Origin of the sequence: Spirosoma sordidisoli (assembly GCF_004138325.1) — a bacterium.
Taxonomy (GTDB): domain Bacteria; phylum Bacteroidota; class Bacteroidia; order Cytophagales; family Spirosomataceae; genus Spirosoma; species Spirosoma sordidisoli.
Genome location: NZ_SBLB01000001.1, coordinates 980,415 through 1,038,085 on the forward strand (window position 1 = coordinate 980,415; position 57,671 = coordinate 1,038,085).

A 57,671-nucleotide genomic window follows, 5' to 3' on the forward strand; every position below is an offset into this window, starting at 1 on the left:
CTGATCGCCATTGTGCTGATCACGATCGGTTACTCCCGCTCAAAACGGGCAACTGACCCCACCACGAAGCAGCGGCTGGTTGGCATCTTCTACGGTCTTGGTCTACTGCTCATTCTGGCTTCTATTCCCTGGCCGTTCCGTATTCCGGGCGCCGGCTGGTTCTAAAAAACAAACCCGTCTTCGGCTAGAATCATCGCTGGAGACGGGTTTATTCTATTATTTCTATAGATATATTATTAAAATTGTATTAAATATACTTTCTTTCACACTACGACTACCCAGCTATATCATCTAACTATCAGTTAGTTACAAATTATGGCATTACGTATGTGCCAAAAGTTGTGTGGAAATCTTTCCTCAATTATTTGGCATTTATTCCACAACTGCCTACTTTTATATCAAGTAATTTGTACCTAACCTTTGATCATGATGATAAAAATGCTCCTGGCAGTAGCATGTTCTGTCTCGTTTAGCATCGTTCAGGCACAAAACGTACCCACCGTCACTCCACATTCACCCACCGTACCTGACATTTCCACCGTAGCTTACCCTGTACCCACCGTCACTTCTACTAAGCCCACCGTTCACTTAACCGCTCCATCGTTTTACGAACAGATTCCGCTCGTCAACGAGGTTATCGGCTTCGCTAAAAAGCATCTTTCCATTCGGTACCGGTCTGGCGGCACCAGCACACGCGGGTTTGACTGTTCGGGTTTTACCCGCTTTTGTTTTAGCCACTTCGGACTCAGCCTGCCTCATTCCAGCGCTGCCCAGGGTAACGTTGGTCATGCCGTCGACAAATCCGACGCGCAACCCGGCGACCTTATTCTCTTTAAAGGACACAGTTCAGGGGGCAACCGCATTGGTCACGTTGGTCTGATTACGGAAGTGATCGGAGACCGTATCAAATTCATCCACTCGGCCTGGAACGGGGGCGTCCGGTATGACTACCTGCACGCCGATTATTACCAGCGTCGGTTCATGGGCGTTCGGCGGGTTGTTACCCTACTGGCCGAGAAATAGCACTGTAACTGCTTTATCTGATTATAAAAATAAAGCGGCTCAAGGGCCGCTTTATTTGTTTAGGGTCGTGCCAGCCCCACCACCCGTTACGGCAGCCCCCAGCTCGTCGGCATGGCAGATCACCACCCGGGCTACGCCGTTATCCAGCGCCCGAAACGCATTGTCCAGCTTGGGAATCATGCCTTTATTGATAGCCCCGGCGGCTTTGTAATCCGCGTAAGAGGTCGGGTTTAGCGCCGGAATAACACTATCGTCGTTGGCAGGATCGGCCAGTACGCCCCGCTTCTCGAAACAATAGACCAGCGTTACGGTATCGTGCCGGGCCAGATCGACCGCAATGGCCGAGGCCATGGTGTCGGCATTAGTGTTCAGCAGACCGCCCTGGTTGTCGTAGCTGATGGGCGCAATAACCGGGGTCAGGCTCTGGCGCAGGAAGAACTGAATCTGCCCGGCATTGACTTCATCCAGATCGCCTACAAAGCCGTAATCAATGGCCCCGACCGGCCGCTTGTGCGCCAGTACGATTCGGGCATCGGCGCCGGTGAGACCAATGGCGTTGCAGTCCAGCGTCTGAAGCTTTGCCACGATCTGTTTGTTGACCAAACCACCGTATACCATCGTAACAACGTCCAGCATAGGCTGGTCGGTAATGCGCCGGCCTTCTACCATGGTGGTCTGAACGCCCAGCTTCTCGGCAACCTGGGTAGCTATTTTACCGCCACCGTGTACCAGCAGCCTGGAGCCGGGCAACCCGGCGAAGGCGGTCAGAAAACGCAGCAGGGCGTCGGGATTATCGATGACGTTACCGCCAATTTTTACTACGGTCAGGTTATTCATGCCAGACTAGCATACAGCCGGTTCGGGCAGGCTCTACGCAGCTAAGCTGCGTAAAGTACCCCCGCCCTACCGGCTGTGATCAATAGGTTTTAAGAATTTCTTTCAGTACCGCCTGGGCCGACCACTCCCGGTTAGCCGCCTGTTCGATCACCAGCGACTGCGGCCCATCCAGCACGGCATCGGCCACTTTCAGGTTACGCCGAACGGGCAGGCAGTGCATGAACTTCCCCGCGTTGGTGCGAACCATATCGTCCATCGTAACGGCCCAGGACGGATCGTGGGTCAGCACCTGCCCGTAGTTAGTATAGGATGACCAGTTTTTTCCGTAGATGAAATCGGCTCCGGCAAAGGCTTCGTCGCGGTCGTAAATGACCCGGGCGTTACCCGCAAACTCGGGGGCCAGCTCATACCCTTGGGGATGGGTAATAACGAACTCGACATGACCCGACGCAGCCCGGGCGTTCATCCACTCACTGAACGAGTTGGCTACGGCCTGGGGCAGCGGCTTGAAATGAGGGAGCCAGGTCAGTACCACTTTGGGACGGGCCACGGTCTTCGCTTCTTCGATCGTGATGCAGTCGGCCAGCGACTGCAGCGGATGCCGCGTGGCAGACTCCAGGTTCACGATCGGCACCCGGGCGTAGCGGGCAAACTGCTGCATAACCTGCTCGCGGTAGTCGCTGTCGCGGTCTTTCAGTTCGGCAAAGGCTCTGATGCCGATGATATCGCAATACCGGCCAATTACGGCAGCCGCTTCGCGAACGTGCTCTGCTTTATCGCCGTTCATCAGCACCCCTTCTTCCATCTCCAGTCCCCAGGAGTCCTGCCCGACGTTCATGATCATAACGTTCAGACCCAGGTTCTGGGCGGCTTTCTGGGTGCTGAGCCGCGTGCGCAGGCTGGAGTTGAAAAAGATCAGCCCGATGGTTTTGTTCTTACCCAGTAGCTGATCGGCAAACGGGTTGGCTTTGGCATCCCGGCCGGACTGAATGAGCGCGTCGAGGTCGGTTACGTCAGCGAGAGAAAGAAAGTTGGTCATAGTGTAGGGAAACGCGGAGCGCGCAAATCGGCATCGGCTGGCAGCGAGCCCGGCCGGACTAAAAACAAGATTATAAGGAAACAGTCTGCTTCACCTCCTGCTGCAGGGCATCCAGGAACAGATCGGCTTCGTCGGTACCGATGGCCAGCGAGGGCAGCAGCCGGATGGTGTTCTTACCGGCTACGCCCGTAAACTGCTTGTGTCCAAAGAGCAGCGCTTTCCGAAGGGCATCGACTGGGTAGTCGTATTCGATGCCGATCATCAGCCCGCGGCCACGCAGTTCTTTATAGCCACCAATCTGCCGGATACCGTTCATGAGATAATCGCCCATACGAACGGCGTTGTCGATCAGTCCTTCGTCGCGCATGATGTCGAGGACGGCAATAGCGGCCGTACAAGCCAGGTGGTTCCCGCCAAACGTCGTACCGAGCAGCCCGTAGCTGGCGTGGAACTTTGGCGAGATCAGGATACCCCCAATCGGGAACCCATTGCCCATTCCTTTGGCCATCGAGATGATATCGGCCTCGATACCGCTGAACTGGTGCGAAAAGAACCGCCCCGACCGGCCATATCCGCACTGAACCCCGTCCAGGATAAGTATAGCCCCCGTTTCGTCGCACCGACGGCGCAGCGTTTGCAGAAACTCATCAGTGGCTACGTGGATACCGCCAACGCCCTGAATGCCTTCGATAATAACCGCACAGGTCTCGCTGGTAATGGCGGCAACCGCAGCCGCTACGTCATTATAGGGCAGGAACCGAACGTGCTGGTTGTAGTTGACGGGCGCCACGATGGCCGGGTTGTCGGTAGCGGCAACGGCGCCGGCCGTACGACCATGGAACGCTTTCGTAAACGCCACCACCTGGGTGCGGCCCGTATGAAACGACGCCAGCTTCAGCGCATTCTCGTTGGCTTCGGCCCCGGAATTACACAGAAACAGGGCGTAATCCGGATGGCCCGACAAATCGCCCAGTTTATCGGCCAGCTCCTGCTGCAGCGGAATCTTTACCGAGTTCGAATAAAACGAGATCCGGTGCAGCTGGTCGGTCAGCGCCTGTACGTACCGGGGGTGCGTATGCCCTACCGAGATAACGGCGTGGCCGCCGTACAGGTCCAGATAACGGGTGCCGTGGGCATCCCAGAGGTAGCTGCCCTCCGCCCGAACGGGTTCGATGTCGTAGAGGGGGTAAACGTTAAACAAGTCAGCCATTGGTCCGATCAATAATCCGTGGGTGCAAGTTTACGGATAATCGGGCGAAATGGGGTTCGGAAACACAAAAAGGAAGCCGTCGAGCCTCCTTTTTGTGTTTCCGGAACGCCGGACTTCAGGCAGGCAGCCCGTCAATGAATATCCGGAGTGCCTGTACGGCGGCTTCGGGTTCTTCGATCATACCCAGGTGACCGGACTGGTCGAGCGTAACCAGCTTAATCTGATCCGACAGCCCGGCCAGAGTAGCGGTTTTGTCGTAGGCAATCAGCTGGTCCTGTTTACCGAGTATCAGCAATACCGGAAACGAAGCGGTTCGCAGTACGCTGGTCCGGTCAGGGCGCCCCATGATGGCCTCCATGCCGGCCGCCAGCGCATCGGCGGGTAGCGTGCGATACCGGTCGATATACGGTTTCAGCTGATCGGCGGGGTAACCGGGGGCTACCATTTTAGGCAGGGTCGACTCGATAAACGGTTCGGCTCCGGCCGTATTGAGTTTCCCGATGGTTTGCTGGCGCTGTTCTTTCTTGGCGTCATCGTCGGCATAGGCGGTAGAGTGGAACAGTACCAGACCCTTGACCCGGTCCGGATATCGCTCGGCAAACGCCAGCGCGATATAGCCCCCCATCGAGTGGCCAACCAGTACGACTTGCCCATCAGCACCGGCTTCGGCCGCCAGATGTTTGCTGATCAGCCCGGCGTATTCATCGATACTGCGGTGGGTGGCCACGTGCGCCACGTCCGGCACGACGACCGGATACTCGGCCGACAGATCGGCATCGACCCGCTGCCAGATGGTAGCGTCGACGCCATGGCCGTGGATAAGACAGATAAGCGGTTGTTGGTTCATAGCAGCAAAAAAACCTAAAAGACCGATCCATACGGTCTTTTAGGTTTCAGTAATAGTTCTTGTATGACTTACTATTCAAGTACACCCAGCAGGATCAGTACGATACCTACGATAAGCAGGATCAGACCAATTACGCCGATTACTCCGCCGAAGATCAGCGACAGCAGCAGACCGATGGCCCCGATGATGATACCATTGCGGGTGTTGCGGTTCAGCGCCTTCGAATCGTCGGGAGCTACGTGATTTTTGATCTTCTTATCCATTTTCTTCAGCATCGTCCGCTCCATCAGCGACATTTTCTTCGTCGCTCCGGCCGTAGTAGCTACAGCCGTTTTGGTGTTGGATGTCGCCAGCAGCTGGTTAGCGCGCTCTATGTGTTTGGCCAGTTTCTTGTTCGAAGCCAGTTTGCTGTCGTTGCGAACATAGGCTTCTACCTGGCTCATCACCTGCCGGACCTGGGCTGTTTGCTCGGCCGGTGCGGGAGCCGCCACGGGCGCTACTTCGGCAGCGGGTGTTTCAGCAATTACCGCCGGCTGAGCCACCTCGGCCGGGGTAACAACCGCTACCGTCTGGGGCTGGGGCGATTTATACTGCTCGCGCTGGCTTGGCTGGAAATAAGCAACCGGACGGCTGCAGGAGGAGAGAATGGCAGCACCCATCAGGGCGGCAAAAAGATTCCGGGAAAATGTGTTCATTGAAAAAACAGATTAAAATACATAAAACGACTTGTCAAACAAAACAACTTTTATCTATAATGTTTGTTGCTGCCGACTGGGCAATTTTGCATAAAACTGAGCGAATGAAGGAGCGCTTCATATGAAATTGCCGGATAATGAGCGCAGTAGCTTCTGCCGAAAATTTCATATGAAGCAGCCGTAACTAGTCGCTAGGCTAACAGGCCAACTAGCAATACGATAGCACCGGCCAGGAGCAGAATAACGCCCAGTGTACCCGAACCGCCCAGCAGCAGAATGAGCAGACCGATAATCACCGCTACGGCACCAGCCGCCAGGATGCCCGTGTTGGCCATCGCTTTTTCGGGGTTACTGGGGGCCAGCTGGCGGTTAATTTTCTTGTTCAGCTTCTTGATCATCAGCCGTTCAACGAGCCCGGCTTTTTTCTGGGGGGCCGTAGTCGCAGCGGGTGTCAGCGTGCTTTTCTGAGCAGCCGAGGTCAGCATGGTCCGCACCTTGTTCAGGCGTTTCTGTACGGTTTTATCGGTGGCCAGTTTGGCGTCGTTGCGCACCATCGCGTCCATCTGATCCAGTGCGGCATTGGCCTGAGCAATCGGCTGGGCGGGTGTGGCGACCACAACAGACTCGTTTACACCACTAACCGGGGTCGATGCATCCGCTACGGGAGCCTGAACAGCGGGTGTTTTCGCAAACGACTCGCGGGGGCTTTTCTGGAAGTAAGCTACCGGGCGGCTGCAGGAGGCAAAGAAAATGGTCAGCATGAGGCCGACCAGCAGACGTTGTGTAAGCGTGTTCATGGTGTAACGTTGGTTTAATGATCAAACGGATTTGTTTATCAGGGGGTAAACCGGCGCTACCGTCAATTGTTGAGAGTTCGGAAAACTATTCGATCAACTGGCCAACAAAAAACCCCGACATCAGTCCGATGTCGGGTTTTTTTGTTGGCGGCAAGCCGCGTCGATCAGGCTACGGAGCGTAATTCCTGATGGGCGGTCTTGCCGAATTTTTCGCGGGCGTATTCGAGGCTGACGGTCAGCTCTTTTATGCCTGTCTGCGACGGAATCTCGAACATGGCGTCGGTAATGATCGACTCACAGATGGACCGCAGACCCCGGGCCCCGAGGCCGTACTGCAACGCCTGGTCGACGATATAGTCGAGCGCGCTATGATCCCAGTGCAGGGTCACCCCTTCCATCTGGAACAGCTTGTCATACTGCTTCGTGATGGCGTTTTTGGGCTCGGTCAGAATCTGCTTCAGCGCGGTTCGGTCGAGGGGTTCCAGGTGAGTCAGCACCGGCAACCGGCCGATCAGTTCCGGAATCAGTCCGAACGATTTCAGATCGAGGGCCGAGATATACCGCATCAGATGCCCGCGCTCGAAAGTTTCGTTCAGCCGCCGATCGCCCGAGAAGCCGATGGGTCGGGTGTTGATCCGCTTTGTAATGTGGCGCTCGATCCCGTCGAAAGCGCCCCCGCAGATAAACAGAATGTTCTCGGTGTTGAGCGCAATCAGGCGCTGGTCCGGATGTTTACGACCACCCTGGGGCGGCACGTTGACGACTGATCCTTCGAGCAGCTTCAGCAGCGCCTGCTGTACCCCTTCGCCACTGACATCGCGGGTAATGCTGGGATTGTCGGACTTGCGTGCAATTTTGTCGATCTCGTCGATGTAGACGATGCCTCGTTCGGCAGCTTCCACGTTATAATCGGCGGCCTGCAGCAGGCGCGTCAGAATGGTTTCGACATCCTCACCCACGTAACCGGCTTCGGTGATGACCGTTGCATCGGCAATGCAGAACGGCACTTCCAGAATTTTGGCAATGGACCGGGCCAGGTAGGTCTTGCCCGTACCGGTTTCGCCCACCATGATGATGTTCGACTTCTCGATCGTAACATCGTCGTTGGTTTTGGGTTGCATCAACCGCTTATAGTGGTTATAGACCGCTACGGTAATGGATTTCTTGGCTTCGTCCTGACCGATAATATACTGGTCCAGGTGACGCTTCATATCGACGGGCTTGATCAGGTTGATCTTGATTTCGGCCGGTTCACTCCGTTGCGGGCGCATTTCTTCCAGCACCACCTGGTGCCCCTGCTCGATGCAGTAATTGCAGATGTGCGCGTCGATTCCCGAGAGCAGCAACATCACCTCGTTTTTGCGTCGTCCGCAGAACGAGCAACTGATTTGTGGCATGAACGTTTGCAGTGTATTAAGCTGGTTTGTACGAACGAAGGCCGAGCCGCTCTGTTGTGGCTCATTACCCGACTATGTTCAGCAGCCTGTCTGGCTGCCCAATCGGGACTCAGTTCGGCCTTGTCCGGGTTTGTGTAACGGTTCGTAGCGTGTCTTTGTTACCTCAAGTTCGATAAAAAAAACGACCCGGACGCACCGGGGTCGGCAGTAGTCTGCAAATTTATTGACCGGTGCCCGAATTGCCTGAAAAACGCACCAAATGGCCTATAATACCTATTTAATCACCGGACAAACCGGTCAATACGTAGCCCCGGTATTAACAGACAGGGGCAACCGAACAGGTTGACTGTTCAGCTGCCCCAATCTGATTCGCAGTGGTGTAACTATGCCTTCTCCCGACGCAGTACTTCGTCGATCAGGCCGTATTCTTTGGCTTCTTCGGCGCGCATCCATTTGTCGCGGTCCGAATCCTTTTCGATCTGCTCAACGGTCTTACCCGAGTGGTGGGCCAGAATCTCGTACAGCTCTTCGCGGAGTTTAACGATCTCGCGGGCCGTAATCTCAATATCGACCGACTGACCCTGCGCGCCACCCGACGGCTGGTGAATCATGATGCGGGCGTGGGGCAGCGCGGTCCGTTTGCCCGCTGCGCCACCGGCCAGCAGTACCGCGCCCATCGACGCAGCCAGGCTCGTGCAGACGGTAGCCACGTCGGGCCGTACGTACTGCATGGTGTCATAGATACCCAGACCGGCATAGACCGAGCCGCCGGGGCTGTTGAGGTACATCAGAATGTCTTTCTTGGGATCGGCCGACTCCAGGAAAAGCAACTGGGCCACAATGATGTTGGCAATATTGTCATCGACGGGCAGACCCATAAAAATGATCCGGTCGGCCATCAGGCGCGAAAACACGTCGACTTCGCGGAAGTTCATCGGACGCTCTTCGATGACAGACCGGGTCATGTTCTCAATCGTGTGGTTCATGTAGCCGTCAACGGTCAGGCCATTCAGCCCCATATGGTGTACGGCGTACTTGCGGAATTCGTTCTGAAAATTCATATCCTGGATTTACGCTTTAGTATAAAACGATGATAAGCGGGTGTTAGTTTCGGGCTAATTAACCACACATAGACGGACTACACAAAGATTATAGCGTTCTTCACTAAACTTAATGCCCGTCCGTGTCCATTGTGTCGCTGTGCTTCATAAACTTGCACCGAACGATGCAAAATTGCGTTATGCAACCGAAATACCCTGTCGGTCTCTGTTTAGATTTTATCGGTATCACTTGAGATGAAGACCTCTGTCGAAGAAAAAATACGGCTGCATAGGCTCCAGCGCGGACTTTCGCAGGAAAACATGGCCGACCTCCTCAGTCTGTCAACAACGGCCTATGGCGATATTGAACGCGGCAAAACCGAACTGACCCTCACCCGCCTGACCCAGATCGCGTCGGTCCTGGAGCTGTCGCCCGTGGCCCTGCTGTCCGACGATGCGCTGATGGCTCAGGTTGTCGACACGCCCGACGAGGATGCGGAACACGAGCGCGAAACGCTGCGGCTGACGGTTGAGAAGCAGCAGATCGAAATCGATAAACTCCGGCTCGAAGCCGAGTACTGGAAACGCAAATACGACGACCGCATCGCGCTGGAGCTGGTTCGAAGCATAGGGGCTCAGCAACCCCGCGAACGAATCGGGTTTTAGATCGGGACGCCCCCGTATTTTTTTTCATGGGTGCGTAGGGGTATCCCTGCGTTCGGTGGTCATTGCGTAAAATCACCGAAAAACACCGCATCTTCTGACAACAACGGCTCCTTTTGTGCAGACAACCCCGGACGAAACCCTAATCGGTGAGATCCGCATCGGCAACGAAGCGGTGTTCGAGACCGTATTTCGTCAGTATTACGCGCCCCTCTGCCGGTACGCCCGCCCCATGCTGGGCGACATCGACGAGGCCGAAGAGGTGGTACAGGCGGTGTTTCTGGCCGTTTGGGAACGGCGCGAAACGTTGTTGATCACGACCTCCCTGAAGGCGTATCTGTACCGGGCCGTTCATAACCGCTGCCTCAACCGGCTCAACCAGCAGTCCGTTCAGGCGGGTCACCGCCAGCAGGCCGCCGACGAACTGTACAGCCAGCCCCCCAGCCCAACCCAGCATCTGCTGACCGACGAGCTGAGTACCCGGCTCCAGCAGGCCATGGGCCGGCTACCCGAGCAGTGCCGACGGGCGTTTGAACTGAGTCGGTTCGACGAGTTGTCGTACAGGGAAATTGCCGACCGGCTGGGCATTGCCACCAAAACGGTCGAGAACCAGATTGGCAAAGCACTGCGTATTCTCCGTACTGAATTGAGCGACTATTTACCACTTTTACTTCTCCTGGCCGGGGGAACAGGCGCATAATGGCAACCGAACCGCAATCACCGATCGATGACGCGCTGCTGGGTAAGTTTCTGGCGGGCGAAGCCTCCGCAACCGAGGCCGAACGGGTACGTCGCTGGTTGACCAACCCCGCCAACCAGCGCGAATACGACCGGTTTGTCCGCATCTGGACCGCAGCCGCTCAGCTTACCCAGCCTGAACCCGTCAATACCGAGGCCGCCTGGCAACGCGTCCGTACCCACATGCACCAGCCGGCTTCGCCGGTCACCCAAACCGCTCGTCGCCCGCTGCCCCAGCCTGTGCGGCAAACGTCCTGGCGCAGCTACGGCCGGGTAGCAGCCATGCTTGCGCTGGCGGTGCTGGCAGGCGTATCAGTCTGGCGCTATACCCGCCCCAACCCCGCCGATCAGCCAGCTGCGCTCCTCTCCGTAGCCACCACCTCGACCGCGCGGCAGTTTACCCTGCCCGATGGATCGACGGTCTGGCTCAACCGCAACAGCCGGCTGACCTACCCGGCCACGTTTGCCGACAGCAGCCGGACTATTTCGCTCACCGGCGAAGCTTTTTTCGATGTCACCCACGATCCGGCTCATCCGTTTCGGGTACGGGCCGGAAACGCCGTGGTTCGCGTACTGGGCACCTCGTTCAATGTGCGCTCGCTGGGCGATAGTGTGCAGGTGGCGGTACGAACCGGGCGGGTACAGCTGTCGGCTCCTCGGCAGGCCATTGTGCTGACCCCCAATCAGCAGGCTACCTACCAGCGGGCTGCCGATACCATCCGCCGACCCGTACCACTCGACGCCAACCGGCTGGCCTACCAGACCGGGCGACTGTCGTTTGTCAACACCTCGCTGGCCGAGGTCGTGCGGCTACTGCACGATGTCTACGGCACCGACATCCGGCTCGACACGCCCGCCCTCAGCAACTGCCGGCTGACGGCCGACTTCAACCGTGAATCGGCCGATGCCGTACTGGCGGTTGTGGCCGAAACCCTGTCGCTAACCGTTCGGCGCGATGGCGACACGCGCGTGCTTACCGGCGCTGGCTGTGGACAATAACGTAACCTGGCATGGGGGTAACAACCCGCTGACTGGTCTTTGGTCAAACCAGCATTTGTTATGACCTCACTTCGCATCTTCGTTTTTCTGCTTCTCACCCCGGTTCTGCTGCGCGCCCAGCCGACGCCCCCGCTCGAACGGCTGATCACGGTTACCCTGCGCAACGAACCACTCAGTCAGGCCCTCACCACCATCAGCCGCACCGGCCAGTTCAGCTTTTCATACAACCCTGTCGTCCTGAACCAGAGCCGCCCCGTTAGCCTGCGGGTGGTTAACCGGCCCGTTCGCGAGGTACTGGGGCAGCTTTTCGGCGGAACCGTTCGGCTCCGGTCGCGGGGGAACCACGTCATTCTGCTCCGCGCCGACGAACCCGAACAGCCCAAAGACTTTATCCTCGACGGCTACGTCATTGACGGGCAAACCACCGAACGGGTCGGGTCGGTAACCGTTTTCGAACGCAACTCACTGCGGTCGGCCCTCTCCAACGAGTACGGTTACTACCGGCTGAAGCTCCCGGCCGACCTGCCTGCGGTGCGGCTCGAAGTACGACGTCAGGCTTACCTGAACCAGTCGCTGACCATTCCGTCGCGCCGGTCGCAGCCCCAAAATATCTACCTGACTCCCCTACCCCGGCCCGCTGCCGTCAGCCCGCTCGACACCCGGCCGTTACCGACCGATTCAGCCAGTCGGCCCAGCCCGATCCTGGCGGAGCGGCCCGTCGTCTTTGCCTCGGCCGATTCGGGTGCGGTACCGATGCCCGCTTCCTTTCTGGATCGAAGCCGGCAAACCATTGGCCGCTGGGCGCTATCGACCCGACAACTCCTGACCGATATCAACCTCGACCGCGACACGCTGTACCGCACCTGGCAGGTCGCGTTTCTGCCGGGCATCGGTACGAACCGGGGGCTGGGCGGTCGTATCATCAACGACTATTCGGTCAACATCCTGATCGGGTATTCGCTGGGCGTACGGAAGGCCGAGTTTGGCGGCTTGTTCAACCTCGTCCGCGAAGACGTACAGGGCGTGCAGGCAGCCGGTTTCGGGAACCTCGTCGGGGGCAGTACCCAGGGGGTTCAGCTCGCGGGATTCATGAATACAACCCAGGGCAAGGTTGGCCCCGTACAGCTGGCGGGTTTTGTCAACACCGTTGGTGGCACAGTTCGGGGCCTGCAGGCGGCCGGGTTCCTGAATGTGGTTCGAAAAGACGTGCAGGGCCTTCAGCTGGCTGGCTTCCTCAACGCCGACCGGACCAGTGTGCAGGGGGCTCAGCTGGCGGGCTTCGCCAATGTAGCAGGCGGCAACACAAGTGGCTTCCAGGCTGCGGGCTTTGCCAACGTGGTGGGGGGCGATGCGGGTGGTTTCCAGGCGGCCGGGTTCACCAACGTGGTTCGGGGCCAGCTGCGGGGCTGGCAGGTGAGCGGTTTTCTGAACGTAGCCCGCGACGTGGTCAGTGGCCGGCAGGTGGGTTTCATCAACCTGGCCCGCTCGTCGGAGCGCGCACCCATCGGTTTTTTCAGCTACGTACAGACGAATGGGTACCGGGCCATAGAGGCATCGGCCAACGAGGTCACGCCCCTCAATGCCACGTTCCGGACGGGGGTTCGCTCGTTCTATAACCTCTTCACGGCCGGGTACAATCCGGGCGGACGCTTCTGGAGCTACGGCTACGGGCTGGGCACCGCTACGGCCGAACGACGCGGCTGGTCCGTAGCGCTGGAAGGCAGCGTACACCAGCTCAACCGCACCGACGAGCGGATCGAGAACCTGAACATGCTGCTGCGGCTCTCTCCCCAGCTCAGCAAACAGATAGCTACCGGCCTGGGCATTACGGCAGGGCCAACGCTCAACGGCTACTACTCGAACGACGTGTTTCTCAACCCCCTGCGCAACCAGTCGCTCCCGGCGGCTATCCTGACCCCCGATGCGCCAGACAACACCCGCGACGAATGGTCGGGCTGGCTGGGCTGGCAGGTGGGGCTGCGGTACAGTCTCTAAAAAAAGCCCCCCCTCGTGGGGGTTACCGGGCGGGAAGCGGTCATAGCAGCAAACATGTTACACACGCTATGCGCTTCCCGCTCCTGCCGACGCTACTGACCGGCTTCTTTCTACCCCTCATCACCATGGCCCAACCGCTGACCCAAACCGTGCGCGGGGTCGTGGTCGACCAGAGCCTGCAAACCCCCATTCCCGGCGCCACGGTCGTTCTCCAGACGGCTACACCAGCCAGGGGCGCCCTCACCGACACCGACGGGGCCTTCCGGCTGGCGGGCGTTCCGGTTGGGCGGCAAACCCTCCGGATTTCCTTTGTCGGCTATAAAGACGCCCTATTGGCCAACGTAGTCGTCGATGCCGGGAAAGAACTGGTACTGACCGTGGCTCTTGAAGAAGCCATTGGTCAGCTGGCCGAAGTAACGGTAACCCCCACCGTCGAGAAAGATAAGCCGCTGAACGAAATGGCAACGGTATCGGCCCGTACATTCTCGGTCGAAGAGACGCAGCGGTTTGCCGCAGCCGTCAACGACCCGGCCCGCATGGCCACGGCCTACGCCGGGGTAGTTGGAGCCAGCGATGGCAACAACACCATCGTTATCCGGGGCAACACCCCCAACGGGCTGCTCTGGCGGATGGAAGGCGTCGAGATTCCGAACCCCAATCACTTCGCCAACGTGGGCACCGCGTCGGGGGGCATCTCGATTCTGAGCGCCCAGTTGCTGGCCAATTCCGACTTCATGACGGGTGCGTTTCCGGCCGAGTACGGCAACGCGCTCTCGGGCGTTTTCGATCTGCGGCTGCGCCGGGGCAACAACCAGAAGCCGGAACATACCATTCAGGCGGGGGTGCTGGGGATCGACGTATCGAGTGAGGGGCCGTTCAGCAAGCGCTACAAAGGGTCGTACCTGTTCAACTACCGCTACTCGACACTGGGCTTGCTGAGCAGGCTGGGACTGGACGTAGGCACGGGCGTGACTACTTTTCAGGACCTCTCGTTCAATGTTTACCTGCCCACCGCCAAAGCCGGCACGTTTACCCTCTTCGGCTTTGGCGGCCTCAGCAGCCAGAACACCGATGCCGTCCGCGACTCAACCGCCTGGGTGGCCAGCTACGAACGCTATGACGATCGGTTTACGGCCAATACCGGCGCCGTTGGCCTCACACACTCGATCAACCTCGGCCCGCGGGCGTTTCTCAAAACGGTCTTTTCCGGTTCGGGTTACCAGAATCGCTATCAGAGCAATTACCTGACCGAGCAATACCGCCCTGAACTTCGGTACCGGGAACAGTATACCATCCGCAAAGCCATTGCCTCCAGCACCTTGACCTACAAGCTGACGAGCCAGCACACCATTCGGGCTGGTCTGATCGGGTCGCAGATCGGCTATACCCTCGCCCGCGAAGAATGGGCGGCCGATCAGGAACGGGTCGTCACCACCGTACGGGTACCTGGTCAGTCTACGGTTACGCTACAGGCGTTCGGACAGTGGAATTACCGGCTGTCGGAGCAGCTGACGGTCAACGCCGGCCTGCATTACCTGCGGCTTTTCCTGAACAGGTCCGACGCCCTGGAGCCGCGCGGATCGGTACGCTGGTCGTTCCGGCCGGGGCAGTCGCTCAGCCTGGGCTACGGCCTTCACAGCCAGACCCAAAACCCGGCCGTTCTGTTTGCTACCCCGCCGGGGGCTGGTCAGCGGTCGAACCGGTCGCTTGGCTTCACCCGCTCGCATCATTTCGTACTGGCCTACGACCGTCGCCTGACCGATCAGCTGCGGCTGAAAGCCGAAACCTACTACCAGTCGCTGTTCAACATTCCGGTCAGCGCCGACACGGCCGACTCGTTCTCCATCATCAATTTCCTCGACGGGCTGAGTACCGACCGGCTGATCAACAGCGGTACGGGGCGTAACTACGGGCTGGAACTGACCCTGGAGCAGTTTCTGCATAAAGGCGTGTACTTCCTGCTATCGTCCTCGCTGTACCGGTCCGAGTATCGGGGATCGGAGCAGGTCTGGCGGAACAGCCGCTTCGACGGCCGTCATGCTACGAGTTTTCTGGCGGGGAAAGAAATAGCAACCGGCGACCGGGGCCTGTTCCGAAACGGCACTATCGGGCTCAATATCAAGCTGACCTACTACGGCGGCTACCGCGAAACGCCCGTCGACCTGGCCGCGTCGCAGGCACGGGGCGAAACGGTCCGCTACGACGACCTCGCCTATACTGTTCAGCTGCCCAATTATTTCCGCACCGATGTTCGGTTCAGCTGGAAGAAGAACCGCCCCCGCTCGACCCGAACCCTTTCGCTCGACGTGCAGAACGTAACCAACCGCCAGAATGTCTTCGGGCGCTACTTCGATTTGCAGACCGGCACTATTCGCACCAGCTACCAGAACGGCCTGCTGCCGGTGCTGAGCTACCGCGTCGCGTTTTAAAACAGAATGGCCACGTCCGATCCTTGTCAGACGTGGCCATTCTGGTAGGCACTTCCGCGTGCTGCTAAGCGCAGGCCATTAGAGTTACAGGCTGACAGACGCCCAGCCGATACCGTTTTTATTGTTGGGCTTCCGCACTTCGTAAGCCACCAGCAGCTGACCGTCGACCACGACCCCACTGGCGTTGGTACCGTTCTGCGCATTTTTGACGTACTGCGTAGCCGCGGCACCGGCCGCGTCGATGGTACGGAACGCAATTACCGAGCTCATGCCACTCTCCGACGGCTGGCTCTGCTCCCAGAGCAGCACCGACGACTTCGCAGCAGGTACCAGATACGCATTTTTGGCGGTAGGATCGTCGAGGACAAACAGCCGCTTGCCCTGTCCGTTCACCACCCGGATACCCGGAGAATCGGTCGTGCCCGAGAACCAGGCTACCAGCGGATTGCCGCCACCCGCGCTGGAGGTTGGGCCCGAGTGCGGGCACCCGTTGATCTGCCAGTTATCTTTCGACAGAATGGCGGGTTTGGTAAAGGTTTTTCCGTTATCCGTCGAGCTCATCCGGGCAATGTCGCGGATGTTGTCCTGATTTTCGCGATAGTATACATGCAGCGTGCCGACGGGGTCGACCAGCAGGCTGATGTTGCAGCACGCACAAACGTAGGGGTCCAGAATGCGCTCGGCGCCAAATTTCCCGCCCGCTGTTGTTACCAGCCGCAAATCGCGCTGTTCGTGTTCGTTGCCCGGAATATCGTTCAGCCAGGTTACGGCTATCTCGTCGTTGGCCAGCACGGTGGCGTCGAAAAAACCGCGTACAATGTTCGGTGTTTTATCAGCGTGAACCGGCTCGGGCAAGGTCCAGGTGTTACCCTGATCGGCGGAAGTAACATAAACAATCCTCAGATCGCGTGGCCGACCACCACCACGGGCCGGTTTGGACGCGTCGGTCTTCGGGGCGTTTTGCCCTTCGTGTCCGCCGTGGTTATGCTCAGCGGTCGGAGCGGCCGAGGCCTGTGCGTTGGCGGGTTCGGGACCGCGCAGGGCAAATACAGCTACCGGCGATCCATTCTTACGAAACAGCAGTTTGGGTCGCATCAGCCGCGAGTTACCAATGCCCGACGATGCGTAGATCAGCTTCTTGTCGCCAAAGGTTTTTCCCTTGTCCGTCGATCTGGCCCAATAGAAATAGATGGTACCATTATTGTCTTTTTCGGTCCAGGACAGAGCCACCTCACCGGCGGGGGTGCGGGATAGCGTAGGTACCGCATAGGCGCGGGTGGTATCGCTGAAGAGGCCCGTATGGGCATAGCTCGCCAACCCACAGAGAGTCAGCACAAAGAGGAAGGTTATTCGCTTAAGAAAGGTGCACATACGATAGGGATTTGACCAGCACGGCCAGGTATTATTTGTATTAAGTCTAAGTTACAGCAAAGGTAAACGATGGCGTGCATGTTTGTTCGGCTGTTTGCAAAAATTCTGCTTACCGTGTCGGGCGCCCGCTTATATTTGATCCGTTTACTTTGAAACGGCCCGCAGACACAGGCCATTTTCCTTCTACGTCCATGAACGAATCGAGTAAAAATTTTCTGTATCAGTACCTCAATAATGCCTCGCCGACCGGATTCGAATCGTCGGGGCAGCAGATCTGGCTGGATTACCTCAAACCCTATACCGACGAGTACATTGTCGACACCTACGGTACGGCGGTGGGCGTAATCGGGCCGGGCAAAGACTATAAAGTAGTTATCGAAGCCCACTCCGACGAGATTTCATGGTTCGTCAACTACATCTCCGACGACGGCTATATCTATGTTCGGCGCAACGGGGGTTCCGACGCGCTGATTGCGCCGTCTATGCGGGTGCTGCTCCATACAAAAAAAGGCCCGGTAACGGGTATTTTTGGCTGGCCGGCCATTCACGTCCGCGATCTGGCCAAAGATGCCGCACCGAAAGTAACCGACCTTACCATCGACGTAGGGGCTGCCACAAAGCAGGAGGTGGAAGAAATGGGGATTCATGTCGGCACGGTAGCTACCTTCTCCGACGGGCTGATGGAACTGAACGATCGTTTCTACGTAGGTCGGGCGCTGGACAACCGCATGGGTGGATTCATGATTGCCGAAGTGGCGCGGCTGCTCAAGGAAAACAACATTACCCTGCCCTACACGCTGTACATCGTGAATGCCGTACAGGAAGAGATCGGACTGCGCGGGGCCGAAATGATTGCCCGCCGACTGAAGCCCGATCTGGCCATCTGTACCGACGTAACCCACGACACCCAGTCGCCGAAGTACGACAAGAAAGAACAGGGCGATCTCAAATGCGGAGGGGGCCCGGTGCTTTGCTACGGTCCGGCGGTGCAGAACAACGTGCTCGACTTCCTGATCGACGTGGCGCAGGCTCAGGACATCGCGTTTCAGCGGCAGGCGGTAAGCCGCTCAACCGGTACCGACACCGATGCCTTCGCCTACGCTACCGAGGGTATTGCCTCGGCGCTGATCTCTCTCCCGTTGAAGTACATGCACACCACCGTCGAAACCGTTCATAAAGAGGACGTGCAGAACGTTATCAAACTCATGTACGAAACCCTGCTGGCCCTGAAAGGCAACGAAGATTTCCGGTATATCAAATAAAAAACGCCCGCAGGCCGAAAGGCACCTGCAACAGGGAGCTGGACCGACGTTCAGCTCCCTGTTTGTTTATAAACCCACGCCAGCCGGTAGCCCGCCCGCGAGCAATGATCTGGTTGCCATGCCTTTAAAACTATTATTTCTATAGGGAATACATAATTTATTGATCCTCAAATCAGAATTCAGCCTATCTAAGAAATATACCCTTTACTAGGTTCACCACCACTTAGTAAATATAGATACCCGTAATCTATTCTATAATAACATATTGTTACCAAATTAGCGTAAATTATAAACAAACACACTATGCGATATAGCTACCTCATCCTGCTGCTGGCTACCTCTCTGTCGGCCTACTGCCAGACTGACCTTTCGACCGATCAGCGGCAGATCAACACCCCGACCCGGCCGCTGCCCCCCTATCGGCCTGGGTTCGCCGTCATGCTCTCTGCTGGTTCGGCGGGCGGTGGCGTAGCCGTTGGGTACTCCATCAACCGGCAACTGGCGGCCCGGCTTGGGCTCAACCTGTTCAGCTACTCAGGTACGCTGACAAGCGGCAAAGACACCGACGACATTCAGATCGGGTTCGATTACAAGCTGAAGCTCCTCAACACCAATCTGCTGCTCGACTATTATCCGTTCAAACGGTCCGGGTTTCGGCTGACGGGTGGGGCTTTTTACAACCTTAACCAGATCAGCTTTTTCGGCAAACCGGTCAAAGACGTGAAGTTCAACGACATTACCTTCACCATCGACGAAGTTGGAACCCTGGACGGCAGAGCCGACTTCAACAAGATTGCGCCTTACATCGGTCTCGGTTTCGGGAATCCATACACCCGCAGCCGACTCAAATTCATGGCTGATGTTGGTTTTTTCTACCAGCAGTCTCCGCAAATCACCTTCAAAACGACCGGCCTGCTGGAGCCATCGTCGGACCAGGGTGCCGTCATTGAAAATAACCTGAAGCCCCTCAAGTATTATCCGATTGTCACGATTGGCCTGGCCTACAAACTATAATCCATACCAGCCTTCAAACTGTATAGTCCTTTTATGAAGAATCTCCGTTTGTTATCGTCATATTCTCTGCTCAAGGCAGTGGCGCTGTCTACCACCATCGGCCTAGCCGTGGGTTGTCAGAACCTCAAAGACATTCAGAATATCGATCCGCTCAAGGATGTGGTGTTCAAACTGAACTACCAACCGGCCAAAACCCAAATCCAGGGGCTGGTTGTTGACGCCAAAACCGGCTTACCGCTGCAGATCCCCATCCAGGTGTACATCGTAGGAAAAGACGCCAGCCGGGCCATTACCTTCGACGGTAAGGCCATCAGCACCTACCGAGCCCCCAAAGGCGATATCTTCATCGGCCTGACCGGGGCCGAGCCAACCCGCGCGACCCCGGCCGAACTGCGCATTGTCGTGGACGCCGATGGGTATACCGCTTCCAGCATGAACCTGACCCTGACCAGAGCCCTCAACGATCCGTTTACGATCCGGCTGGTCAAGTTCGACGCGCCCCCGACGGGTGCAGCCTCGAAAGCGCTGTCGACCCCGGCGTCGGCATCGGGCGTGGTGACGTCGCCCCGGGTGGTTGAGATCACGACGCCGGCGAGCGGCTCAATCGCGTCTACCCAGCTGAGCCTGTCCATTCCGGCCAGCACGGCCCTGAAAGACAGCAAAGGCGCCCCGGTTACGGGCAACGTAACCACCTCGGTCGTGGCCTTCAACGGACAAAGTCCGGAAGCGCTGCAGGCTTTTCCGGGTGGTCTGACGGCGCCGGTGGCCAAAAGTGCTCAGGGTAAAACCGACGCCAAAGGCCTTTTCAACCCAATCGGGTTTGTGGCGATCGAGATGAAGAATCCGGCCGGTCAGATCGTATCGACGTTCAGCCAGCCGGTTATGATTCAGATGAGCGTGCCGACGACGACGTTCAATCCGGCAACGGGTCGGCCCATCACCGTCAATGACCGGCTTGAGATCTACAGCTACGATGAACTAACCGGCGCCTGGACGTTCGAGCGGGAGGTGGCCGTCCGGCAGGCAACCAACGGACTGGCGGTCGACGTTCCGATCACTCACCTGTCGTACTACAGCATAACCACCCAGCGCGCAGCCGAAACCTGCTCGATCACCTATACGGTTCGTAACCTGCCCACGGGTACCGCCTACGTGTATTCGCTTTTCAGGTACGATCAGGGCTTCGGCGGCACCCGGCAGGTTGTCGCTTCGCAGAGCAGCACCGATGGCCGTATTTCCTTTACCGTGCCCGCTGGTAATTACGAACTGGCGCTGTACGATCCGCTCGACAACACCCTGCTCGGCTCGACCCGCAGCACCAATCCCTGCGGTGATATTGGCGTAGACGTTACGATTCCGACCGGTCAGCTGAAAGCGGCCTTCACCGTGCGGGCGGTCTGTGAAAACGGGAAGAATTTCGAAGTATACCCCACCGTCAGCGTTTACTACGGCGAAACCGGCAAAACCCCCGTTGCGGTCGCTACTTTCGAAAATGGTAAAGGGATTCTGACGGGCCTCAAACCGAATACGAGCTATACCGCCACCGTTTACTACGAAGGCGGCTACAGCGTCGATTTCAACTCCGGCACCCAGGACTCCGAACACCTGCTCGAATACGTGCTGAAGTCATACACCCAGGCCTGCAAGAACTAGCCGATCCGGTGCCGCGACGCCAAGCTTTGTCAGGGAGGACCTGTTCATCACCGGATGTCATCTTATCGTTTAAACACGCAAGCCCGACCAGACTAATCTGGTCGGGCTTGCGGTTGGTAGAGGCTGGTTCATTTGCCGCTGGTGGTCGATACGGGCGGGTTGATCATGATATGAGCTCGGTGGGTGCCGGGGTCCATGATCCAGGGCATACCGGGGGCTTCGGGTTTGAGCGGCAGGCCCGTACTTTCGACCGTTGCGTAGGGAATGTACACCACCGACCGCAGGTAGCCTTCTTTTACGGTGCCCGTAGCCGGATCGTAGTTGTCGGGTTTGGCCGTATAGACAAACAGCGAGGAGGGATTCTTTGGCATGGCCCATTTGTTGGCTTTCACCTCCTGCTCGCGGATTTCCAGTATCTCGTTGGGCTTCTTCCCCTGCTCCTTCAGCTCCCGGCCCCGCTTCATGAACGGTTCCAGATCGCGGTGGTAGCACGAAACGCTAAGCCCTTTCTGAGCCGGATCGTCGGCCAGGCAGATCAGTTCGTTGGTGCCTTTTCGTAATACCATGAACTCGTTTTTGGCCGAGTAGCCGTATACGGTAGCGCCGGCCTGCTTATCGGCCGGAGCCGCCAGCACGGCGGTCCTGATCTGGATGTCGGCCGGTGGCACGTCGGTTGACTGGGCGAGCGCCCCAAAGCCAGCCGATACCAGCCCTACTGTCAGCAGAGTCGTTTTCATAGTAGCGTGTGTTTCTCCTACAAGCCGATCGGGCCGTTGACTTACTCACCCGTTCCGGCGGAAGCTCCGCGGACCGGTTCCGGGGCCCTGCCGGTTAAACGGACTCATGCCGGGCGCATTGCCCGAAAAATTACGCAGGTTGTAGACAAAGCTGACCAGAAAATAGCGGTTCAGGACCCGGCTCTGCACCTCCTCGGTATAGGTGTCGGTCACGTTCCGGACGATGCTGCGGTTCTGGTTCAGCAGATCGAACGCCTGAAAACGAATCTCGCCCTGCTTTTGCTTGAACAGCTGTTTGGCCAGCGTGGCGTTCCAGAGGGTAAACGACTGGTTGAAAGCACCCGACGAGCCGCCGTAGTGGTTGTAGTACACATCGGTCGATACCGTGAAGCCGCCCGGCAGCTGGTAGAACGCATCGAAGGTGACGGTCTGGTTCAGGAAGGTCGTGTTCTGCTGCGGCTGGAGCGAGTACCGTGCCGACTGAAAATTGATGGTGCCGCCGAGGTTCAGGTCCAGCTTTTCGGTGAAGTTCGAGCTGATGTTCAGCCCCTGCCCCACGAGCCAGTTGTTGGCCAGATTGGCCCGGTCGTTTACGAAACTGGTGCCCCGGTTGTAGGTCAGGTTGGTGGTCAGGTTCAGATTGGCCTTTTGCTGACCCAGCTTAACGGGCTGCCCCAGCACCAGCGACCCGTTGGCCGTATAGTAACCATCGGTATTGACGGGCTGCGTCACCTGCGCGCCGGTTTCGTTGAAACGGGTAGCGTTTACGATCTTGTTATCGGTCCGGCTCAGGTTCACGAACGCGAACAGATTGCGAAAGGTAGTTGGCTGAAACCGGTTGAAATTAAGCGACAGCGTATGGGTATATTCGGGTTGCAGGGCCGCGTTGCCGAGCCGGATATTGAGCGGGTTGGTATTGTCCGGTACGGGCTGTAACTGGCTCACGCTGGGCGCGTTGATGCGGGTGCGGTAGTTGATCCGCAGCCGGCGGTTTTTCTCGAAGTTATAAGTAAACAGGGCATTGGGCAGCAGATTCGTAAACGTCCGGCTGAAGGTGGAGCCGGGGGTAATGTCAGTAGTGTCACGGGTAAGGTTGTCCGAGTTCAGCATGGCCTGCTGGGCGTCGAAACCAAGGGCGTAGGTGTATTTGAGCCGGTTGGTTTGCCAGGTCATACCGGCCCGGTTGGTCATGAACGTATTCAGGAATCGGTTGCTGAGCTGGGCGTTGGGCAGGTCGTACTGGCCGGTGGCCTCGTTGAAATTATTGACGAACCGGTTCGAGGTATTGTTGTTGTTCGACAGGGCGTAGTGGAACTCGATGGTTTGCCGCAACGACAGCGGCTCGGTATAGCTGAGGTTGATGCTGTTGGTTACCGACTGGGTTTCCTGATCGTTACGCTGGTTGATGACCTGTTCGAAGGGGGCCGTCTGGCTAACCGGTCCGCTTGCCGTTGTCGAAATGGGGGTGTTGGGCCGGGCAAAGGTGTTGAGCGAGCGGTTGACCCCTTCGTTATCGAAGTCGTTCATCGCCATGTTCCAGTTCAGGGATATGGTTCGCCCGCGTTTGCGAAACTTACGCAGCAGCAGTACCGAGTTGTTAGCGGTAAAGCCGGTTCCGGTCGAGCTGTAGTTGGTATTGCTGGTGTTGACCGGGCGGCCCTGCCCGTCGAGGGTCTGCGAGCTGCTCCGGGTCTGGAAGCCTGAATTCAGCCACGACAGGTTCGGAATAACCCGGATCGTTGTCAGCGAATCAAGGCGGTAGTCGAGCCGGAGGTTGAACCGGTGGTTGGTGTTGGTATTGTCGGAGCCGTTGTCGCGATTGGTTACAAAGGCCGAGTCGGCCCGACCGGTACCCGATAGGCCGTTGGGCAGTACGTTCTCGCGTCGGCTGCGCTGATCGGTCAGGGTGTTGGTATGGCTGGCGTTATAGCTCCCGGCCACGTCTACTTTCTTGCCCCAGGTGTCGCGGTAGTTCAGTCCACCGGCCCACGACTGGGTAATGGCATTGTTGCCGACCTGCCCCCCGTTCCCCACGCCGGCGAAGGTGCCTCCCCCGCCAACCCGAACCAGGTTACTGCCTCCGCCCCCGCCCATACCCTGACCGGCCCCGCCAAAATTACTGCCCAGGCCCAGGTCCTGCGCCGTAAACCCCTGCTGGTTGAGGTTGTTGGCCATGCCCAGCACGGAGATCTGCCGACCATTGTTGAACCGGTTCAGGCTGGCCCGCGCTGAATACCGAACGTCCTCGCCCGGCTGCGGCCCGGCCGCTACCGACTGCTGCCCGAACGATCCTTTTCGCTTGTCTTTTTTGGTGGTGATGTTGATCGTCTTTTCCCGGTCGCCATCGTCGACCCCCGAAAACTGCGACTGCTCCGACTGCTGATCGTAGAGCTGTACTTTGTCGATGATGTCGGCGGGCAGGTTGCGGGTGGCCATTTTCGGATCGTTACCGAAGAAGGGCTTCCCATCGACCAGCACTTTCCGGACTTCCTGCCCCTGCGCCTTTACGGTACCGTCGCGACTGACCTCAACCCCCGGCAGCTTCTTGAGCAGGTCCTCTACCTGGGCGTTGGGGCGGGTCTTGAACGAATCGGCGTTGAACTCGAGCGTGTCTCCTTTGACGGCAATGGGCGCTTTTTCGCCCTGCACCTGAATTTCGCCGAGGGTCTGCGAGGTAGCCACCAGATCGATAGTACCTGCATCCGGATTGGGCGTGGCCGACGAGACCGTTACGGGGCGGGCCTTACCCCGGTAGCCTACGTAGGTTACCAGCACCCGATACGCCCCCGCAGCCACTTTCGGGAATGTGAACTGCCCCTCGCCATCGGTAATCCCGAACGTAACGAGCGACGAATCCCGCGCCGACAGCAGCGATACCGATGCTTCGAGCAAGGGTTTGCGGGTTAACGAGTCCACAACCGCCCCCCGGATGCTGCCCGACTGAGCCAGCGCAGCCTGCATGAAGACGGGACATACCAAAAAGACGAACAGAAGAAGTCGTTTCATAAGTTGTTTGAGGAACGGGCCGGTCTGCCACCACTGACCGAGCGGGTTTGAGCGCTTTCTCAGTTACGGGGGGGCATACCGTTCATCATCCGCTGCCGGAACGTAGCCATCGATTTCCGGCGTAGCTCGTTCATCTCGTCCGACGAAATGGCTTTGGCATCGGCGGGGGGCTGTACGGCGCTATCGGCAACCGCTTCGGCCGATACGCTGGTGGCTTTGAAGGATTCGTTGTCCGATTCGATCTGGAGCACCACGCCCCGCTCCGGCGTCAGCGCGGCTACGGGCGAGTAGGTAAACGGCAGCTCGGTCGTGTACCAGACGGTATAGGTTTCGGCTTCACCGGGGGCCGGCGCGGTAGCCGACGCATCACCAGGCCGACCACCCATAGTGGGGCGGGCCAGACGGGCCGTAGCGGTGGCTTTGTGGCAGAGGTAGCCGGCAATCTTGCGGGTTTTGTCGGAGGGTTGCCAGTTTTCGGGTTTGGGCATGGGCCGTTCCGTCCGGTAGGTGGTCTTCACCGAATCTTTGGTGATCGTCATGACGTCGATACGCTGGCGGTTGGCCAGATCCAGGAAGGTCGTCTGCTCAAACGGGGGAGCCATCCGGGTTTCGCGGGGAACGCCCCCGCCCGGTCCACCGCCTATGGTCCGGCTAATCATCATGTTCTGCGGCCGGTCGCGTTCTTCCTTGGCCATGGTGCCCGAAAAAATCAGCTTCTGGGTAAACGAGATCACCTCCGGCATTCCTTCGGGCGCATCGGGCGCGCCGGGACTTCCGGGCCGTACTTCCTGACCGTTGATCACCATCCGTACCTGCGACAGGTCGACCCGGCGCATGCCTTCGTAGGTGATTTTTCCCGCCGTAGGTGGCGTCTGGGCCAGCGCAACCGAGGTTGCCAGTAACGTAGTTAAGAGCGCGGTGAATAGATTTTGTTTCATGGCCTAAAGAGCGATTCGTCGGTTGAATGTTGCATAAATATCCGGTTTGGCGGATTGTATTTTGTTAAAAGACGTTAAAGAGGAGACGAATGCCCAAATTGTGCCGCTGAATACCACTCTATGAGTCCCCAACGCCTTATTTCCGTTGTTCCGTCGCAAACCGAACTGCTGTTCGATCTGGGACTTGACGATACAATCGTGGGGGTCACCAGGTTCTGCATCCACCCTGCCGACCGGGTACGGAACAAGCCCATAGTGGGTGGTACCAAGACGCTGAATCTGAACCGTATTCACGACCTTCAGCCTGACCTGATCCTGGCGAATAAGGAAGAAAACACTCGTACTCAGATCGAAGCCTTGCAGCAGCAGTACCGCGTTCACGTTACCGACATGGCTACGATTCCTGAAGCGTTGTCGATGATCCGCGAGGTAGGGACGCTCGTCGGCAGAAGCCGGCAGGCCGAATCCATCATTACCCGGATCACGAACAGCCTGCCCGCTTTTCCGTCCGATTCGGCTTCGCCTTCGGTTGCTTACCTGATCTGGCGCAAGCCGTATATGGTAGCGGCAGGCGGTACCTTCATCGATGCCATGCTCACCGCAGCAGGCTTCCGGAATGCCTTTGCCCATCAGCGCCGTTACCCCGAGCTGGACCCCGACGCGCTGCGGGCGGCCCACCCCGATCTGATTTTCCTGTCGTCGGAGCCTTACCCCTTCAGCGAAAAGCACCGGGGCGAGTTCCAGGCCCTCTGTCCGGCGGCCCGCGTCGTGATTGTCGATGGCGAGATTTTCTCCTGGTACGGCAGCCGACTGTTGCAGGCGGGTGACTATTTTAAGAACTTACGCAACCAACTAGACTACTATCCCTGATGGCTACCAATGCCTCGTCTGCTATCCGCCCAGCGCCGGCTTCCGATCATAGGCTGTCGGTGGCGTCGGTCAATCTGGTTCTGTTTGCGGTTCGGCAACGCGGACTCGACCCGGGGGAGCTGGCCCGGGCGGTAGGCATCGATCCGGCCCGGCTCCGCAACCCCGACGAGCGACTGCCGATCCGGACCATGCAGCACCTCTGGCAGGAAATCGTAAGCCGCTCCGGCGATCCATCTATTGCGCTCTCGATCGGTGAGCTGGTGAACCCGTTGTCGTTTGGCGTACTGGCCTATGTGATGATGCACTGCCCCAGCCTGGGCCAGGCTTTTCAGAAGCTCATCCAGTATCAGGATATTGTTTGCGAAGGCATCCGCACCAGCGGTCGGCACGAAGGGTCGGCCTATGTGCTGTCGCTGCAGCTGACCAGCCCCGACATTGTTTTTCCGGCCTATGCGGTGGAGTCAGAATTGTCGGTCTACCTGGCGGCCATGCGGGCGCTGACGGGGCAAACGCTCGTAGCCAGAGAGGTTTGGTTTGCTTACCCGCGCCCCACCGATACCAGCCAGCACGAACGGGTTTTCGGTCCGGCCCAGCTCCGGTTCGACACGCCCGAATCGGCCCTGGTACTCGACAGCGCCCTGCTCGACACGCCCATCCTGAACGCCAGCCCGGGGCTGTTTACCCTGTTTGACCAACAGGCCGACGAATCGATGAAACGCCTGAAAACCCCGGCCCTGACCGAGCGGGTCCGGACCGAGATTCTGGTATTGATGAAAGGAGAAGAACCGACGCTGGCGGCCGTTGCCGACCGGCTCGCTATGGGCATCCGGACGTTACAGCTGCATCTGAAAAGCGAACAGACCAGCTACCAGCAGATTCTGGATCGGGTGCGCCGGGATATGGCGATAAAGCACCTGCGCGAACCGCATTTCAGCACCACCGACATTGCCTACCTGCTGGGATTTGCGGAGCCGAGCGTTTTTTTTCGGTCGTTCAGAAAATGGACCGGCCAGACCCCGGGCGCCTATCGTCAGCAGTTGTACGCCAGCTAGATGCCAGCTTTGGCAGCCTGACAAGACTCGGTCTCGTACAGGCGCTCGAAGGCTTATTTTTCGGTTCACTTGTAGGTGATCGTATACTGAAAATTACCCATAGCGCCCAGCGGAGCGTTGCGCTGCGTCGGGAATCCACGCTCGTTGACCTGCTGCGTTTCGCTGACCAGCGTATAGGTGTTGCAGCCGTACAGGGCGGTGCAGTGTTTTATAGTACGGGACAGGAGATTATTGGTCGTCAGCGCATTATCCAGTCCAACCAGGCCGGAGGAGAACACCCCCCGGTTAAAAACGGCTAGTAGCGCCGTCAGTATCTGATACTCTTTGCTCTGCGCAAACACGTTCTGGTGCGGATCGTACTGCTGATTTACCACCTCGGAAAAGTTATTCGGATTGCGCGCCTTGTTCCAGCTCGATTCGGCCGCTGCATCCAGGTTCCCCCGGCTATCCAGAAAGAGCTGACCCAGACTGACATTTGTCTTTAGCGGATACCCCTGCTGGTCGACGGCAAAAGAGGCCGTTTTAACGGTCTGGCCCCCGATCACCAAACGAGCATTGATCGTTTGACCGGTATACGCCAGTTCGAAGCGACCCGGTTTGGCTTGACCATACGAATCTGAGTCACGATCGTCAGAAAGCGCGTCTATCGAAATAGCAGACAAACGGTTATTGTCATACGCAAACCGCACCCACTGGTTTACAGGTTGGTTACCGGGCGAAGCAGCCAGCAGCGAGTCGCGAACCGACACCAGCTGATTGGCCGCGTTGTAGGTAAATAGAGACCGGTAGACGAGGTGAGCGAGCGTACCCTCGGCATGATAGTCGATCGAAGCAGGCAGGGTTAGCCGGGTCGGGGCAACCTCAGCGTCGATGGGAGCCAGTTTCTGGCAGGAGGTGGCAGCGAGCAGAGCGCTCCCTAAAAAAAGGCTGGTTAAACGGGCGGTGTAGTTCATAACGGATCTGATGCAGAGACACGCAAAAAACAGGCGAATTTTTGACAAAACAAAGCAGTCGACTTATTTCATATGATGAATAGACCGAATTGATACTGAGACGCTAACCCCATACGGTGTTTCATCGGTGTCGGCTTACCCCAATCGCCTGTCGGGAGGGTAGTTAGTTCATCCCGGTCAGCCCGCACCGGGGGCGCCTGTCTGCGCCAGCCCCGCTGCTTCTACAGCCCTCCTAAACTGGTGTGCTTGAAACTATCGGCGTACTTCAGGCCGTAGCCCGCCACCCGGTCCATGCTCGAATGCGCTACCAGCATGATCCCCGCCAGCATCAGGTATTGATTACCGACAGCCAGCCCCCAGATGCCGATCAGGATACCCAGCGCTTTGTGGTGAACCAGATTATAGGTTACGGCACCCACGGCCGGGTTGATCAGATACCCCACCATACTCAGGTCGGGCAGCAGCAGCAGGGCCGGAAACCACCACCAGGCAAACGTCAATTGCGAAAACAGGTACACACACGCCAGAAACAGGGCGAATTCTTCGGCTTTGAGCAGGTATTTCATTGGATTGGTGTTCGTGCGAACGTTTAGTACCCTACAAAGGTCCGACGAACCGACCGGGCGGTCGATGACGAAAAAAGCAATCTTACTGACCAATTACGAAAATCGCATCGTCGTCGATCGACCCACCAGCCCCGGCATGATCAGCTAGGCTTTAGTCCCTTCGGCCAGCGGCTCCACCGTGACAACTTTAGCCATATCTTCCCAGAACGAGGGGTACGACTTGGCCACAACGCCTGGCTCCTCGATCATGACAGAACGCTGCATCGCCACCGGCGCAAAGGCCATGGCCATCCGGTGATCGTCGTAGGTATCGATAACGGGCGTCGGTGACTCCGGCACGGCACCAGTCAGCGAACGGACTTCGTAGCGGTGGTTCGACTCGACCTCTACCAGCTCGGCCCCCAGTTTTTGAAGTTCGGTCTGCAGGGCCAGCACGCGGTCGGTTTCTTTGATCTTCAGGCTTTCGATGCCGGTCAGGGTGAGCGCCACCCCGCTAACGGCCGCACAGACGGCCACGGTCTGCGCCAGATCCGGACAGTCGGTAAAATCCCAGCTCAGGGCCGACTCGGCCGGGCGCCGGGTCAGCCTCACGCCCTGATCGGTAAAGGTGCTCTCGACCCCTAGTGCCCGCATGATCTCGACAATAGCGCTGTCGCCCTGCAACGACTGCGGCTTCAGTCCGAGCAGGTCGATGGTGGTATCCGGATCGCCGGACAAGGCCACCACGCTGTACCAGTAGCTGGCACCCGACCAGTCGGACTCGATCTGATACGGTTTTGGCGTATAGGGCTGGGGAGCTACCGTAATGGTTCGTTCGTCCCAGTTAGCCTGCACATCGGCTCCGAAATAGACCATCTGCGCTATCGTCATCTCGATATACGGCCGCGAACCGATCGGGCCCGTCAGCGTCAGGGTCAGTCCCTGCGGCAGCGCCGGCGCAATCATCAGCAGGGCCGAGATGTACTGGCTGCTCACGTCGCCCCGGATGCTGAGCGTATGCTGGCCCGACGCGCTGAACCCGTTCAGCTGCAGCGGTGGGTAGCCTTCGTTGTTAAGGTAGGTAATATCGGCCCCGAGGGTTCGGAGCGCATCGACCAGGATACCGATGGGCCGTTCGCACATGCGGGGGGTTCCGGTCATGATCTTCGGCTGCCCCGTTACGGCGAAGTAGGCTGTCAGAAACCGCATGGTCGTACCCGCATCGAGCACATCGGCCGTGTCGGGCAGCCCCGTTGACGCGCCTGCTTTCAGCAGCCGAATCATGGTTTGCGTATCGCGGGCCGTAGATAAATTCCGGAGGTCACACCGGAAACCGGTCAGGGCATCGAGAATGAGGGCGCGGTTGCTTTCGCTCTTCGACGAAGCCAGCGGGATAGTAGCCCGAACGGGACCAGGAGCAGGAGATAAACGAACGGCGTTCAAAAGACAGGATGGGTAATGGCTCGAATTAGTTCGCAAAAAAACGAAATAACCGCTAGATTCCGGCCATGTTTACGGCCGACAGTCGGTTGGTCGCACGAAAAACAGCCTTTCCGAGACGCAGATGAACTACATTACCAACGCCACTGTCTTCACCGGCAACGAGTGGCTACCCGGTGCGTCGGTGCGCCTGGCCAACGGTCGTATCCAGGAACTGACCACCGATCCCGTAACGGCCTCCGATGCCGATGTGCTGGATATCAACGGCGATTACCTGGTGCCGGGCCTGATCGATCTGCAGCTCTACGGGGGTTCTCACCGTTTCCTCAACGATCAGCCTACGCCCGACACGGTTCGCCACATATACGATACTCACGCCCGCAATGGCACCACAACCCTGCTGCCCACGATTCATTCGACCTCACTCGATCTGATGCAGCAGGCAATGGCCGCGGTACAGACCGTTCGGCACGAGAATCCGTTCGGGGTGCCGGGTATTCACGTAGAAGGGCCTTATTTCAACCCCATCAAGCGGGGCGCCCACAGTGCCGCCTACGTCAGAACCCCGGCCGAGGGCGAGCTGGAAACGCTATTCGGTACCAACGCCGACGTGATCCGCATCCTGACGCTGGCCCCCGAGATACTGACGCCTTCGCAACGGGATACCATCCAGCGGCTGAAACATACGAACACGCTGCTGTCGCTGGGCCACTCCAACGCGACCTATGTTCAGGCCCGGCAGTCGTTCGACAGTGGTTTCACGCCCCTGTCTACGCACCTGTATAATGCCATGCGTGGGTTCGAGAGCCGCGAGCCGGGCGTTGTGGGGGCCGTTTTTGACCACCCGGCGGTTCGGGCCAGCATCATTGCCGACGGCTACCACTGCGATCCGGCCACGATCCGGATTGCCCATAAGTTGCTGGGCGACCGGCTGTTTCTGATCTCCGACGCCCTGTTTGCCAGCTCACCGGGCCGCCCCGGGCCACGGGCTACATTCTCGCTGGGTGAATTTGTGGTTCATTACGAGCCGGATGCCAACGGACCCGGCCGCTACGTCAACAACGAAGGGAAACTGGCCGGATCAGCCCTGACGCTGATCGACTGCGTTCGGGTGGCGGTCAATCAGGCCGCCATCGCCTTGTCCGATGCGTTGCGGATGGCCAGCACGATTCCGGCGGAGATCATCGGGATGGGCAACGAGTTAGGAAAAATTCAGCCCGGCTACGTCGCCAACCTGCTTCGGCTCGACCAGTCGCTAACCACAAAAAGCGTATGGGCCTCGGGCGAATTGATGGCGCCTTGATCGGGCAACCCCCGGCATGAATGCCGGGGCTATTCATGGATCGCCCCAGGGCCAGATCCGGACTCATTAGACCAATCAATAGCGTCGGCATTCATGCCGACGGGACCATTGCAGACCCTCGGGAAACCCCGGCATAAATGCCGGAGCTATTCATGGATCGCCCCGGGCCAGATCCGGACTCATTAGACCAATCAATAGCGTCGGCATTCATGCCGACGCAACCAATTCCCAACCGCTACCAACCTCCGGCATAAATGTCGGGGCTATTCATGGATTGCCCCGGGCCAGATCCGGACTCATTAGACCAATCAATAGCGTCGGCATTCATGCCGACGGGACCAATCCCATTCCCGACGGGACCAAGGAAAACCCTAACATTATCAATCCAACCGTCGGTACGTGGTTAGTTCGTCGTCGCCCACGCGCTCGCGGTCGTAGAGGGTACCTCGCACGGTGGGGGCTTCGATACCTGCGCCCAGTAGCATTGGACTGCGGAACACCCGCATTTCGTCCCAGAGACCGGCGTCGATAAAGGCGTTGAGCAGGGTGGTTCCCCCTTCTACTAGGACCGACTGAACAGACCGTTGCCGCAGATCGGCGAGCAGCTGGGGCAGAACCGGCTCATCGGCCGTCAGCTGTACCAGAGTCGTCTGTCCAACGGTTTCCGTTTTGATCAGGTTGTACCGTAACGTCGGCTGCGACCCGTCGAACAGATGGAGTCCCGCATCCAGCCGAAGCGCCCGGTCGATAACGATCCGTATCGGGTTTCGGCCGGGTACCAGCCGCACGTTAAGCCGGGGATTGTCGGTGTGGGCGGTGTTGGTGCCGACCATGATCGCGTCTTCTTCGGTCCGCCAGCGGTGTACCAGCCGCTGCGACAGGGGGCCGCTGATCTGCACCGGCGTACCACCCGGACCCGCCAGATACCCATCGGTCGTTTCGGCCCACTTCAAGATCACATACGGCCGCTGTTTCTCCATGAATGTAAAAAAGCGGGCGTTAAGCCGTCGACCCGCTTCGGCCAGTACGCCCGTTTCGACCGGGATGCCAGCCGCCCGCAGTTTGTCGAATCCCCGCCCGCCAACCAGCGGATTGGGATCATCGTTACAGCAGACCACCCGACCGATTTTTTTTTCGATGAGCAGGTCGGCGCAGGGAGGCTGTTTGCCGTAATGCGAGCAAGGTTCGAGGGTTACGTAAGCGGTGCTGTCGGTCAGCAGCGGTTCATCTTCGGGACGCAGCGATCGTATGGCATTCCGTTCGGCATGGGCCTGTCCGTAGCGCTCGTGCCAGCCTTCGCCGATAATTCGATCGCCGTGCACAATCACGCAGCCCACCATCGGGTTGGGGCTGACGTGGCCCCGGCCCAGCGCGGCCAGTTCGAGCGCACGACGCATATATTGTTCATTCATTGTCACCAGATTGTAAATGAGTGCATCTGACTTACACGATCAGATTCAATTATAGTACTATATTGCTTTTCTATACCTCTTAACAACCAACCCAAATTACGTCATGCTTCGCATATGCATTGCTTCCCTCCTACTGGGTCTTGGCCTGGTGACGGCCAAAACCACCCAGGCCCAAACATTGACCGAAAACACCGCCTGGCTCAAAGAACAGTTGAACGAGCTCGTCGACAACAGCGAAGCCAAACCTGTTTTCGACTTCAACGACTGCCTGATGACCATGAATGTAGACACAAAAGAAGAAGGTATCCGGGTAAAAATGGACATGAACTGGCCATTGAAAGAAATTCGCAAGGTAAGTTATAAAGCAGCCAGTAACGGCAACTACACCCTGGTCCTGGATGTTCCGGCCAACCAGGTAAAAGGAAAAGTAAAGGTTGGCATTTTCTCGAAAACGCTGCGCGAAAAAGGCGACGGCGGACACACCTCATTCGACCTGAACACCCGCGACGAAAAACGGATACAGGCCATTCAGCAGCGGTTCGAAACCTCCATCCGCCAATGCCAGCGCGGGAGCTGACCATCGAACTCCCCAAACACACAAATGACCCGGAAACGATCCGGGCCATTTGTCTCTCGTTAAACAGGTGTGCTTACTTATTCCCCGACGGCCGTTTTATCGGCCGTTTTCTTATCGCCAGCTCGTTTTACGTACTGGCCCTGATCAGCCGTGGTGAATGGTCCATGGCCGGTTTTATAGTTGCGGCTGGCCAGCGAAGCCGGTTCATTGGCCGTTACCATCAGGCTACCCGACGGTGTCGTACCCGGTACAGGCTGTTTATAGTTGGCCACGGCCCCCTGAGCAGCCGGTAGCAGCACCGGTGTTCCGGCTTTCTGCTCCCAGCGACGGGCCTCAGCACTTTTATTGGCATGTTTGTAATTGTGCGTCGAATATGTGTGGTCATGACGGGTGCTGCTGCTCTGGGCCGTGGCAGCCGCAGTAGTCAGCACTAAACCGGTCACTATCAATAGGGTCGTTTTCATCGTTCTGTTAATTTGATACTCTGTATCGCCGTTGCGATGGTACAAAGGTGGGGTAAGCCCCTAAGAGCCGGGTTAGTTCGGGGTTAGAAAACGGTTAGAATTCTCCCGCCTTTTTGCCAGTTTTACACTTCAATTACTTTTGACACCGAATGGCCACAGCCAAACCGCTATACGACCGCTTAAGCAAGAACATTACCGCCTACGCGCCTGAGGAAGCGCGCGAAATGGCCTTTATGCTGCTCGATCATTACTTCGGACTCCGAAAAACCGACGTCCTGACCGACAAACCCTTACCCCCCAATCGCACCGAACCGGACTGGTTCCGGATACTGGAACGGCTGAACCGGCAGGAGCCCATCCAGCACGTTATTGGCACCACCATCTTCTGCGGACTGGAGTTTGAGGTATCGCCCGACGTGCTCATTCCGCGGCCCGAGACCGAAGACCTGGTGCGCCTGATCATGCACGATTTTGCCGACCGTACCGACGATGTACCCATCGTAGACATCGGTACGGGCAGTGGCTGTATTGCCGTAACGCTGGCCCGCTTTCTGCCCCAGTCGGTCGTAACGGGCTGGGACGTTTCTGAAAATGCGCTCGCGCTGGCCCGGCAAAATGCCCGGCACCTGAACGCCGACGTTACGTTTGCTATTCAGGATATCCTGAACGTAGCCCCTGATTTTGGGCAGCAGTACGACGTGGTGGTCAGCAATCCGCCCTACGTAACCCGCTCCGAAGCGGCCGGCATGGACCGTAACGTGCTGGACTACGAGCCCGATCTGGCCCTGTTCGTCGATGACAACGATCCGCTGGTATTTTACAAAGCGGTAGCCGATTTCTGCACCCGCCACCTGACCAGAAACGGCGCTTGTTACGTCGAGATTAACGAACGATTCGGCAGCGCCACCCAGCAGGTATTCACCGAACGGGGCTTCTCGAACATTCAGGTCTATAAAGATATTCACGGCAAAGACCGGAGCATTCGGGCTGCGTTTTAGCCCGGCCAGTCCGTCGACACGGCGGTCTGGCGGCTCCGTATACAGAACCAAACACTCAGTAATCAGTCCTCTATTTTCCTATGCAGCCCGCCACTTCTTTTGCCTACCACACTAAAATACGCGAGGTATTCAACGAGATGAGCCAGGTCGTGGTTGGGCAGGAACGGTTGCTGAACCGGCTGCTGATCGGCCTCTTCACAGGTGGTCATATTCTGCTCGAAGGCGTACCGGGCCTGGCCAAGACACTGACCATCAACACCCTGGCCAAAGTATTGGAACTGGACTTTCAGCGCATTCAGTTTACGCCCGACCTGCTGCCCGCCGACCTGATCGGCACGATGATTTTCAACCAGAAGACCAGCGAGTTTGAGGTGAAGCAGGGACCTATATTTGCCAATCTGATTCTGGCCGATGAAGTGAACCGCTCGCCCGCCAAAGTGCAGGCGGCCCTGCTCGAAGCCATGCAGGAGAAGCAGGTAACCATCGGCGAAGAAACCTTCGTTCTCGACCGCCCGTTTCTGGTCCTGGCCACCCAGAACCCCGTCGAGCAGGAAGGTACCTATCCGCTGCCCGAAGCCCAGGTCGATCGGTTCATGATGAAGGTCTTTGTCGATTATCTCAGCAAAGACGACGAACTGGCCGTTATGCGCCGGATGTCGAATATGAACTTCGATTATGAGGTGCAGCCGGTGCTGGGCAAGGAAGATCTGGTGGCCATCCGCGACGAAATCAACGGCATCACCATCTCCGAAACCCTGGAACGGTATATCATCGAACTCGTTTTTGCTACCCGCCGACCCATGGAGTACAACCTCCGCGACGAAGCCCGCTATATTCAGTTCGGCGTGTCGCCCCGGGCCAGTATCCACCTGAACGTAGCCGCCAAAGCCCTCGCCTACTTCGACCGGCGCGATTACGTCCTGCCCGAAGACATCAAGGAAGTAGCGCCCGATGTCTTCAACCACCGTATCATGCTGAACTACGAAGCCGAAGCGGATGGCGTAACGCCCCTGCAGGTCATCGACTCCATTCTGCGAAAAGTGGCTATTGGCCGATGAACCCGGGCCGGGCCTGATGGTGTTCTGCCGGTATGAAGCAAACCCAGCTTTTTTTACTCCTGGCGGTGCTGGTTGCCGGGGGGCTCTGGCTCTACGCCACCTATTTCGGTACGCCACGCCCACCCCACCGCCGACCCGCCGGCGCCACCTCGCCCGGCAACCGGCGGGTCGAAAAATCCGATGCGGACTGGAGCCAGATCCTGACGGCTGCCCAGTATCGGGTCATGCGCGAGCGCGGTACCGAATGGCCAAACAGCAGTCCGCTCAACCACGAACACCGCCCCGGCACCTTCGCCTGCGCCGGTTGCCGCAACCCCCTGTTCGCGTCGACCGCCAAATTTGAGTCGGGCACGGGCTGGCCCAGCTTCTTCGCCCCTATCCTGTCAAACGCCGTCTATACCGAACCCGACGGGAACCGCTCGGAAGTACGCTGTGCCGTTTGCGACGCCCACCTGGGACACGTTTTTCCCGACGGACCCGACCCTACCGGGTTGCGGTACTGCATGAACGGCGTAGCGCTGACGTTTATTCCGGCCGCGCGCTGATCGATGAGCGGAAGGCGGGTTCTGCCGGCTCCCGCAACGGCCCAATGCGTGCGTGGTATGAAGCGGGCCTGGCCGACGACCGCCAATCATAACACTACGGAAACAGTAGGATAAAACTCGCATCACATCCGCAGCCCACCTTTGTGGTGGCAAAAGCAGCCCCTCGTTCGGGCCTTGCCGCCAACCGTTCTCTCAACGAAACCGGATGCGCATGAAGCTACTGTTACTCCTCTCCCTCTCCTCGCTCAGCCTGTTTTTCCTCGACCGGGCCGATATTGGTCTGACCCTGACCCACGCAACAACCGTCGATTCGCTGGGCGCGTGCCAGGGGGTGAGTTTTCTGAACGGCAGGGCCTATCTCTACGGCGACCGCGAAGTGGGCATGATTCGCACATATACGGTCGGGCCAAAAGCGCTTACCTACACGGGTCAGGAAATCCGGCTCACCAAAGGCGGACAGGATGTGATCAACCATCCCACCGGCATTGCGTATAATGGTTTGGGGCCAACGTTCATCGGCAACAGCATCCGGCCGGGCGACGCGTCGCAAAATCCGGAAGGCACCCGGTGGCGGGCCGTTATTTATTCGGTCAACTGGGCCGGGCTGCTCAACACCGGAACCCTGGACGGGAACCTGCTCAACACCATCGAAGACGACGCCTGCATTCAGGGAACCCGCCCCGAATACGTGCAGTACCAGAACCGCTGGTACGTGGCTACCGCCGACTACGGTAACCGCACCAACGAGGTACGCCTGTACGATCCGGCCCGGCTGGCCACGGCAAAAAAAACCAGCGAACCGGGTGTCGTTGTCAAAAAATTCACCTGCTCACCCTGGGTACAGAATCTCCACTGGATACCCGCCAAAGGGGTGCTGGTCCTGATTCAGAACCAGATAGAAGGCCGCCGGTGGCGGTTTACCTTTCTCGATCTCAGCAAATCCATCGAAACGGGCCGCGAGCACGTACTCCGCACCATCGACCTCGATAAAACTGACGAGCTGGAGGGATTTGCCCTGCTCAACGACCAGACAACCGGCCTGGCCGTCACCTCCTCGCGCACGAACAATGCGCATTTCGTAGACCTCAGCTGGTAAAGCGGCCACCCTGGTAAAGCACCCAGCCCCTTCGGTCTGCGCCTTCCTGTACGAATACCAAACAGACAACCTATTGATATGAAGCAGTACTCAACCTCACGCGTTCGGCGTTGGGCTGGCGCTTTGGCGTTGACCCTCGGCACAACGGTGCTCCAGCCGGTCAGCGGCCTGCCGACCGGCTGGAGCACCAGCGAAAATCGGCTCGTTACCGTCACGGGTATCGTTACCGACGAGCAGAACCAACCCATTCCCGGCGTCAACATTGTCGATAAACAGTCGCGCAAAGGTACCGTCACCGACGCCAACGGGCGGTTTTCTATCGATGTTGCCCCCGGCGCTACCCTGGTCGTATCATCGGTTGGCTTTATGGCGCAGGAAATCGTGGTCGGCACCCAGCCGACGCTGACCATCCGCCTGAAAGAAGACGTCAACCAGCTGGCCGAAGTGGTGGCGGTGGGTTACCAGACCCTGCGGAAAAGCGACGTAACCGGAGCCATTGCCAACGTGAAAGCCCGCGAGCTGAACCTGGCGGCTCCTACCCTTGGTCAGGCCCTGGTTGGCAAACTAGCTGGCGTTCAGGTGGCTCAGGTGAGCGGAGCGCCTTACGTCGGTACGAAGATCCGGGTGCGGGGTATCGGCTCGATCAACGCCAGCTCCGACCCACTCTATGTCATCGACGGGTTTCCGGCCGGGAACGACGTGTTCATCAACCCGAACGACATCGAGAGTATCGACATCCTGAAGGATGCCGCTTCGGCCGCTATTTACGGGTCGCGGGCCTCGGGGGGCGTGGTGCTCATCACGACCAAACGCGGCAAAGACGGCAAGGGAAAGCTCGACTACGAATACCAGTTCGGCATCAATCAGCTGGCCAAAAAGGTGAAGCTGCTGAACTCGACCCAGTTTGTCGACCTGCTCATCGACGCCCGCAACAATACCTACCGCGACCTGATGCAGAACGCCGGGAAGCCCTTCACCAACGCCAACTTCTCGGACCCCAACGCCACCCGGATTGCCAACGTAGGGAACGCCGGCTCGGTCAGCATCCCGACCGAATTTTACGATTTTGCCAGCCAGCGGGCCATCGCCCCGAAGTACGACACCGACTGGCAGGATGCGCTCTACCGCAACGCCCCCCTCAACCGGCATAACGTTCAGTTTTCGGGCGGGGCCAACAACCTCCGCTACCTGCTCAGCGCGGGCTACCAGGATCAGCAGGGGATCATCGTGGCCACGAAGCAGCAACGGGTAAACCTGCGCGCCAACATCGACGCCGACCTGAGCGCGAAACTCAAGGTAGGGGCCAGCTTCTTTGTTACCTCAACCAACAACCGCGAAGTGCAGGAAGGCCGGTTCAACCAGGGCCCGATCCTGGGCGCGCTGATTTTTCCGCCTATTTTCCGGGCCTACGACGACAACGGCCGACTGATCAAGAACGAAGCCGCGTCGCAGCAGCCGACCTTTGGGTTCCAGACCATCGAAAACCCGGTAGCACTGGCGCAGGAGACCAACATCACCCGCAAAGGGCTGCGCGGCACCTACAATGGAACCGCCAGCTACGAGATCATTCCGGGGCTCATCGCCAGGGCAAATCTGGGCCTGCAGACCTTCAACGAAAAGTACGAATACTACCTGCCCACCAGCCTCAGTAACGGCAACAACCCGCCCTACTCGCCCCAGGCCATTGCGGCCGCCCGCGCCACCGCCCAGACCACCACGACGCAGAACGTGCTGGGCGAGTTTACGGCCAGCTACAGCCGTCAGTTCGGACTGCACAACCTGAACCTGCTGGGTGGCTATACGGCCCAGCGGATTACCGGCGACCGCATCAGCGTGTCGGCGCAGGGGTTTCAGAATGACCGCGTTCAGGAAATTACGGGACGGGGTGCCGACCCGACCAACTTTTTCCTGAATACCGGTGGCAGCGAACTCGCCACGGGTAAGTTTGAAGAAACGCTGCTGTCGTACCTGGCCCGGGCCACCTACAGCTTCGATGAGCGCTACTTCCTGACGGCGGCTTTCCGTACCGACGGCTCGTCGCGCTTCGGGCCGCTCAACCGCTGGGGTAGTTTTCCATCCCTGTCGGCGGGCTGGACCGTGTCCAACGAGCCGTTTTACCGCGACTGGCTGGGGGCGGCTTCCAGCCTGAAACTGCGGGCCAGCTGGGGCCTGACCGGTAACTACAACATCGGAAACTACAGCTTCCTGCAAACGATGGCCAACCCGGGTGGGGTTGTCTTCGGCACCAACACCATCAACACTGCCTACTGGGCCGGGGCCATCCGGGATCAGGCGCTGGGCTGGGAAACTACGTCGCAGTTCAATGCGGGGCTGGATCTCGGCCTGCTCAACAACCGGCTCCTGATTATTGCCAACGGCTACCTCAGCTACTCGTATGACCTGCTGTTCAACCAGCCGATCTCGGCCGTTTCGGGCACATCGTCGATCCTGACCAACCTCCGCGACTCGCGCATCCGCAACCGGGGAATTGAACTCCAGATTGATGGCCGGGTTGTTTCGACGCAGGATGTCAAAGTCAACCTGAGCGGCAATATTGCCACCAACCAGAACCGGGTGCTGGACATGGGCGGCTCGAACGCCATTTTCTCGGTCGGTGCCGAACGGCAGTACATCACCCACACCACGCAGGAAGGTCAGCCGGTCGGTATGTTCTACGGCTTCAAGGTGGTCGGTATGGTACGGGAAAACGACATGGAAGCCATTGCGCAGGATAACGCCAACTACAACCCCGCTACCCAGAGTTTTGCTCCCGGCTACGTTCGGAAAGGCCCCGCCCGCTCTACGGCATCGAGCAACCCGCTGCGGCCCGGCGACCTGATTTTTGAGGATGTTGACGGCAACGGCGTAGTTAACGATGCCGACAAACGGGTCATTGGCAGTCCTTATCCCAAATTCACCTACGGTCTGTCGGCTACCGCCAGCTACAAAGCGCTCGACTTCAACGCATCGTTCAACGGCTCGCAAGGCAACCAGGTGCTCGACGGGCAGGACTACTACGTCTTCAACATGGAAGCATCGGGCAACCAGTATGCCGTTGTCGACGAACGCTACCGCTCCGAAGCACAGCCGGGCAACGGGCAGGTATACCGGGCCGCCCGCGGTGGTACGCAGAGCAACAGCACCCGCCTGTCTACCTTCTACCTGCAAAACGGGTCGTATTTCCGCTGCACCAACCTGACCATTGGCTATAACCTGCCCGCGTCGCTCCTGAGTCGGGTGAAAGTGGGTGGCCTTCGGGTCTACGCCAATGTGAACAACGCCTTCACCATCACCAAATACAAAGGCTACAACCCCGAAGTCGATTATAACGCCGGCGTCAACCTGACCCCGGGCGTCGACTATGGCATGTACCCGCTGGCCCGGGGCTACAACATCGGCGCCCGCATCTCTTTCTAGGCATAAACTAATGAACAGGGCCTGATGAATGCTGAACCGACCTCCTCAGGCGGTCCCCGCGCGGGGAAGCCGTCCGGCATTCATCAGGCCTACAAAATCAGTCAATCATGAACCCAACATACGTACGAATCCTACTCCTGAGCGCTACGCTGTCGATGGCCTCCTGCGGACAGGAATTTCTGGTCAAAACCGACCCCAATGCCATTGCCGCTGCCGACTTTTACCAGAGCGAAAACGATGCGCTGCTGGGGCTCAACGGCGCGTATCAGGCCCTGCGCAACAACAATGGTCTGGCTGAAGGCAGCGGTCTCTTCAATGAGCAACGCTCCGACAATACCGGCACGAACGATAACCAGTCGAACGCGGGCGAGCCGTTTCAGTTCAACGACTTCTCAATCCTGCCGAGCAACACCTACCTGAAAAGTCACTGGCTGGCGCTGTATCAGATCGTAACCCGGGCCAACCAGGTGCTGGCTGGTACAGAAACGCTGACCTTCAGCAACCCGCAGACGAAAGCGCAGTATCAGGCCGAAGCCCGCTTTATTCGGGCGCTGGCTTATTTTCACCTCGTCCGGAAATGGGGCGATGTGCCGCTGGTAACCCAACCGCTCAACTCCGCAGAAGCCGTTCGGACCAATACCTTCCGCGAGAAGAAAGAGAAAGTCTACGAGCAGATTGTGGCCGATCTGACCGAGGTTATCAACAGCCCACTGCCCGACATACAGCCAGCCGCTCAGAAAGGTCGGGTCTCGAAAGTGGCGGGAAATGCGCTGCTGGGGCAGGTCTACCTGACCATGGCCACCACGCTCGACCAGGCCAACCGGGCGGCTAACCTCAACCAGGCCAAGACCTACCTGACCAACGCCTACACCAAACGAACCTTCGGCACGCTGAAAGACATTCCCTATGCCGACGTGTTCGATGTGGCGAAAAAGACCACGAATCCCGAAGCCATTTTCCAGATCGTGTACCGGCAGGGCGACGTCAACTTCTCGTCCGGCATTGCGGCCAGCAACCAGGCCCAGGGCGAAACCATCAACTCGCTACGGACCACCACGGGCGTTGGCGGCAACGTAAAGCCCGATCTGGTGAAAGACTATGAGGAAGGAGATCTTCGCAAAGAGTACTCGATCAAATACGCCAATGCGGCCAACGTCCGGGATTATTTTATCACCAAGTTTCGCGACCCGAGCCCGGCAGCCGGTACCAACGGCTGGGGCGGAAACGACTGGCTGCTGATCCGGTATGCCGACGTGATCCTGATGCTGGCGGAGGTAAACCTGTACCTGGGCGACGAAGCTGCGGCCATCGGGTTTCTGGATCAGGTACGCGAGCGGGCCAAACTACCGCTGTACAATGTAGCCAGAGCCAACCCGACCTACAGCGCCCGATACCCGACCCTCCGACAGGCTATCCTGCACGAACGACGCGTGGAGCTGGCGTTTGAAAATCACCGCTGGTTCGATCTGCAGCGGTTCTTCAGCCCGGCCGAGCTGGTAGCCTACTTCCAGGCGAAGCCACAGGCCGATTACGGAGCCGCCCGCGTCTCGAATTTCGGCCCCAAGGACTACTATTACCCCATCCCGTTCGATGAGGTCAAGCTCAACCCCGAGCGCATGTACCAGAACCCGGGGTACTGATCTGGCGCGTATCTGCTGACGAAGGGCGTCAGACCAAACGCGCAGGAACCTGATTAGCAGGAAAATCGCAGCCCCGGTAAGGGCGATATGTACAGGCATTGATTCGCTTATACATGTCGCTCCTGCCGGGGCTGTTTGCCTGTAGCCAAGAGGGGGTCCCTCATCGCCACCGGCTAGGCCGGTGGGTTTGATTTTAACGGTTTAGTGTTCACTTTCTCATCGACAATGAACTCCGGCCGTTTCTTGATCTCGTTGAATATACTGCCCAGGTACTCGCCCAGAATTCCGACGGTAAGCATCTGCGTGCCCCCGAAGAACATCACCACGATCAGCGTCGATGACCAGCCCTGTACCAGCCGGTCGGGCAGGAAGAAAGTCGTGTAGAGCACCCACATGGTCAGACACAGAGCTATGATGACCGAAAAAATACCGATCGATGAGGCCAGTCGCAGCGGTTTATTGCTGAAATAAAGCAGGCTCGTCCGGGCAAACTTCAGCATTTTCGAGAGCGGGTACTTGGTTTCGCCGGCAAAGCGTTCGGCCCGCTCGTAATAAATCGGCACCTGCTTGAAACCCACCCAGCTGATCAGGCCCCGAATGTATTTGTTGCGTTCTTCGAGCCGGTTGAACGCGTCGATCACCTTCCGGTCAATGAGCCGGAAGTCGCCCGTATCGACCGGCAGCGGCACTTCGGAGAGGTAGTTGATGATGCGATAAAACCATTTGGCCGTAACGCGTTTGAAGACGGTTTCGCCCTGCCGCTGTTTTCGAACGGCATAGACTACGTTACACCCCTCGGCTTCGTACATACGCACCATATCCGGAATCAGCTCGGGCGGGTCCTGGAGATCGGCATCGATGATGATAGCCAGGTCGCCGGTGCAGTTTTCGATACCGGCCGATACCGCGGGCTGGTGCCCGAAATTGCGCGATAACGAGATGATATGCACGTGCTCATCCTGGCTGGCAAGCTCTTTCAGGATGGACAGGGTATAGTCCCGACTGCCATCGTTGACGAACAGCAGTTCGTAGGCCGAAAAGTTGGCCTGCATCACCCGGGTCAGGCGCATGTACGTTTCGCGAATGACCTGCTGTTCGTTAAAACAGGGAATAATGACAGAGATGGAATGTACATTCATGGGCTACAGATACCGGCGCATCGCTGGTTAAAGATAACGGCTCAGAACTGAAAATAAATGAACTGGTTGGACGAGAACACCCCAAACAGATACGTGGCAAAGGTGATCAGCACAAACAGAATGGCAAAGCGGGCCGTATTGCGGGTAGGAATGTACAGGTAAAAATATTCCTTCAGCAGTAGGAACGCGATCAGAAACACGCTGAAACCCATTTCGGTCGCGTTCATCGGGCTACCCACCGGCTGATCGAACGAGAGGGTGGCAATGCGCTGCAGAATCAGGAATGCATCGCCAACGGTACGGGCCCGGAAGAATACCCAGGTGAGCATGATCAGCACGAAGGTAAACAGCACGTTGCCCACCACCCGCAGGGGCGAAACGGGGGCTTCGAGCCGCTCGACCGTCGATGCTTTCGGCGCGAAACCCAGCCTTTCCAGCACCCGGTCGCGCAGCACCGCCAGCACCTGATACAACCCGTTGAGACCGCCCCAGATCACGTAGGTCCAGTTGGGTCCGTGCCAGAGGCCGCTGGCCAGAAACACGATCAGCATGTTGATGTACTGCCGCACCTTACCCTTCCGGTTACCGCCGAGCGGAATGTAGAGGTAATCACGGAACCAAGTCGAGAGCGAGATGTGCCACCGACGCCAGAACTCCGACACCGACTGGGCGATGTAGGGCGTACGGAAATTTTCCATAAGCGTGAAGCCCATCACCCGGGCGGCTCCGATGGCCATGTCCGAATAACCCGAGAAATCGCAGTATATCTGGAAGGTAAAGAAGAACGTGGCCACCAGCAGCGTCAGGCCGTTATGCTGCCCCGGGTCGTTGAAGCCGTAGTCGGTCATCATGACCAGCCGGTCGGCAATGACCACTTTCTTGAACAGGCCGAATGCCATCTGCATCAGGCCCGCTTTTACGTTCTCGGCGTCGAAGGGAAAGGTTTTATGAAACTGCCACAACACGTTCTGCGGACGCTCGATCGGGCCAGCTACCAGCTGCGGGTAGAACATGACGTAGAGCGAGTAGATGCCGAAGTGCCGCTCGGCTTTCTGGTTGCCCCGGTATACCTCGATGGTATAGCTCATGGCCTGAAACGTATGGAACGACAGCCCAACCGGCAAAATGCTCTTGTTGTCTTTGAACGACGAGACACCGCTCTCGCCGAACAGGTGCAGCACCCCCACGAACAGTCGGTTCCCAATGGCCATCACTTTCTGCGCCACCCCCGGCATGCTGAGCTGATCGAACAGCAGCGACAGGTTTTCGGTGAAAAAGCCGAGGTACTTGAAAAACGCCAGAATACCCAGGTTCGAAATCAGCGAGATGATCAGCAGCCAGCGTTTGGCCGGGCCGGTGGTCTTCTCGATCCAGATGCCGGCTATGTAGTCGATAATGATGGTCAGCAGCAGAATCAGGATGTACTGCGGCTTCAGCACCATGTAAAAGTAGCAGCTGGCTACCAGCAGTAACATCCACCGCCCCTGCCATTTCAAGCCAAAGTAGCTGAGCGTGACAACAATAAAGAACAGTAAAAACTGGACGGAGTTAAATAGCATTGGTTTGGTGGTATCCGGTACTTTTTAGTCGGTTTTCAGTAATCGGTTTCGGGTAGCCGACGCCGGTTGCAGCAACGGGCCGACAGTCGAAAACGAAAAATCGAATACCTCAATAAACTTCCTCGACCCGCTCAACAAAATCGCCGAATTGCCGGGCCGGGATAAATTGCGGCTGGGTTCGGTACGAGAGCACGATGAACACCAGCAACAGCGAAATCAGAAAAGCCTGTAAAATCACGATCAGGAACGACGACACCAGATAGCTGGTCCAGCCCGGCACCGACGTGTTGGTAAAGAACTTCAGGGCCAATACCACCCCGATACCCAGACTGGCGGCCCCGGCCATAATGACGCAGAACAGCGCCAGCCGGACGGCCGTAGTATCCATCAGGACCGACACCGCACTCAGGCCATGCAGCACGAGCGAAACAAAGTTCATCTTCGACTCACCCGCCAGCCGGCGCCCCCGCTCCAGCGGTACGGCCGTATAGGGTAGCCGCGACCGGATTACCCCACCGGGGTAGTTGTTCCAGATTTCGGACACATGAGCCAGCTTCCGCAGCTGTCTGGCCGGTATCAGGCTGAAATTGCCGAAGGTAATGACCTTACCGGTCAGGATTCGGAAAACGGTCTTGTACACTTCATAAAACACCCGAAAAACGAGCCCCTCGTGCCGTTTGGAGCGGTGGGCAAACACGACCCGGCCCGGATGGGCGGCACCGGTCTGCACCAGCGTTGGAATATCTTCGGGCCGGTCTTCTCCGTCGGAGTCCATCACGATAGCCGGGTACTGATCGGGCAGCGAGGCCAGGTGCGACAGGCCCAGCGCTATGGCTTTCTGGTGGCCGACGTTCCGGTACAACCGCAGCACCGACAGCGACTGACCGATGCCCTGCGGCAGGGTTTCGTAGTTCGTGGCCGAGCAGTCGTCGACGATCAGGAACGCCAGTCGGCTCACCAGCGCCGGATCGACAACCGCCCGGATGCGCTCGAGCAACAGGCTCAGGGCCTGCCAGTCGTTGAACAGCGGGATGACGATATTGATACGATCGGGAAGCTCACTGGATTGGGTAGTCATGAATGATGGCAGCTAAATGGCGAATGGCACGCAGGCGGTTGCTTAGGGGAACGACAGGCGCTGGTTACTGATCCGGATCGGGCGACCGTTGCCCGGCGGGGCGAGTACCCCAACGCGGTAGGTACCCGGCGCCAGCGTGGCATTCAGGATTTCGCCCTGCATCTCCTGTACGGGACGATTCAGGTAAAACGCGCCGAACGTAAACGGCGATTCGGACGGAAACAGAAATACATGCCGATCCGACTGTACCAGCACCGCGCCCTGCCCGATCGGTTCGGGCAGGCTGCCCGGCGGCAAGTCGGCCAGGGTGCTGTAGCTCCCTTTGTTGAGACGGATCGACAGGGCCGGTTCGGCGGGTACCGCAGCGGCCTGCCGTATCTGCGTTTCGTAAGGACTGAAGTATCCTTCCGGGTAGTGGTACAGCCCGCGTTTCATGGTTTCGCGCATGATCTGACGGGCAAAATCGGCGAAGGGCGTCCCCCAGCTGGGGCCCAGGCCAATGTCGTTCAGCCGGTGGTTGAAGGCCGATGTTAGTAACATCTGCTTCCGGAAAGCGACTTTGGGCCAGTGTACCGTGTAGGAGAGCGTCCAGACCACCAGCCCCAGCCCAAGGCCGATGCGCAGCCAGCGGGTGGGCACCTTCGTTGCGCTCAGCTCGCTCAGTCCATTCAGGTAGATCAGCACCGTCAGCACGGCCGGGTAGATCATGTAGTTGCTCACCATCATGACCCAGTAGCCCATGCGCGGGCGCAGAAACGCAATAATGACGGCGTTGACCATCAAGAAGGCGTAACAGCCCGTAAAGAAATACCGCCGGCGCTGAGCCGGGGTCATCGGGGCCCGGCTGTTCTGCCAGAGTGGCCAGTTCATGCGCCACAGCAGCCACACCATAATCGGGATAATGACCAGCCCAAACAGGGTGGGCAGCACACTCCGCCAGAAAATCGGCGCGTCGGGCAGGAAGTCCATCAGCGCACCGGAGAACGTAAAGAAGCCCGAGAAAACCAGGTACGGATATTTTAGAAAAAAATCGACACTGCTCTCGTTGCCCTGCAGGTCGGGGAAATCGTGAAAGTAAAACTTGATAGCCGCAGCCGCCATCACGAGCCAGATACCCAGCCGCAGCCACTGCCGCTGTACGAACAGCACAACCGCACCGGCCACCCAGCCAAACACCCCGTTCCCCATCGACATCGACGCCAGCAGCTGTACACCAACGGCCGCGCCAAACCGGTTGCGCTCGTTAGCCGACAGCAGGTAGATCGACAATAGAATCTCGAAGATCGATACCTCGTGCTGTAAACCCGTCAGGGCCCATACGCTGGTCAGGTGGTACTGGGGTTGCCAGAAAACAAACGCAACGGGCACGAAGGCAATCAGTGGTAGTTTCATGGACCGAAACACCCGGTAGACTATCGCAAAGATGCCGAACTGAAACCCGTAGGCCACAAAGATCAGCCACCGAAAATTGACTTCGCCCGTCAGGTTATACAGGGCCAGCGTGGCCAGCTTGGCTGTCAGGATCCGGTGCTCGTTGTTGGGTGCCAGCAGCCAGTAGATCTTGTCGCTGATGGTTTTACCGTCGGCGTAGTTGATCATGAACCGAAAAAACGCGTCGAAATCGTCCATCCAGGGGATGTTGACGGCGTAGGTCCACAGCAGCAGGGCAAAGCAAAGTACGGGAACCAGAACGCCAACACGAGCCAGTGTTCGATATCGATCGGGGGCCAGGACCTGGGGTTCAGCAGTAAGCGTTGATTTCATAAAGCTATTGTACCGCTTCGGTTGAGTGATCGGTCAGTACAACTGTTTTTTTGTGATAATAATCGGCCCAGCACCGGTTCCAGAGGTGTTTGGGATCGTTTTTAACGTCTTCCAGAAATAACGAAGCCGGATAAACGGGCAGCGGAGCCACCTGACCGTTGGTAGCGTCGGTCTGCGCAAACTGGGCGTAGCGCTGCTGCATGGCCTGGTCATACTGGGCGGCCCGGCCACTCAGCCAGTCGCCATAGGCTACGGGCATCACAGACCATACACCCGTTGCGATCAGTACCCAGCCCAGCGCGGCCACAGCCAGCGGCTGCGCATATGATTTCGGGAAGCTGGTCGCAAAGCGGTGGCGCAAAACTACCATCAATAACGTTAGGTTGTAACCCCAGCTTAACCAGAACAGCAGATTGATCAGGTTGACCAGGCGCGTAACGGGCGGAATGCCAACGCCGTAAAAGTGCAGCGAAATCAGCACCAGTACCGTAGCGCCACCGTGCAGCAGCCCCCAGATCGGATGCAGCCTCAGGTAGGCCGGAAGCGGTTTGGCCGTCAGCTGCCAGGCCAGCGGCAGGTACAGCAGCGACAGCGGCAGCAGTGGCGTTTTCAGCAGCTGATGCGACAAATACCCCACCGCATACCGCAGTGACGACAGCACCGTATGCGGAATATTACTGCTGTTGGGGTTCGACGCCATCCGCACCGCATTGCCGGGCGCGGCCATCAGGTAATAGCAGCTCACGGCGCCTACCCCCAGCAGAATCAGGACCGTGGCCGACAACCGCCGACGCTGAATCAGCTCACCCAGCGCAATCAGCCCCAACACGGACATAACCATGACCATACTCGTTTCGCTCGACCCCACGATACCCGCAATGAGCAGGCTCTCGGCCAGCAGATAACCCGGCAAAAGGCCAAACCCCTGCCGCTGGTGCGCGATCAGCGTTGCCAGCAGAGCCAGAAAAAACACCGCCGACATGCTGTAGCAGGCCATACCGGCATACCAGTACATGAACTCAGGCAAACCCGCCAGCGAGGCTATGAACCCCACAAACAGGCCGGCAGCCAGCGCCAGCGAAGCCGTTTGCCGACCCGAGCCGCCCGATGCGTTATCGGCCACCCACTGCCGCGCCAGGGCGTAGAAACTCAGCAGCAGCAGCGCCAGCAACAGAATGGGGTATACTTTGTAGCCGGTATACCAGCCAATGGTCAGCGGACTGGAGTGAACAACGAAATTATGGAAGAAACGACCGCTCCAGCCGTCGTAATAAAACTGCTGGGCCTCCCAGAAGCCGTACTGCATAGCCGTGTTGGCAAAACAATAATCGTCGGCGGGCGATGGATGGTTATAGAAGGAAAGAGCCACCAGTGGTACAGTCAGCACCAGCGACAGAGAAGCTAAAACAAGAGTAACAAGACGCAGCAACGGTGCGGAACGAATCATGTTGACACGGTTAAGTCGATGTAGGCAGGTGGGTCTGCGCTTTGGTCAGTCGGTCGTTTAAAAACGGGTATATCAGCACAGCCGCCAGTATGACGAGCGTACCGATATAAAAGCCCGGGGTCATGCGCTCGTCGTCGCCAAAAATCAGCACCGCCAGCACAATTCCATAGACTGGCTCCAAATTTACAGTCAGGATAGCTAAGTACGGCGAAAACTTACGCAACAGCCGAACCCCTACCCAGTACGCGTAGACCGTACAGACCAGCGACAGCACCAGCAACCACAGCCACTGGGCCGGGCGCGTCGGGTATAAAAAAAGGCCCGAATCAGGCTCCAGAGCCCAAAATACCCCCACCAGCACGGCCGATCCGACAAAGGCGCCCATCATCTCATAGAGGGAGATAACCAGGGCGTCGTACCGTTGGGTAAATCGACTGTTGATGATCGTAAACAGCGCCGACAGCATAGCCGACGACACCGCCAGCGCCAGTCCCATGCCTTTATCGAACTCGAAGCGGAAGATAAGATACAGCCCGGCCATGACCACGAAGCCAAGAATGACTTCAATCGCCCGCATCCGCCGACGCAGCAGAATCGGCTCCAGCACACTGGCCCAAAGCGAACTGGTAGCCATACCAGCCAGGCAGACCGACACGTTGGCCACGCGCGCAGCCCAGAAAAACAAAACCCAGTGGAGCGCAATAATCCCCCCCGTTGCCAGCAGCCGCCAGCGGTCGCGCGCGGGTACGCCGATCGACTGGTTCCGAAACCACAGCACGGCTCCCATACCCAGCACAGCCAGCCCCGTCCGGTACAGGACCAGCGCCGACGAGTCGAGCGGAGCCAGGAGCTTACCCAGAATGGCCGTGAATCCCCAGATCAGGACAATGAAATGAAGCTGAAAATAATCAGTAAGAGAAGGCTTCATGCAGAGAGCGATGAGCGATGAATGATGAATGATGTCGTATCGATGTGTTACCCAAAACGGCTATGCTCATCGCTCCTAACTCTTCACTCATCACTGTCATCGAGGTATTGTATTGTACAGCAAGACGCCGATGGCCGCAAAAATAGCGTTCGGAAGCCAGACCGCCACAATAGGATTCAGGTTACCGGATTCGGCGATGCCTTTGGCCAGCATGAAAAACAGCAGGTACGTAAAGGCCAGGAAGAAGCCCAGCGCTACCTGCCAGCCCACGCCCCGCCGGCTTTTGCGGGCCGACATGATCACGCCGATAACGGTCAGAATCAGGATGGCGAACGGGCGGGTATCGCGGCTGTACTTCTCGAGCAGGTATACCTCAACGCCGTCGGCCCCCCGGCTGCGGAGCAGGTCGATATGCTGGTTCAGCTCGGGCAGGGTCAGGGTTTCGTAGAGGTTGAAATCAGAACTGAAGTCGTCGGGCTTCAGGTTCAGCGTGGTATCGATACGGGTACCGGGGGTCAGGGTTTCGCGCAGGCCGTCGATGCTTCTGATTTTGTAATCGTAGACGGTCCACTTCTTCTTCTTGGCGTCCCACTCGATATGGTCGGCGGAGAGTTTCTGCCGGAGCTGATTGCCCTGCACCTGCTCCAGGGTGAATTTATAGCCGGTGTTGCTCAGGTTGTTATAGCTTTCGAGGTAGGCGTAGGTGTCGGGCGCAATTTTGATGTGCACATTCCGACCGGTATAGGTATACGCTTCGTTGATGTAAGCCACCTCGAACGCAATCCGGGTTTTGTTCGCCTTCGGAATGATGTAGTTGACCATGAAATAGGTCAGCACCGCCAGCACCGACGCCCCCAGCACGTAGGGGAACAGCAGCCGGATAAAGCTGACCCCGCTGCTGAGGATGGCAATAATTTCGGTACGAGCCGCCAGCCGGGAGGTCAGGAATACAGTGGCGATGAAGACCATCAGCGGACTGATGTAGTTGGCCCAGTACGGAATGAAGTTCAGGTAGTAGTCGAACAGGATTTTGCTGCCGGGCGCATTGTGCTTGTGAAAGTTGTCAACTTTCTCGGTATAGTCGATCATCACCACGACCAGCACAATGACCAGCACCACGAAGATGTAGGTCTGCAAAAAACGCTTCAGTATGTACCAGTCGAGTAATTTCATGGGTCTTTATCCTAGTCTGTTTACGTTTTCTGTGGTCCTGCTTACTGTAGTTGGTATGGTCGTCACCATGGTCCATGGGGACACGGACCACGGTGACGGCAAAAGCCATCCGGACAGGAGACGCAAGGGTTGCGTCTCTACACCCATGGTCCGTAGCCTCACGCATTTGCGCCTGCAAACTCATTGGCAGGATAAACCGGTTCCTCAGTTTACCAGCAAGTTTTTGGCGACTTCGTGGCTCACGAATACCGGTCGGCCGCTTTCAATCTGTACCAGCACCGACTTATCGAAGGCGTTGATCTCGGCTATGGTTACCAGACACCCCAACGTAAGGTTACACCGGTCGAGGTGTTGCAGAAACTCCGTCGAGTGTTCCAGCACGCCCATCAGCCGGATGCTATCGCCAGGCCCCGCTTCCGACAGTTTCCGGTATCCGGTTTCCGGCATCTGACCGGCCGGCGTAGGAATCGGGTCGCCATGCGGGTCAAATTGCGGGTAGCCCAGATACGTATCCAGACGTGTTACCAGCTCCTCAGACCGCACATGCTCAAGCTCTTCGGCAATGTCGTGCACCTCGTCCCAGCCAAAACCCAGCTTTTCGACCAGAAACACCTCCCAGAGCCGATGCCGGCGAATGATCTGCAACGCCAGCCGCTCACCCTCTTCGGTGAGCCGAACGCCCTGATATTTCTTGTAATGGATCAACTGTTTATCGGCCAGCTTCCGCAGCATATCCGTAACCGAAGCCGCCCGGGTGGCCGTCATTTCGGCCAGCGCGTTCGTTGTCACCTCCCCTTCCTGACGGGTGGCGAGGTAATAGATGGTCTTCAGATAGTTCTCTTCCGTGAATGACTGCATAGGCGACAGCTACCCGATAAAACATCTAAAATCAGGCAAACAGTTTGGTGGCAAAGATAGTTTTTATGTTAAACTTTCTAAAAATTTAGACTAGTCTAAATTTTTATTTCAACTATTATTACCTTTGCTTCAGCAGACCGCTCAATGACAGCGGCAGGTAGGTACCCCCGTCGGTTAACGGTGGGGTTAGCATGCTCAACTAACGAATGGAAGTAACCAATACATTTATGAAAGGCTGGCGTCAGGACCCATCGTCAAAGTCGCTGGCCGATGTGCATGGGTCAGTTCATGTACCCCGAAACGCTGGTTTTTTCAAGACCCTGGCGGCTTATGTCGGCCCCGGGCTTATGGTAGCAGTAGGCTACATGGACCCCGGCAACTGGGCCACCGATATTGCCGGGGGGGCTCAGTTCGGTTATCGGCTGTTGTCCGTTGTGCTGATCTCGAATCTCTTCGCCATGCTGCTGCAGCACCTGGCGCTCAAGCTGGGTATCGCTACCGGCCGCGATCTGGCCCAGGCCTGCCGCGACCATTACAGTCGCCCGGTGGGTATTGGCCTGTGGGTACTGGCCGAAATTGCCATTGCCGCTACAGACCTGGCCGAAGTCATTGGCTCGGCCATTGCGCTGAACCTCCTGTTCGGTCTGCCGCTCACGATCGGTATCCTGATCACGGCCGTTGATGTCATGCTGTTGCTGTACCTGCAGAACAAAGGCTTCCGGGTACTGGAACGAATCGTGGCTAGCCTGATTTTTCTGATCCTGGCCTGCTTCGGCTACGAGTTGCTCGTCTCCCGGCCCGACCTGGGCGAGGTGATGGGCGGATTACTACCCCGCCCCGAAATCGTCACCAATCCGGGTATGCTCTATATCGCCATTGGTATCCTGGGTGCCACGGTTATGCCCCACAACCTGTACCTCCACTCCAGCATCATACAAACCCGCGATTTCAGCCGCGACGATACAGGTCGGCAATCGGCTATCAAGTTTGCCACCATCGACTCAACGGTATCGCTGTTTCTGGCTTTCTTCATCAACGCAGCCATTCTGATGCTGTCGGCGGCTACGTTCCACTATTCCGGCAATCAGCACGTGGCCGACATCACCGACGCCCACCAACTACTCGACCCGCTGCTGGGTACCAAAGTGGCCGGTATTCTGTTTGCCGTTGCGTTGCTGGCGTCTGGCCAGAACTCTACCGTGACCGGTACCCTGGCGGGGCAGATCGTTATGGAAGGCTTCCTGAACCTGCGGCTAAAACCCTGGCTCCGCCGAATCATTACGCGGCTCGTAGCTATTGTTCCGGCCCTGACGGTAGCCATTCTGTACGGCGAGCGGGGCACGTCCGAACTGCTGGTACTGAGTCAGGTTATCCTGTCCTTACAGCTAAGTTTCGCGGTTGTACCGCTGGTCACCTTCACGAACGATAAGCTGAAAATGGGCCGTTTTGTCAACCCCGCCTGGGTTCGCATCACGTCATGGGCCGTAGCCAGCATCATCATCGCCCTGAACGGCTATCTTCTCTGGGACACAGTTTTCTAAGCCTCTACCCTAACGAATGGTCCGCCTACGGCGTAGAGACGCGACAGCGGCCCGGCCCTGGCGTCTCCTGTCCCGATGGCTTTTGCTGCCGCGCGGGTGGCCGGACTACGCGTCCCGGACTACGCGTCTCGGTGAGGGCACAGACCGCTGTGACGATCGCACGGACCACGACATGTAGAGACGCGACCCCTCGCGTCTCCCCGACCCCTCGCGTCTCCCGCGCGACAGCAACAACGACCGGCAGAAATAGCCTGTGAGAACACGGACTACGGTGCAGAAACGCGACCGTCCGGCCCCTGGCGTCTCCCGTGCAATAGGCGCGAAAAAAATTAATCATCGCAATATTGCGATTAACCAATTCATGTATACCTTTGCGATATGGGCGTCACGAAAACAGAAGTATTTACAACGGAGCAGAACCGGATTGCCGACCTGGCCAAAGCCTTTGCGCATCCGGCCCGGGTAGCTATTCTTCAGTACCTGGTTGCAACGAAGGCCTGCGTGTGTGGTGATCTGGTCGATGTACTGCCCCTTTCTCAGGCTACCGTCTCCCAACATTTGAAAGAGCTGAGCCGGATCGGGATCATCAAAGGAAACGTACAGCCCCCGCGCGTGTGCTACTGCATCAACGAACCCGTTTGGGAAGAAGCCCGGGCTACCTTCGGCGATCTGCTCGCGTCATTCACCCAGAACACCTGCTGCTGATTTTTTTACCCGATCCAATCGCAATATTACATTAAACCAATAAGAGCATGACTACTGCCGAGGAACTCAAAGCGATTGTCCGTCAGAAATACGGCGACATCGCGCGTCAGGAAGAAACCCAGGGCGTAACGGTCGATGGTGGCTGCGGGCCTTCGTCCTGTTGTGGTCCGGCCGCTACAGATGCCTCGTACAGCATTCTGATGAACGACGAGTACCAAACCATCGACGGCTACGTGGCCGATGCGGATCTGGGGCTGGGCTGCGGCTTGCCGACCCAGTTTGCGCAGATAAAACCCGGCGACACCGTCGTTGACCTCGGGTCCGGCGCGGGCAACGACTGCTTTGTAGCCCGCGCCGAAACCGGAGAAACCGGCCGGGTTATCGGGCTGGATATGACCCCGGGTATGATTGACCGGGCCCGGAAGAACGCGAAAGCCCTGAATTACACGAACGTCGAATTCGTCTATGGCGACATCGAAGACATACCCCTGCCCGATAACCTGGCCGACGTTGTAGTAAGCAACTGCGTTATGAACCTGGTGCCCGACAAAGCACGCGCCTTTCAGGAAACGTACCGGATTCTGAAACCCGGTGGTCATTTCAGCATCTCCGATATCGTCCTCGTGGGCGACCTGCCCGAGGGGCTGCAGCGGGACGCCGAGCTGTATGCAGGTTGCGTATCGGGAGCCATCCAGGAGCGCGACTACCTTGATATCGTTACCCGGTCGGGTTTTACGGCCCTGCAGGTACAGAAGAAGAAAGAAATCAACCTGCCGACCGAGCTACTCCGGACCTACATCACCGCCGACGAGCTGGCTGCGTACCGACAGGATGGCCGCGGTATCTACAGCATCACCGTCTTTGCCCGCAAACCACTCACCGACCCGAAACCGGCCAGCCCATCGGCTGAGTCCTGCTGCGGACCAACCTGCTGCAACGGGTAACAGATTCAGCTGCTCACCCGCTCTTTATCGTATGGCTGAAGAACCTATTCAGGAAACCGACATCGTGGTGATCGGTGGCGGACAAAGCGGCCTGTCGGTCGCCTATTTCCTGCGCCGGACCGGTCGTTCATTCGTTATTCTCGACGACCAGCCACGGGCGGGGGGTGCCTGGCTGCACGGCTGGGACTCGCTCCGGCTGTTCTCACCGGCCGAAGCCTCGTCGTTACCCGGCTGGCCTATGCCGCGACCGGCGGGCCCCGATGCCGGTTTCCCGGCCCGGCAGCAGGTTATCGACTACCTGGACGCCTACGAAGCCCGCTACAAGCTACCCCTCCGGCGCCCTGTCCGGGTAGAACAGCTTACGCGCCATACCGACGGATACACAATCCGGACGGACAAGGGTACGTGGCGGGCACCGGCCGTGGTTTGCAGCACCGGCGCCTGGACAAATCCCGTTCTACCGGCGTATCCGGGTCAGGCCGATTTCAGAGGCCTGCAACTTCATTCGGCCCATTACCACTCGCCCGAATCGCTGGCTGGCCAGCGGGTGCTGATTGTCGGGGGCGGTAATTCGGCAGCCCAGATTCTGGCCGAGGTATCGGAGGTAGCCCATACCGTTTGGGTAACCCTGACCGAGCCAACGTTCCTGCCCGACGACGTCGATGGGCGGGTTTTGTTTAGCCGGGCTACGGAGCGGTATCATGCCACCCAGGCTGGCCAGTCGCCGGCGCCGACCGGTCGTCTCGGCGATATTGTCATGGTTCCTTCGGTGCAGGCCGCCCGTAGTCGGGGCGTATTGCAGGCACGTCGGCCCTTTGTTCGGATAACGACCCAGGGGGTTGTCTGGCCAGACGGTCAGTCAGAGTCGTTCGATACCATCATCTGGTGCACGGGTTTCCGCCCGGCCACCGACCTGCTCGGTCCGCTGGGGATCGTAGACAGGGAGGGACGTGTGGCTACTGACGGAACCCGGGCTATCGACGCACCGGGTCTCTGGCTGGTGGGGTACGGCAACTGGACAGGCTTTGCCTCGGCCACCCTGATCGGCGTTGGCCGGTCGGCCCGGCAGACCGCCGAAGAAATTAACGCGTATCTACCCCAGCCTCAACCATCCATTTAACCCATTCGTATGGACAACCCTTCTGTAACAGAAACGACCCAGCCGCCCCGCCTGTCGTTTCTCGACCGCTTTTTAACCGGGTGGATTTTCGGCGCCATGGCGCTGGGCGTGCTGCTGGGAAACCTGTTTCCGCAAATCGAACAGTCGCTCAGTGCCTACCAGTCCAGAACTACCAATGTGCCGCTGGCCATCGGACTGATTCTGATGATGTACCCGCCCCTGGCCAAAGTACGCTACGATCGACTGCCAGCGGTATTCCGAAACACGAAAATCCTGACGCTGTCGCTCGTGCAGAACTGGCTCATTGGCCCGGTGCTGATGTTTGGCCTGGCCGTTCTGCTCCTGCCCGACAAGC

The 57,671-nt window shown here is 58.0% G+C and carries 50 protein-coding genes (2 of these 50 cut by a window edge); 25 read left to right on the forward strand and 25 right to left on the reverse strand.

Annotated features, from left to right (window positions below):
* Positions 1 to 165, forward strand: partial view of a cytochrome B gene (locus EQG79_RS04240; protein ID WP_077919022.1) — the 3' end only. 270 nt of this gene lie to the left of the window's left edge; the window shows 165 of its 435 coding nt (coding positions 271-435); its start codon lies off the left edge, out of view; the stop codon is at positions 163 to 165.
* A gap of 264 nt (positions 166 to 429) precedes the next feature.
* Positions 430 to 1,023 carry a C40 family peptidase gene (locus EQG79_RS04245; RefSeq protein ID WP_077919590.1) on the forward strand — a complete coding sequence of 198 codons (594 nt, stop codon included), beginning with the start codon at positions 430 to 432 and terminating at the stop codon, positions 1,021 to 1,023.
* A gap of 51 nt (positions 1,024 to 1,074) precedes the next feature.
* Here the strand turns inward: EQG79_RS04245 and argB are convergent, their stop codons facing one another.
* From argB to EQG79_RS04285, 8 genes are all read right to left on the reverse strand, one after another.
* A complete protein-coding gene (gene argB / locus EQG79_RS04250) occupies positions 1,075 to 1,860 on the reverse strand; it encodes an acetylglutamate kinase (protein ID WP_129600159.1) in 786 nt (261 codons plus the stop codon).
* Between the two features lie 79 nt (positions 1,861 to 1,939).
* Entirely contained in the window at positions 1,940 to 2,899 is a 960-nt protein-coding gene (locus EQG79_RS04255; RefSeq protein ID WP_129600162.1) for an N-acetylornithine carbamoyltransferase, read from the reverse strand.
* Positions 2,900 to 2,969: 70 nt separating this feature from the next.
* Positions 2,970 to 4,109 carry an aspartate aminotransferase family protein gene (locus EQG79_RS04260; RefSeq protein ID WP_129600165.1) on the reverse strand — a complete coding sequence of 380 codons (1,140 nt, stop codon included), beginning with the start codon at positions 4,107 to 4,109 and terminating at the stop codon, positions 2,970 to 2,972.
* 115 nt (positions 4,110 to 4,224) lie between these two features.
* Positions 4,225 to 4,956, reverse strand: coding sequence for an alpha/beta fold hydrolase (locus EQG79_RS04265; protein ID WP_129600168.1), 732 nt, complete (start codon positions 4,954 to 4,956; stop codon positions 4,225 to 4,227).
* Between the two features lie 71 nt (positions 4,957 to 5,027).
* Positions 5,028 to 5,651 carry a V-type ATP synthase subunit I domain-containing protein gene (locus tag EQG79_RS04270; protein WP_129600171.1) on the reverse strand — a complete coding sequence of 208 codons (624 nt, stop codon included), beginning with the start codon at positions 5,649 to 5,651 and terminating at the stop codon, positions 5,028 to 5,030.
* A gap of 191 nt (positions 5,652 to 5,842) precedes the next feature.
* Entirely contained in the window at positions 5,843 to 6,448 is a 606-nt protein-coding gene (locus EQG79_RS04275; protein WP_129600174.1) for a hypothetical protein, read from the reverse strand.
* Positions 6,449 to 6,612: 164 nt separating this feature from the next.
* On the reverse strand, positions 6,613 to 7,845 hold the full coding sequence (gene clpX / locus EQG79_RS04280) for an ATP-dependent Clp protease ATP-binding subunit ClpX (RefSeq protein WP_129600177.1): 1,233 nt from the start codon (positions 7,843 to 7,845) through the stop codon (positions 6,613 to 6,615).
* Positions 7,846 to 8,228: 383 nt separating this feature from the next.
* Entirely contained in the window at positions 8,229 to 8,906 is a 678-nt protein-coding gene (locus EQG79_RS04285; RefSeq protein WP_077919030.1) for a ClpP family protease, read from the reverse strand.
* A 234-nt stretch (positions 8,907 to 9,140) separates the two neighbouring features.
* Here EQG79_RS04285 and EQG79_RS04290 point away from each other — a divergent pair, with 234 nt between their 5' ends.
* The 5 genes from EQG79_RS04290 to EQG79_RS04310 all read left to right on the forward strand — a co-directional run bounded on the left by EQG79_RS04290 (position 9,141) and on the right by EQG79_RS04310 (position 15,709).
* Positions 9,141 to 9,551 carry a helix-turn-helix transcriptional regulator gene (locus tag EQG79_RS04290; RefSeq protein ID WP_129600180.1) on the forward strand — a complete coding sequence of 137 codons (411 nt, stop codon included), beginning with the start codon at positions 9,141 to 9,143 and terminating at the stop codon, positions 9,549 to 9,551.
* Positions 9,552 to 9,666: 115 nt separating this feature from the next.
* Positions 9,667 to 10,248 carry an RNA polymerase sigma-70 factor gene (locus tag EQG79_RS04295; protein WP_077919032.1) on the forward strand — a complete coding sequence of 194 codons (582 nt, stop codon included), beginning with the start codon at positions 9,667 to 9,669 and terminating at the stop codon, positions 10,246 to 10,248.
* The gene (locus tag EQG79_RS04300) at positions 10,248 to 11,285 is read left to right on the forward strand and encodes a FecR family protein (protein WP_129600184.1); all 1,038 of its coding nucleotides are present in this window, start codon (positions 10,248 to 10,250) and stop codon (positions 11,283 to 11,285) included. Before EQG79_RS04295 ends, EQG79_RS04300 begins: the two co-directional genes overlap by 1 nt.
* A gap of 60 nt (positions 11,286 to 11,345) precedes the next feature.
* Complete coding sequence (locus EQG79_RS04305; RefSeq protein ID WP_129600186.1) at positions 11,346 to 13,280, forward strand: STN domain-containing protein; 1,935 nt, start codon at positions 11,346 to 11,348, stop codon at positions 13,278 to 13,280.
* 68 nt (positions 13,281 to 13,348) lie between these two features.
* Positions 13,349 to 15,709, forward strand: a complete 2,361-nt coding sequence (locus EQG79_RS04310; protein WP_129600188.1) for a TonB-dependent receptor — start codon at positions 13,349 to 13,351, stop codon at positions 15,707 to 15,709.
* 84 nt (positions 15,710 to 15,793) lie between these two features.
* On the opposite strand, the gene EQG79_RS04315 is transcribed toward EQG79_RS04310, so the two are convergent.
* Complete coding sequence (locus tag EQG79_RS04315) at positions 15,794 to 17,080, reverse strand: sialidase family protein (RefSeq protein ID WP_077919036.1); 1,287 nt, start codon at positions 17,078 to 17,080, stop codon at positions 15,794 to 15,796.
* Positions 17,081 to 17,271: 191 nt separating this feature from the next.
* Between EQG79_RS04315 and EQG79_RS04320 the strand changes: the two genes are divergently transcribed.
* From EQG79_RS04320 to EQG79_RS04330, 3 genes are all read left to right on the forward strand, one after another.
* Positions 17,272 to 18,342 (forward strand): M42 family metallopeptidase, encoded by a 1,071-nt coding sequence (locus EQG79_RS04320; RefSeq protein ID WP_077919037.1) that lies wholly within the window; start codon positions 17,272 to 17,274, stop codon positions 18,340 to 18,342.
* Between the two features lie 303 nt (positions 18,343 to 18,645).
* Positions 18,646 to 19,356 carry a hypothetical protein gene (locus tag EQG79_RS04325; RefSeq protein WP_129600190.1) on the forward strand — a complete coding sequence of 237 codons (711 nt, stop codon included), beginning with the start codon at positions 18,646 to 18,648 and terminating at the stop codon, positions 19,354 to 19,356.
* A 33-nt stretch (positions 19,357 to 19,389) separates the two neighbouring features.
* Positions 19,390 to 21,009, forward strand: coding sequence for a hypothetical protein (locus EQG79_RS04330; protein ID WP_077919039.1), 1,620 nt, complete (start codon positions 19,390 to 19,392; stop codon positions 21,007 to 21,009).
* Positions 21,010 to 21,137: 128 nt separating this feature from the next.
* Here the strand turns inward: EQG79_RS04330 and EQG79_RS04335 are convergent, their stop codons facing one another.
* From EQG79_RS04335 to EQG79_RS04345, 3 genes are read right to left on the reverse strand one after another with little or no spacing between them, the layout of a single operon-like run.
* A complete protein-coding gene (locus EQG79_RS04335) occupies positions 21,138 to 21,746 on the reverse strand; it encodes a hypothetical protein (protein WP_129600192.1) in 609 nt (202 codons plus the stop codon).
* Between the two features lie 45 nt (positions 21,747 to 21,791).
* The gene (locus tag EQG79_RS04340; protein WP_129600194.1) at positions 21,792 to 24,752 is read right to left on the reverse strand and encodes an outer membrane beta-barrel family protein; all 2,961 of its coding nucleotides are present in this window, start codon (positions 24,750 to 24,752) and stop codon (positions 21,792 to 21,794) included.
* A gap of 59 nt (positions 24,753 to 24,811) precedes the next feature.
* Positions 24,812 to 25,690: a GLPGLI family protein gene (locus tag EQG79_RS04345; protein ID WP_129600196.1), complete on the reverse strand. Its 879-nt coding sequence runs from the start codon at positions 25,688 to 25,690 to the stop codon at positions 24,812 to 24,814.
* A gap of 120 nt (positions 25,691 to 25,810) precedes the next feature.
* Between EQG79_RS04345 and EQG79_RS04350 the strand changes: the two genes are divergently transcribed.
* Both EQG79_RS04350 and EQG79_RS04355 read left to right on the forward strand, forming a co-directional pair.
* On the forward strand, positions 25,811 to 26,560 hold the full coding sequence (locus tag EQG79_RS04350) for a helical backbone metal receptor (RefSeq protein ID WP_129600198.1): 750 nt from the start codon (positions 25,811 to 25,813) through the stop codon (positions 26,558 to 26,560).
* Entirely contained in the window at positions 26,560 to 27,612 is a 1,053-nt protein-coding gene (locus EQG79_RS04355) for an AraC family transcriptional regulator (protein WP_077919044.1), read from the forward strand. Before EQG79_RS04350 ends, EQG79_RS04355 begins: the two co-directional genes overlap by 1 nt.
* A gap of 65 nt (positions 27,613 to 27,677) precedes the next feature.
* Here EQG79_RS04355 and EQG79_RS04360 read toward each other — a convergent pair whose 3' ends face one another.
* From EQG79_RS04360 to EQG79_RS04370, 3 genes are all read right to left on the reverse strand, one after another.
* Complete coding sequence (locus tag EQG79_RS04360; protein ID WP_129600200.1) at positions 27,678 to 28,565, reverse strand: hypothetical protein; 888 nt, start codon at positions 28,563 to 28,565, stop codon at positions 27,678 to 27,680.
* Positions 28,566 to 28,786: 221 nt separating this feature from the next.
* Positions 28,787 to 29,131 (reverse strand): DUF4260 domain-containing protein, encoded by a 345-nt coding sequence (locus tag EQG79_RS04365; protein WP_077919046.1) that lies wholly within the window; start codon positions 29,129 to 29,131, stop codon positions 28,787 to 28,789.
* A 144-nt stretch (positions 29,132 to 29,275) separates the two neighbouring features.
* A complete protein-coding gene (locus EQG79_RS04370) occupies positions 29,276 to 30,553 on the reverse strand; it encodes a 3-phosphoshikimate 1-carboxyvinyltransferase (protein ID WP_129600202.1) in 1,278 nt (425 codons plus the stop codon).
* A 121-nt stretch (positions 30,554 to 30,674) separates the two neighbouring features.
* Between EQG79_RS04370 and nagA the strand changes: the two genes are divergently transcribed.
* Complete coding sequence (nagA, locus tag EQG79_RS04375; RefSeq protein WP_129600204.1) at positions 30,675 to 31,853, forward strand: N-acetylglucosamine-6-phosphate deacetylase; 1,179 nt, start codon at positions 30,675 to 30,677, stop codon at positions 31,851 to 31,853.
* 380 nt (positions 31,854 to 32,233) lie between these two features.
* Here nagA and ribD read toward each other — a convergent pair whose 3' ends face one another.
* A complete protein-coding gene (ribD, locus tag EQG79_RS04380; RefSeq protein ID WP_129600207.1) occupies positions 32,234 to 33,265 on the reverse strand; it encodes a bifunctional diaminohydroxyphosphoribosylaminopyrimidine deaminase/5-amino-6-(5-phosphoribosylamino)uracil reductase RibD in 1,032 nt (343 codons plus the stop codon).
* A gap of 103 nt (positions 33,266 to 33,368) precedes the next feature.
* Here ribD and EQG79_RS04385 point away from each other — a divergent pair, with 103 nt between their 5' ends.
* Positions 33,369 to 33,842 carry a hypothetical protein gene (locus tag EQG79_RS04385; protein WP_077919050.1) on the forward strand — a complete coding sequence of 158 codons (474 nt, stop codon included), beginning with the start codon at positions 33,369 to 33,371 and terminating at the stop codon, positions 33,840 to 33,842.
* A gap of 77 nt (positions 33,843 to 33,919) precedes the next feature.
* Here the strand turns inward: EQG79_RS04385 and EQG79_RS04390 are convergent, their stop codons facing one another.
* The gene (locus tag EQG79_RS04390) at positions 33,920 to 34,306 is read right to left on the reverse strand and encodes a hypothetical protein (protein WP_129600208.1); all 387 of its coding nucleotides are present in this window, start codon (positions 34,304 to 34,306) and stop codon (positions 33,920 to 33,922) included.
* Between the two features lie 149 nt (positions 34,307 to 34,455).
* Here EQG79_RS04390 and prmC point away from each other — a divergent pair, with 149 nt between their 5' ends.
* From prmC to EQG79_RS04420, 6 genes are all read left to right on the forward strand, one after another.
* A complete protein-coding gene (prmC, locus tag EQG79_RS04395; protein ID WP_129600211.1) occupies positions 34,456 to 35,304 on the forward strand; it encodes a peptide chain release factor N(5)-glutamine methyltransferase in 849 nt (282 codons plus the stop codon).
* Between the two features lie 80 nt (positions 35,305 to 35,384).
* The gene (locus tag EQG79_RS04400; RefSeq protein ID WP_129600213.1) at positions 35,385 to 36,362 is read left to right on the forward strand and encodes an AAA family ATPase; all 978 of its coding nucleotides are present in this window, start codon (positions 35,385 to 35,387) and stop codon (positions 36,360 to 36,362) included.
* 32 nt (positions 36,363 to 36,394) lie between these two features.
* Positions 36,395 to 36,907 carry a peptide-methionine (R)-S-oxide reductase MsrB gene (gene msrB / locus EQG79_RS04405; protein ID WP_129600215.1) on the forward strand — a complete coding sequence of 171 codons (513 nt, stop codon included), beginning with the start codon at positions 36,395 to 36,397 and terminating at the stop codon, positions 36,905 to 36,907.
* Positions 36,908 to 37,118: 211 nt separating this feature from the next.
* A complete protein-coding gene (locus EQG79_RS04410) occupies positions 37,119 to 38,003 on the forward strand; it encodes a hypothetical protein (protein WP_129600217.1) in 885 nt (294 codons plus the stop codon).
* 78 nt (positions 38,004 to 38,081) lie between these two features.
* The gene (locus tag EQG79_RS04415) at positions 38,082 to 41,420 is read left to right on the forward strand and encodes a SusC/RagA family TonB-linked outer membrane protein (protein WP_129600219.1); all 3,339 of its coding nucleotides are present in this window, start codon (positions 38,082 to 38,084) and stop codon (positions 41,418 to 41,420) included.
* A 107-nt stretch (positions 41,421 to 41,527) separates the two neighbouring features.
* Positions 41,528 to 43,060, forward strand: a complete 1,533-nt coding sequence (locus EQG79_RS04420) for a RagB/SusD family nutrient uptake outer membrane protein (protein ID WP_129600221.1) — start codon at positions 41,528 to 41,530, stop codon at positions 43,058 to 43,060.
* A 173-nt stretch (positions 43,061 to 43,233) separates the two neighbouring features.
* Here EQG79_RS04420 and EQG79_RS04425 read toward each other — a convergent pair whose 3' ends face one another.
* The 8 genes from EQG79_RS04425 to EQG79_RS04460 all read right to left on the reverse strand — a co-directional run bounded on the left by EQG79_RS04425 (position 43,234) and on the right by EQG79_RS04460 (position 53,006).
* Positions 43,234 to 44,199 (reverse strand): glycosyltransferase family 2 protein, encoded by a 966-nt coding sequence (locus tag EQG79_RS04425; RefSeq protein WP_129600223.1) that lies wholly within the window; start codon positions 44,197 to 44,199, stop codon positions 43,234 to 43,236.
* Positions 44,200 to 44,240: 41 nt separating this feature from the next.
* Positions 44,241 to 45,758 carry an MBOAT family O-acyltransferase gene (locus tag EQG79_RS04430; protein ID WP_129600225.1) on the reverse strand — a complete coding sequence of 506 codons (1,518 nt, stop codon included), beginning with the start codon at positions 45,756 to 45,758 and terminating at the stop codon, positions 44,241 to 44,243.
* 109 nt (positions 45,759 to 45,867) lie between these two features.
* Entirely contained in the window at positions 45,868 to 46,836 is a 969-nt protein-coding gene (locus tag EQG79_RS04435; RefSeq protein ID WP_129600227.1) for a glycosyltransferase, read from the reverse strand.
* Between the two features lie 42 nt (positions 46,837 to 46,878).
* Positions 46,879 to 48,600 carry a hypothetical protein gene (locus EQG79_RS04440; RefSeq protein WP_129600229.1) on the reverse strand — a complete coding sequence of 574 codons (1,722 nt, stop codon included), beginning with the start codon at positions 48,598 to 48,600 and terminating at the stop codon, positions 46,879 to 46,881.
* A gap of 4 nt (positions 48,601 to 48,604) precedes the next feature.
* Entirely contained in the window at positions 48,605 to 50,047 is a 1,443-nt protein-coding gene (locus tag EQG79_RS04445) for a DUF6056 family protein (RefSeq protein ID WP_129600231.1), read from the reverse strand.
* Positions 50,048 to 50,057: 10 nt separating this feature from the next.
* Entirely contained in the window at positions 50,058 to 50,975 is a 918-nt protein-coding gene (locus EQG79_RS04450) for a DMT family transporter (protein ID WP_129600233.1), read from the reverse strand.
* A 96-nt stretch (positions 50,976 to 51,071) separates the two neighbouring features.
* Positions 51,072 to 52,148 carry an LptF/LptG family permease gene (locus EQG79_RS04455; protein ID WP_077919062.1) on the reverse strand — a complete coding sequence of 359 codons (1,077 nt, stop codon included), beginning with the start codon at positions 52,146 to 52,148 and terminating at the stop codon, positions 51,072 to 51,074.
* Between the two features lie 204 nt (positions 52,149 to 52,352).
* A complete protein-coding gene (locus EQG79_RS04460) occupies positions 52,353 to 53,006 on the reverse strand; it encodes a metal-dependent transcriptional regulator (protein ID WP_077919063.1) in 654 nt (217 codons plus the stop codon).
* A gap of 206 nt (positions 53,007 to 53,212) precedes the next feature.
* Between EQG79_RS04460 and EQG79_RS04465 the strand changes: the two genes are divergently transcribed.
* The 5 genes from EQG79_RS04465 to arsB all read left to right on the forward strand — a co-directional run.
* The gene (locus tag EQG79_RS04465; RefSeq protein ID WP_077919064.1) at positions 53,213 to 54,547 is read left to right on the forward strand and encodes an Nramp family divalent metal transporter; all 1,335 of its coding nucleotides are present in this window, start codon (positions 53,213 to 53,215) and stop codon (positions 54,545 to 54,547) included.
* A gap of 378 nt (positions 54,548 to 54,925) precedes the next feature.
* Entirely contained in the window at positions 54,926 to 55,252 is a 327-nt protein-coding gene (locus tag EQG79_RS04470) for an ArsR/SmtB family transcription factor (protein ID WP_077919065.1), read from the forward strand.
* 47 nt (positions 55,253 to 55,299) lie between these two features.
* Positions 55,300 to 56,196 carry an arsenite methyltransferase gene (locus tag EQG79_RS04475; RefSeq protein WP_077919066.1) on the forward strand — a complete coding sequence of 299 codons (897 nt, stop codon included), beginning with the start codon at positions 55,300 to 55,302 and terminating at the stop codon, positions 56,194 to 56,196.
* Between the two features lie 31 nt (positions 56,197 to 56,227).
* A complete protein-coding gene (locus EQG79_RS04480) occupies positions 56,228 to 57,316 on the forward strand; it encodes an ArsO family NAD(P)H-dependent flavin-containing monooxygenase (protein WP_077919067.1) in 1,089 nt (362 codons plus the stop codon).
* 9 nt (positions 57,317 to 57,325) lie between these two features.
* A protein-coding gene (gene arsB / locus EQG79_RS04485) for an ACR3 family arsenite efflux transporter (protein ID WP_077919068.1) crosses the window boundary here: on the forward strand, positions 57,326 to 57,671 show its beginning. 725 nt of this gene lie beyond the right edge of the window; the window shows 346 of its 1,071 coding nt (coding positions 1-346); the start codon lies at positions 57,326 to 57,328; its stop codon lies off the right edge, out of view.

Coding starts and splice junctions, on each gene's coding strand:
- EQG79_RS04245 (WP_077919590.1), top strand. CDS start 430: ATGATAAAAATGCTCCTGGCAGTAGCATGTTCTGTCTCGTTTAGCATC.
- argB (WP_129600159.1), bottom strand. CDS start 1,860: ATGAATAACCTGACCGTAGTAAAAATTGGCGGTAACGTCATCGATAAT.
- EQG79_RS04255 (WP_129600162.1), bottom strand. CDS start 2,899: ATGACCAACTTTCTTTCTCTCGCTGACGTAACCGACCTCGACGCGCTC.
- EQG79_RS04260 (WP_129600165.1), bottom strand. CDS start 4,109: ATGGCTGACTTGTTTAACGTTTACCCCCTCTACGACATCGAACCCGTT.
- EQG79_RS04265 (WP_129600168.1), bottom strand. CDS start 4,956: ATGAACCAACAACCGCTTATCTGTCTTATCCACGGCCATGGCGTCGAC.
- EQG79_RS04270 (WP_129600171.1), bottom strand. CDS start 5,651: ATGAACACATTTTCCCGGAATCTTTTTGCCGCCCTGATGGGTGCTGCC.
- EQG79_RS04275 (WP_129600174.1), bottom strand. CDS start 6,448: ATGAACACGCTTACACAACGTCTGCTGGTCGGCCTCATGCTGACCATT.
- clpX (WP_129600177.1), bottom strand. CDS start 7,845: ATGCCACAAATCAGTTGCTCGTTCTGCGGACGACGCAAAAACGAGGTG.
- EQG79_RS04285 (WP_077919030.1), bottom strand. CDS start 8,906: ATGAATTTTCAGAACGAATTCCGCAAGTACGCCGTACACCATATGGGG.
- EQG79_RS04290 (WP_129600180.1), top strand. CDS start 9,141: ATGAAGACCTCTGTCGAAGAAAAAATACGGCTGCATAGGCTCCAGCGC.
- EQG79_RS04300 (WP_129600184.1), top strand. CDS start 10,248: ATGGCAACCGAACCGCAATCACCGATCGATGACGCGCTGCTGGGTAAG.
- EQG79_RS04305 (WP_129600186.1), top strand. CDS start 11,346: ATGACCTCACTTCGCATCTTCGTTTTTCTGCTTCTCACCCCGGTTCTG.
- EQG79_RS04310 (WP_129600188.1), top strand. CDS start 13,349: ATGCGCTTCCCGCTCCTGCCGACGCTACTGACCGGCTTCTTTCTACCC.
- EQG79_RS04315 (WP_077919036.1), bottom strand. CDS start 17,080: ATGTGCACCTTTCTTAAGCGAATAACCTTCCTCTTTGTGCTGACTCTC.
- EQG79_RS04320 (WP_077919037.1), top strand. CDS start 17,272: ATGAACGAATCGAGTAAAAATTTTCTGTATCAGTACCTCAATAATGCC.
- EQG79_RS04325 (WP_129600190.1), top strand. CDS start 18,646: ATGCGATATAGCTACCTCATCCTGCTGCTGGCTACCTCTCTGTCGGCC.
- EQG79_RS04330 (WP_077919039.1), top strand. CDS start 19,390: ATGAAGAATCTCCGTTTGTTATCGTCATATTCTCTGCTCAAGGCAGTG.
- EQG79_RS04335 (WP_129600192.1), bottom strand. CDS start 21,746: ATGAAAACGACTCTGCTGACAGTAGGGCTGGTATCGGCTGGCTTTGGG.
- EQG79_RS04340 (WP_129600194.1), bottom strand. CDS start 24,752: ATGAAACGACTTCTTCTGTTCGTCTTTTTGGTATGTCCCGTCTTCATG.
- EQG79_RS04345 (WP_129600196.1), bottom strand. CDS start 25,690: ATGAAACAAAATCTATTCACCGCGCTCTTAACTACGTTACTGGCAACC.
- EQG79_RS04350 (WP_129600198.1), top strand. CDS start 25,811: ATGAGTCCCCAACGCCTTATTTCCGTTGTTCCGTCGCAAACCGAACTG.
- EQG79_RS04355 (WP_077919044.1), top strand. CDS start 26,560: ATGGCTACCAATGCCTCGTCTGCTATCCGCCCAGCGCCGGCTTCCGAT.
- EQG79_RS04360 (WP_129600200.1), bottom strand. CDS start 28,565: ATGAACTACACCGCCCGTTTAACCAGCCTTTTTTTAGGGAGCGCTCTG.
- EQG79_RS04365 (WP_077919046.1), bottom strand. CDS start 29,131: ATGAAATACCTGCTCAAAGCCGAAGAATTCGCCCTGTTTCTGGCGTGT.
- nagA (WP_129600204.1), top strand. CDS start 30,675: ATGAACTACATTACCAACGCCACTGTCTTCACCGGCAACGAGTGGCTA.
- ribD (WP_129600207.1), bottom strand. CDS start 33,265: ATGAATGAACAATATATGCGTCGTGCGCTCGAACTGGCCGCGCTGGGC.
- EQG79_RS04385 (WP_077919050.1), top strand. CDS start 33,369: ATGCTTCGCATATGCATTGCTTCCCTCCTACTGGGTCTTGGCCTGGTG.
- EQG79_RS04390 (WP_129600208.1), bottom strand. CDS start 34,306: ATGAAAACGACCCTATTGATAGTGACCGGTTTAGTGCTGACTACTGCG.
- prmC (WP_129600211.1), top strand. CDS start 34,456: ATGGCCACAGCCAAACCGCTATACGACCGCTTAAGCAAGAACATTACC.
- EQG79_RS04400 (WP_129600213.1), top strand. CDS start 35,385: ATGCAGCCCGCCACTTCTTTTGCCTACCACACTAAAATACGCGAGGTA.
- msrB (WP_129600215.1), top strand. CDS start 36,395: ATGAAGCAAACCCAGCTTTTTTTACTCCTGGCGGTGCTGGTTGCCGGG.
- EQG79_RS04410 (WP_129600217.1), top strand. CDS start 37,119: ATGAAGCTACTGTTACTCCTCTCCCTCTCCTCGCTCAGCCTGTTTTTC.
- EQG79_RS04415 (WP_129600219.1), top strand. CDS start 38,082: ATGAAGCAGTACTCAACCTCACGCGTTCGGCGTTGGGCTGGCGCTTTG.
- EQG79_RS04420 (WP_129600221.1), top strand. CDS start 41,528: ATGAACCCAACATACGTACGAATCCTACTCCTGAGCGCTACGCTGTCG.
- EQG79_RS04425 (WP_129600223.1), bottom strand. CDS start 44,199: ATGAATGTACATTCCATCTCTGTCATTATTCCCTGTTTTAACGAACAG.
- EQG79_RS04430 (WP_129600225.1), bottom strand. CDS start 45,758: ATGCTATTTAACTCCGTCCAGTTTTTACTGTTCTTTATTGTTGTCACG.
- EQG79_RS04435 (WP_129600227.1), bottom strand. CDS start 46,836: ATGACTACCCAATCCAGTGAGCTTCCCGATCGTATCAATATCGTCATC.
- EQG79_RS04440 (WP_129600229.1), bottom strand. CDS start 48,600: ATGAAATCAACGCTTACTGCTGAACCCCAGGTCCTGGCCCCCGATCGA.
- EQG79_RS04445 (WP_129600231.1), bottom strand. CDS start 50,047: ATGATTCGTTCCGCACCGTTGCTGCGTCTTGTTACTCTTGTTTTAGCT.
- EQG79_RS04450 (WP_129600233.1), bottom strand. CDS start 50,975: ATGAAGCCTTCTCTTACTGATTATTTTCAGCTTCATTTCATTGTCCTG.
- EQG79_RS04455 (WP_077919062.1), bottom strand. CDS start 52,148: ATGAAATTACTCGACTGGTACATACTGAAGCGTTTTTTGCAGACCTAC.
- EQG79_RS04460 (WP_077919063.1), bottom strand. CDS start 53,006: ATGCAGTCATTCACGGAAGAGAACTATCTGAAGACCATCTATTACCTC.
- EQG79_RS04465 (WP_077919064.1), top strand. CDS start 53,213: ATGGAAGTAACCAATACATTTATGAAAGGCTGGCGTCAGGACCCATCG.
- EQG79_RS04470 (WP_077919065.1), top strand. CDS start 54,926: ATGGGCGTCACGAAAACAGAAGTATTTACAACGGAGCAGAACCGGATT.
- EQG79_RS04475 (WP_077919066.1), top strand. CDS start 55,300: ATGACTACTGCCGAGGAACTCAAAGCGATTGTCCGTCAGAAATACGGC.
- EQG79_RS04480 (WP_077919067.1), top strand. CDS start 56,228: ATGGCTGAAGAACCTATTCAGGAAACCGACATCGTGGTGATCGGTGGC.